The sequence below is a fragment of the Bradyrhizobium sp. WSM4874 genome, from assembly GCF_055811835.1.
In genome coordinates this window covers 80,536-136,409 of sequence record NZ_JBVVPR010000016.1, presented here as the reverse complement: position 1 = coordinate 136,409, position 55,874 = coordinate 80,536, and the positions used below count along the sequence as shown (strand labels likewise).

Annotated in this window: 53 protein-coding genes, 1 tRNA gene and 2 pseudogenes (2 of these 56 only partly in view); 40 read left to right on the top strand and 16 right to left on the bottom strand. The window is 62.1% G+C overall.

The window, feature by feature from the left end; translation table 11 throughout:
* Positions 1-351 (top strand): annotated as a pseudogene (locus tag AC0L3P_RS18700) (LysR substrate-binding domain-containing protein) (its annotated part extends 51 nt beyond the left edge of the window); the annotation flags it as partial.
* A gap of 279 nt (positions 352-630) precedes the next feature.
* The gene (locus AC0L3P_RS18695; RefSeq protein ID WP_473303788.1) at positions 631-2,598 is read left to right on the top strand and encodes a methyl-accepting chemotaxis protein; all 1,968 of its coding nucleotides are present in this window, start codon (positions 631-633) and stop codon (positions 2,596-2,598) included.
* Positions 2,599-2,601: 3 nt separating this feature from the next.
* Here the strand turns inward: AC0L3P_RS18695 and AC0L3P_RS18690 are convergent, their stop codons facing one another.
* Positions 2,602-2,916: a hypothetical protein gene (locus AC0L3P_RS18690; RefSeq protein WP_473303786.1), complete on the bottom strand. Its 315-nt coding sequence runs from the start codon at positions 2,914-2,916 to the stop codon at positions 2,602-2,604.
* A 268-nt stretch (positions 2,917-3,184) separates the two neighbouring features.
* On the opposite strand from AC0L3P_RS18690, the gene pstS reads away from it, so the two are divergent.
* The 8 genes from pstS to AC0L3P_RS18650 all read left to right on the top strand — a co-directional run bounded on the left by pstS (position 3,185) and on the right by AC0L3P_RS18650 (position 9,086).
* A complete protein-coding gene (pstS, locus tag AC0L3P_RS18685; RefSeq protein WP_473303784.1) occupies positions 3,185-4,195 on the top strand; it encodes a phosphate ABC transporter substrate-binding protein PstS in 1,011 nt (336 codons plus the stop codon).
* Between the two features lie 174 nt (positions 4,196-4,369).
* Positions 4,370-5,368 carry a phosphate ABC transporter permease subunit PstC gene (pstC, locus tag AC0L3P_RS18680; protein ID WP_473303782.1) on the top strand — a complete coding sequence of 333 codons (999 nt, stop codon included), beginning with the start codon at positions 4,370-4,372 and terminating at the stop codon, positions 5,366-5,368.
* A gap of 4 nt (positions 5,369-5,372) precedes the next feature.
* On the top strand, positions 5,373-6,218 hold the full coding sequence (gene pstA, locus AC0L3P_RS18675) for a phosphate ABC transporter permease PstA (RefSeq protein WP_473303779.1): 846 nt from the start codon (positions 5,373-5,375) through the stop codon (positions 6,216-6,218).
* Entirely contained in the window at positions 6,215-7,036 is an 822-nt protein-coding gene (gene pstB / locus AC0L3P_RS18670) for a phosphate ABC transporter ATP-binding protein PstB (RefSeq protein WP_473303777.1), read from the top strand. Before pstA ends, pstB begins: the two co-directional genes overlap by 4 nt.
* Positions 7,037-7,047: 11 nt before the next feature.
* Positions 7,048-7,764 (top strand): phosphate signaling complex protein PhoU, encoded by a 717-nt coding sequence (gene phoU / locus AC0L3P_RS18665; protein ID WP_473303775.1) that lies wholly within the window; start codon positions 7,048-7,050, stop codon positions 7,762-7,764.
* Positions 7,765-7,787: 23 nt separating this feature from the next.
* The gene (gene phoB, locus AC0L3P_RS18660; protein ID WP_473303773.1) at positions 7,788-8,495 is read left to right on the top strand and encodes a phosphate regulon transcriptional regulator PhoB; all 708 of its coding nucleotides are present in this window, start codon (positions 7,788-7,790) and stop codon (positions 8,493-8,495) included.
* 13 nt (positions 8,496-8,508) lie between these two features.
* Entirely contained in the window at positions 8,509-8,901 is a 393-nt protein-coding gene (locus AC0L3P_RS18655; protein WP_473303771.1) for a winged helix-turn-helix domain-containing protein, read from the top strand.
* On the top strand, positions 8,898-9,086 hold the full coding sequence (locus AC0L3P_RS18650) for a hypothetical protein (protein ID WP_473303769.1): 189 nt from the start codon (positions 8,898-8,900) through the stop codon (positions 9,084-9,086). The genes AC0L3P_RS18655 and AC0L3P_RS18650 overlap by 4 nt, the downstream gene beginning before the upstream one ends.
* Before the next feature lie 21 nt (positions 9,087-9,107).
* Here the strand turns inward: AC0L3P_RS18650 and arsJ are convergent, their stop codons facing one another.
* The 5 genes from arsJ to AC0L3P_RS18625 all read right to left on the bottom strand — a co-directional run bounded on the left by arsJ (position 9,108) and on the right by AC0L3P_RS18625 (position 13,892).
* A complete protein-coding gene (gene arsJ, locus AC0L3P_RS18645) occupies positions 9,108-10,343 on the bottom strand; it encodes an organoarsenical effux MFS transporter ArsJ (protein ID WP_473303767.1) in 1,236 nt (411 codons plus the stop codon).
* Positions 10,340-11,383, bottom strand: coding sequence for an ArsJ-associated glyceraldehyde-3-phosphate dehydrogenase (locus AC0L3P_RS18640; protein ID WP_473303765.1), 1,044 nt, complete (start codon positions 11,381-11,383; stop codon positions 10,340-10,342). The genes arsJ and AC0L3P_RS18640 overlap by 4 nt, the downstream gene beginning before the upstream one ends.
* A 12-nt stretch (positions 11,384-11,395) precedes the next feature.
* A complete protein-coding gene (locus AC0L3P_RS18635; RefSeq protein ID WP_473303763.1) occupies positions 11,396-12,271 on the bottom strand; it encodes an arsenate reductase/protein-tyrosine-phosphatase family protein in 876 nt (291 codons plus the stop codon).
* Positions 12,272-12,462: 191 nt separating this feature from the next.
* Entirely contained in the window at positions 12,463-13,524 is a 1,062-nt protein-coding gene (arsB, locus tag AC0L3P_RS18630; RefSeq protein ID WP_473303760.1) for an ACR3 family arsenite efflux transporter, read from the bottom strand.
* Positions 13,521-13,892, bottom strand: a complete 372-nt coding sequence (locus AC0L3P_RS18625) for an ArsR/SmtB family transcription factor (RefSeq protein WP_473303756.1) — start codon at positions 13,890-13,892, stop codon at positions 13,521-13,523. The genes arsB and AC0L3P_RS18625 overlap by 4 nt, the downstream gene beginning before the upstream one ends.
* Positions 13,893-14,115: 223 nt before the next feature.
* Between AC0L3P_RS18625 and AC0L3P_RS18620 the strand changes: the two genes are divergently transcribed.
* The 7 genes from AC0L3P_RS18620 to AC0L3P_RS18590 all read left to right on the top strand — a co-directional run bounded on the left by AC0L3P_RS18620 (position 14,116) and on the right by AC0L3P_RS18590 (position 22,065).
* Complete coding sequence (locus tag AC0L3P_RS18620; RefSeq protein ID WP_473303753.1) at positions 14,116-15,027, top strand: substrate-binding domain-containing protein; 912 nt, start codon at positions 14,116-14,118, stop codon at positions 15,025-15,027.
* Entirely contained in the window at positions 15,027-16,478 is a 1,452-nt protein-coding gene (locus tag AC0L3P_RS18615) for a sensor histidine kinase (RefSeq protein ID WP_473303751.1), read from the top strand. Before AC0L3P_RS18620 ends, AC0L3P_RS18615 begins: the two co-directional genes overlap by 1 nt.
* On the top strand, positions 16,468-17,784 hold the full coding sequence (locus AC0L3P_RS18610) for a sigma-54-dependent transcriptional regulator (RefSeq protein WP_473303749.1): 1,317 nt from the start codon (positions 16,468-16,470) through the stop codon (positions 17,782-17,784). Before AC0L3P_RS18615 ends, AC0L3P_RS18610 begins: the two co-directional genes overlap by 11 nt.
* A 179-nt stretch (positions 17,785-17,963) precedes the next feature.
* On the top strand, positions 17,964-18,485 hold the full coding sequence (locus AC0L3P_RS18605) for an arsenate reductase (azurin) small subunit (RefSeq protein ID WP_473303841.1): 522 nt from the start codon (positions 17,964-17,966) through the stop codon (positions 18,483-18,485).
* Positions 18,486-18,496: 11 nt separating this feature from the next.
* A complete protein-coding gene (locus tag AC0L3P_RS18600) occupies positions 18,497-21,025 on the top strand; it encodes an arsenate reductase (azurin) large subunit (RefSeq protein WP_473303747.1) in 2,529 nt (842 codons plus the stop codon).
* A 136-nt stretch (positions 21,026-21,161) separates the two neighbouring features.
* Positions 21,162-21,728, top strand: coding sequence for a DUF2478 domain-containing protein (locus AC0L3P_RS18595; RefSeq protein WP_473303744.1), 567 nt, complete (start codon positions 21,162-21,164; stop codon positions 21,726-21,728).
* A 127-nt stretch (positions 21,729-21,855) separates the two neighbouring features.
* Positions 21,856-22,065, top strand: a complete 210-nt coding sequence (locus tag AC0L3P_RS18590; RefSeq protein WP_473303741.1) for a GDCCVxC domain-containing (seleno)protein — start codon at positions 21,856-21,858, stop codon at positions 22,063-22,065.
* A gap of 13 nt (positions 22,066-22,078) precedes the next feature.
* Here the strand turns inward: AC0L3P_RS18590 and AC0L3P_RS18585 are convergent, their stop codons facing one another.
* The 3 genes from AC0L3P_RS18585 to AC0L3P_RS18575 form a co-directional block, all read right to left on the bottom strand.
* Entirely contained in the window at positions 22,079-22,609 is a 531-nt protein-coding gene (locus tag AC0L3P_RS18585; RefSeq protein WP_473303738.1) for a hypothetical protein, read from the bottom strand.
* Complete coding sequence (locus tag AC0L3P_RS18580; protein ID WP_473303736.1) at positions 22,606-23,802, bottom strand: MFS transporter; 1,197 nt, start codon at positions 23,800-23,802, stop codon at positions 22,606-22,608. Before AC0L3P_RS18580 ends, AC0L3P_RS18585 begins: the two co-directional genes overlap by 4 nt.
* An 82-nt stretch (positions 23,803-23,884) precedes the next feature.
* Positions 23,885-24,211, bottom strand: coding sequence for an ArsR/SmtB family transcription factor (locus tag AC0L3P_RS18575; protein WP_473303734.1), 327 nt, complete (start codon positions 24,209-24,211; stop codon positions 23,885-23,887).
* A 224-nt stretch (positions 24,212-24,435) separates the two neighbouring features.
* Here AC0L3P_RS18575 and AC0L3P_RS18570 point away from each other — a divergent pair, with 224 nt between their 5' ends.
* Positions 24,436-24,756: a YnfA family protein gene (locus AC0L3P_RS18570; protein WP_473303732.1), complete on the top strand. Its 321-nt coding sequence runs from the start codon at positions 24,436-24,438 to the stop codon at positions 24,754-24,756.
* On the opposite strand, the gene AC0L3P_RS18565 is transcribed toward AC0L3P_RS18570, so the two are convergent.
* Positions 24,737-25,207 carry a MerR family transcriptional regulator gene (locus AC0L3P_RS18565; RefSeq protein ID WP_473303730.1) on the bottom strand — a complete coding sequence of 157 codons (471 nt, stop codon included), beginning with the start codon at positions 25,205-25,207 and terminating at the stop codon, positions 24,737-24,739. The two genes, AC0L3P_RS18570 and AC0L3P_RS18565, sit on opposite strands and share 20 nt — an antisense overlap.
* A gap of 70 nt (positions 25,208-25,277) precedes the next feature.
* Between AC0L3P_RS18565 and AC0L3P_RS18560 the strand changes: the two genes are divergently transcribed.
* The 11 genes from AC0L3P_RS18560 (at position 25,278) to AC0L3P_RS18510 (ending at position 36,521) form a co-directional block, all read left to right on the top strand.
* A complete protein-coding gene (locus AC0L3P_RS18560; protein WP_473303728.1) occupies positions 25,278-25,883 on the top strand; it encodes a hypothetical protein in 606 nt (201 codons plus the stop codon).
* The gene (locus AC0L3P_RS18555) at positions 25,880-26,266 is read left to right on the top strand and encodes a thioredoxin family protein (protein WP_473303726.1); all 387 of its coding nucleotides are present in this window, start codon (positions 25,880-25,882) and stop codon (positions 26,264-26,266) included. The genes AC0L3P_RS18560 and AC0L3P_RS18555 overlap by 4 nt, the downstream gene beginning before the upstream one ends.
* Positions 26,267-26,272: 6 nt before the next feature.
* Entirely contained in the window at positions 26,273-26,995 is a 723-nt protein-coding gene (locus AC0L3P_RS18550) for a cytochrome c biogenesis CcdA family protein (RefSeq protein WP_473303724.1), read from the top strand.
* A 247-nt stretch (positions 26,996-27,242) separates the two neighbouring features.
* Positions 27,243-28,184, top strand: coding sequence for a phosphonate ABC transporter substrate-binding protein (gene phnD, locus AC0L3P_RS18545; protein WP_473303722.1), 942 nt, complete (start codon positions 27,243-27,245; stop codon positions 28,182-28,184).
* Between the two features lie 43 nt (positions 28,185-28,227).
* Positions 28,228-29,112 carry a phosphonate ABC transporter, permease protein PhnE gene (phnE, locus tag AC0L3P_RS18540; protein ID WP_473303718.1) on the top strand — a complete coding sequence of 295 codons (885 nt, stop codon included), beginning with the start codon at positions 28,228-28,230 and terminating at the stop codon, positions 29,110-29,112.
* Complete coding sequence (gene phnE, locus AC0L3P_RS18535) at positions 29,109-29,957, top strand: phosphonate ABC transporter, permease protein PhnE (protein WP_473303714.1); 849 nt, start codon at positions 29,109-29,111, stop codon at positions 29,955-29,957. Before phnE (AC0L3P_RS18540) ends, phnE (AC0L3P_RS18535) begins: the two co-directional genes overlap by 4 nt.
* A 229-nt stretch (positions 29,958-30,186) precedes the next feature.
* Positions 30,187-30,504 carry an ArsR/SmtB family transcription factor gene (locus AC0L3P_RS18530; RefSeq protein WP_473303710.1) on the top strand — a complete coding sequence of 106 codons (318 nt, stop codon included), beginning with the start codon at positions 30,187-30,189 and terminating at the stop codon, positions 30,502-30,504.
* Positions 30,505-30,554: 50 nt separating this feature from the next.
* Positions 30,555-31,925, top strand: a complete 1,371-nt coding sequence (locus AC0L3P_RS18525) for an NAD(P)-binding domain-containing protein (protein WP_473303705.1) — start codon at positions 30,555-30,557, stop codon at positions 31,923-31,925.
* Between the two features lies 1 nt (position 31,926).
* Complete coding sequence (locus tag AC0L3P_RS18520; protein WP_473303703.1) at positions 31,927-33,111, top strand: MFS transporter; 1,185 nt, start codon at positions 31,927-31,929, stop codon at positions 33,109-33,111.
* 178 nt (positions 33,112-33,289) lie between these two features.
* Positions 33,290-33,985, top strand: coding sequence for an arsenical resistance protein ArsH (gene arsH, locus AC0L3P_RS18515; protein ID WP_473303699.1), 696 nt, complete (start codon positions 33,290-33,292; stop codon positions 33,983-33,985).
* Between the two features lie 1,285 nt (positions 33,986-35,270).
* Positions 35,271-36,521, top strand: a complete 1,251-nt coding sequence (locus AC0L3P_RS18510) for a tyrosine-type recombinase/integrase (protein ID WP_473303697.1) — start codon at positions 35,271-35,273, stop codon at positions 36,519-36,521.
* 17 nt (positions 36,522-36,538) lie between these two features.
* Here the strand turns inward: AC0L3P_RS18510 and AC0L3P_RS18505 are convergent.
* Together AC0L3P_RS18505 and AC0L3P_RS18500 are read right to left on the bottom strand one after the other, a co-directional pair.
* Positions 36,539-36,614: transfer RNA gene (locus tag AC0L3P_RS18505), tRNA-Ile, on the bottom strand.
* Between the two features lie 380 nt (positions 36,615-36,994).
* Entirely contained in the window at positions 36,995-37,969 is a 975-nt protein-coding gene (locus AC0L3P_RS18500; RefSeq protein ID WP_035969311.1) for a Bug family tripartite tricarboxylate transporter substrate binding protein, read from the bottom strand.
* A 107-nt stretch (positions 37,970-38,076) separates the two neighbouring features.
* Here AC0L3P_RS18500 and AC0L3P_RS18495 point away from each other — a divergent pair, with 107 nt between their 5' ends.
* Positions 38,077-39,054 carry a TAXI family TRAP transporter solute-binding subunit gene (locus AC0L3P_RS18495; RefSeq protein ID WP_473303691.1) on the top strand — a complete coding sequence of 326 codons (978 nt, stop codon included), beginning with the start codon at positions 38,077-38,079 and terminating at the stop codon, positions 39,052-39,054.
* Between the two features lie 181 nt (positions 39,055-39,235).
* Here the strand turns inward: AC0L3P_RS18495 and AC0L3P_RS18490 are convergent.
* Together AC0L3P_RS18490 and AC0L3P_RS18485 are read right to left on the bottom strand one after the other, a co-directional pair.
* A pseudogene (locus AC0L3P_RS18490) lies at positions 39,236-40,465 on the bottom strand (ABC transporter substrate-binding protein).
* A 98-nt stretch (positions 40,466-40,563) separates the two neighbouring features.
* On the bottom strand, positions 40,564-41,457 hold the full coding sequence (locus tag AC0L3P_RS18485; RefSeq protein WP_473303689.1) for a substrate-binding domain-containing protein: 894 nt from the start codon (positions 41,455-41,457) through the stop codon (positions 40,564-40,566).
* Positions 41,458-41,857: 400 nt separating this feature from the next.
* Here AC0L3P_RS18485 and AC0L3P_RS18480 point away from each other — a divergent pair, with 400 nt between their 5' ends.
* From AC0L3P_RS18480 to AC0L3P_RS18470, 3 genes are read left to right on the top strand one after another with little or no spacing between them, the layout of a single operon-like run.
* Positions 41,858-42,691 carry an ABC transporter substrate-binding protein gene (locus AC0L3P_RS18480; protein WP_473303687.1) on the top strand — a complete coding sequence of 278 codons (834 nt, stop codon included), beginning with the start codon at positions 41,858-41,860 and terminating at the stop codon, positions 42,689-42,691.
* Between the two features lie 53 nt (positions 42,692-42,744).
* Entirely contained in the window at positions 42,745-43,851 is a 1,107-nt protein-coding gene (locus AC0L3P_RS18475) for a molybdopterin-binding protein (protein ID WP_473303838.1), read from the top strand.
* A 12-nt stretch (positions 43,852-43,863) separates the two neighbouring features.
* Positions 43,864-45,813, top strand: a complete 1,950-nt coding sequence (locus AC0L3P_RS18470; RefSeq protein ID WP_473303683.1) for a molybdopterin biosynthesis protein — start codon at positions 43,864-43,866, stop codon at positions 45,811-45,813.
* Positions 45,814-45,820: 7 nt separating this feature from the next.
* Here AC0L3P_RS18470 and mobA read toward each other — a convergent pair whose 3' ends face one another.
* Together mobA and fdhD are read right to left on the bottom strand one after the other, a co-directional pair.
* The gene (gene mobA / locus AC0L3P_RS18465) at positions 45,821-46,456 is read right to left on the bottom strand and encodes a molybdenum cofactor guanylyltransferase MobA (protein WP_473303680.1); all 636 of its coding nucleotides are present in this window, start codon (positions 46,454-46,456) and stop codon (positions 45,821-45,823) included.
* A complete protein-coding gene (gene fdhD / locus AC0L3P_RS18460) occupies positions 46,443-47,333 on the bottom strand; it encodes a formate dehydrogenase accessory sulfurtransferase FdhD (RefSeq protein WP_473303678.1) in 891 nt (296 codons plus the stop codon). The genes mobA and fdhD overlap by 14 nt, the downstream gene beginning before the upstream one ends.
* 208 nt (positions 47,334-47,541) lie before the next feature.
* Here fdhD and mobB point away from each other — a divergent pair, with 208 nt between their 5' ends.
* The 7 genes from mobB to fdhF form a co-directional block, all read left to right on the top strand.
* Positions 47,542-48,069: a molybdopterin-guanine dinucleotide biosynthesis protein B gene (gene mobB / locus AC0L3P_RS18455; protein WP_473303677.1), complete on the top strand. Its 528-nt coding sequence runs from the start codon at positions 47,542-47,544 to the stop codon at positions 48,067-48,069.
* Between the two features lie 9 nt (positions 48,070-48,078).
* Positions 48,079-49,335, top strand: a complete 1,257-nt coding sequence (locus tag AC0L3P_RS18450; RefSeq protein ID WP_473303676.1) for a molybdopterin molybdotransferase MoeA — start codon at positions 48,079-48,081, stop codon at positions 49,333-49,335.
* A 54-nt stretch (positions 49,336-49,389) separates the two neighbouring features.
* On the top strand, positions 49,390-49,653 hold the full coding sequence (locus tag AC0L3P_RS18445) for a sulfurtransferase TusA family protein (protein ID WP_007606513.1): 264 nt from the start codon (positions 49,390-49,392) through the stop codon (positions 49,651-49,653).
* Positions 49,654-49,972: 319 nt separating this feature from the next.
* On the top strand, positions 49,973-51,628 hold the full coding sequence (locus AC0L3P_RS18440; protein ID WP_275172108.1) for an OFA family MFS transporter: 1,656 nt from the start codon (positions 49,973-49,975) through the stop codon (positions 51,626-51,628).
* Between the two features lie 87 nt (positions 51,629-51,715).
* Positions 51,716-51,991 (top strand): hypothetical protein, encoded by a 276-nt coding sequence (locus AC0L3P_RS18435; protein WP_473303675.1) that lies wholly within the window; start codon positions 51,716-51,718, stop codon positions 51,989-51,991.
* 246 nt (positions 51,992-52,237) lie between these two features.
* Positions 52,238-53,947: an NADH-ubiquinone oxidoreductase-F iron-sulfur binding region domain-containing protein gene (locus AC0L3P_RS18430; protein WP_473303674.1), complete on the top strand. Its 1,710-nt coding sequence runs from the start codon at positions 52,238-52,240 to the stop codon at positions 53,945-53,947.
* Positions 53,944-55,874: the 5' portion of a formate dehydrogenase subunit alpha gene (gene fdhF, locus AC0L3P_RS18425; protein ID WP_473303672.1), read on the top strand. It continues 838 nt past the right edge of the window; the window shows 1,931 of its 2,769 coding nt (coding positions 1-1,931); the start codon lies at positions 53,944-53,946; the stop codon falls past the right edge of the window. The genes AC0L3P_RS18430 and fdhF overlap by 4 nt, the downstream gene beginning before the upstream one ends.

The following is a 55,874-nucleotide window of genomic DNA, read 5'->3' as shown; positions in this document are numbered from 1 at the left end:
AAGCGTGAGCTCGCAACCCTTCAGCTACTGGGTGGCGAACCGGGCACCGGGACCGGCCGCTTGCTTGACGCCTATTTTGAGCCGGGCCAGCCAAGGCCTCGGGTTTCTTCATTGCAGCTTGGCAGCACTGAAGGGGTCAAGCAGGCGGTGAAGGCGAACCTCGGCGTTTCCCTGGTGCTGCGATCGACTGTCGCAGAGGAGGTCGCGAGCGGTAGCCTGCGGGCGATTCCGGTCGTTCCAGAACTGCACAAGGACATTTTCGTCATCTGGCGCGGCATGGGCGACGCCGCAGTACCTCCTTTCGTTGCGCATTTGATCGGCTCCAATCCTCCGACATCCCCAGCTGTTTGAGTACTGTGCGACCGGGGCGAATAACGCTTTACGCGGAATACGGCATGGGACCATGATCTCAGCGTTGAGCTAAGCCGATATGCACCTTCTATCAGTAAACGAGCATGTTCGAAAAGTTGAACATGCGCCTTATGCAACGTTCGACTTTCTTAACATCATCAAGTCGCGCCCTCGGTTTGGTCTTGTCGGGCCGTCCAATCAGCGTGCTCGTTCCGCTTCCTTAAGGAATCTCTGCGATCCTCGCGAGAATTGCAGCAATTTCTTTCGGGAACCGTTTTCATGAGCTCCTCGATCCGATCGCTGAAAATGCAGGCCGGCCTCGCGGCCGCGGCCATGTTTGCTGCGGGCGTCATCACCGCGGGGGCTCTATCCTTCGCGGCAATGAGCCGATCTATCGAGGATAGCCATGGCCAGCGTCTCGCTGCGGGCGCGGGTGTAGGCCTTGAGGCGCTTGCTTCGGTCGGCAATCGCATGAATGTCTATGCGGACGTGCTCTCGCGCAATCCCGAGTTGATAACCGCTCTGCAACAGGTCAACCCCACGGGCCTCGAAGCGTTCGCTGTTCGCGAATTCAAGGCAATACACAGCAACGATCAGGCCCTCGCAACGCTAGAAGTGACTGACGCAAAGGGCGTCGTCATGCAGCGCGGGCACAATCCCGCAAAGCGTGGTGATGACAAGTCTGCCCAACCGCAAATACGCAATGCCCTGAATGGAAAGCTGGCTCGCGGACTTACCGTTTCGCCGACAACCGGCGAAGCTGCAGAAGACAGTGTGAGGCCGGTTCTCGCGGGGGACAAGGTCGTCGGTACGCTCAAAATTGGATCCTATTTCAACCAAGCGTCCGCCGACGAGCTCAAGAGCCGAACGGGCCTTGACGTTGTGTTCCTCTCGCGGGGGAAAGTGACGGCATCGACGTTCGGCAAGGACGTCGAAGTGGCTGTGCCTGCAGAAGCAACCAAAACCGCCTCCGCCGGAACGGCAGCGACGACGGACCTCTCCGTGCTCGACAAACCATTCCGAGCCCGCCTGGTCTATTTGCCGAGCGATGTCGGCGAGGGCATGACCGCCGGCTTCGTATCGGGGCTTTCCGACGTCGAGACCGCCAGATGGGAGTTCGCGCGCTCGCTCGCGATCAAATGCGCACTTGCCTTGTTGATTGTTCTTCCCCTCGCGTTCTTTGGCGCTCATTTCGCCACGCGTCAGCTGCTCCGTCTGGCCGATGCGATGCGCGAATTGGCGACTGGCAAGCTCGATGTGGTTCTTCCCGGGCTTGAGCGTCGTGACGAGATTGGCGACATCGCCAAAGCTGTTGAGAATTTCAAGCTCGTCGCGGTCGAGAAGGCGAAGGCCGAGCAGGACAGGCAGCGGCGGCTCGACGAACACGCCGCTCAGGAGCGGAAGCGCGAGATGCAGAAGATCGCAGACGATTTCGAGGCGACCCTCGGCAATATCATACACACGGTCTCCTCGAATGCCTCTATGCTGGAATCCGCCGCGACCAAATTGACGGCGACAGCCGAAGGAACACAGCGCCTGTCGACGACCGTCGCGGCCTCCTCGGAAGAAGCTTCGGCGAGTGTCAACTCCGTTGCTCAATCAACCACAGAGATGACCTCGACCGTGCAGAAGGTTGCGGAGCACGTGAATCGGTCGCGTCAGATATCGACCGAGGCGGTCTCGCGGGCGGAGAAAGCGGATACGCGGATCGCGGATCTCAACCGGGCAGCTTCGCGTATCGGAGATGTGGTGCAGCTCATTACCTCCGTTGCCGCGCAGACCAACTTGTTGGCACTGAACGCGACGATCGAAGCGGCCCGCGCCGGGGACGCGGGCAGGGGCTTCGCTATCGTGGCGCAGGAGGTGAAGGCGCTCGCTGCTCAGACGGCGAAAGCGACCGAGGAGATCGAGACCCAAATTCAGGGCATGCAGGTCGCTACCACGGACTCAGTGGCTGCCATCAAGGATGTCGGTACCACCATCGGGCAAATCTCGGCGATCGCAGAGGACATTTCCGAAGCCGTGCAGGCGCAACGCGAAATGACGGGTGGCATCGCCGACAACGTCGAACAGGCCGCGCGGGGCACCGCCGACGTTGCCTCGAACATCGCCAAGGTCAGCACGGGTGCTGTCGAGACTGGAGCGGCCTCCACCCAGGTGCTGCAAGCCGCCCGCTCGCTCTCGACCGAGAGCCAACGGCTCCGGTCGGCAGTCGAGGGCTTCCTCGTCTCGGTGCGAGCCGCGTAGGGGCTAGGTCTTCGACATTTCGTGTCTGACGAAGCCGATCAGCAACATCGCGATGCCGCCGGCGACCGCACCCGTCAGCCCTTGAACGACGACTGCCTCAACCGGCGTGACCGGCATTGCGTAGCCGCCGCCATAGACCGCCGTCATGGCCAGTTTCTGAAGGAATAAGCCGCTGAGGGCTCCTGCGGCCAGGCCGGCAAGGCTGTGCCCGACAAAGCCAAATCCGTGCTCGTGGGCGGCGACGGCAGCGGCATGGGCACCGGCCAGCCCAGCCACCGCCTGAATGATCAGGTTCCCCAAGGTCCATTGCAGATCCACAGCTTTCCTCCTGCAGACGGGTTATGTCGGAATCTCCGGACGCATCGTAAGACGCCTAAGTGAAAGGCTTACGACAGGAATCCGCCGCGTAGGTTTTTAGCTACCGCACCTGTGGCAAACGGCGCATCCGACGGTTCCAGTTGGGGAAAAAGCTGCCGTCATCCAACTGTCATCTAACCTCCATAAAAGGTGTAACGCCGGCTCCTAAAGGGGCCACGTGAGCGCGATCAGGCGCACACCGCGCTTCGCTCACCCAATGGAGATCATCATGAATTTTGTTAAGGCAATCGCCGCAGCCGCACTGCTGGCCGTGTCGACGCCGGCGTTCGCTGCCGACATCACGGGCGCGGGTTCCACTTTCGTCTTCCCGATCCTTTCCAAGTGGGCCGATGCCTATAAGAAGGAATCGGGCAATGGCGTTAACTATCAGTCGATCGGTTCGGGCGCCGGCATCAAGCAGATCCAGGCCAAGACCGTTACCTTCGGCGCCAGCGACGCGCCGCTCAAGCCGGAGCAGCTCGAGAAGGACGGCCTTGTCCAGTGGCCGATGGTCATGGGCGCGATCGTCCCGGTGGTGAACCTCGAGGGCATCAAGCCCGGCGAGCTGGTGCTGGATGGTCACACGCTCGGCGACATCTACCTTGGCAAAGTGGCCAAGTGGGATGATGCTGCGATCAAGAAGCTCAATCCCAACCTGAAATTGCCCTCGGATGCGATCACCGTCGTTCGCCGCTCGGACGGCTCGGGCACCACCTTCAACTTCACGGACTACCTCTCCAAGGTCAACGCCGATTGGAAGAGCAAGGTGGGATCCGGCACTGCGGTCGAATGGCCCGCCGGCGTAGGCGCGAAAGGCAACGAAGGTGTTGCCGGCAACGTCAGCCAGACCAAGAACTCGATCGGCTATGTCGAGTACGCTTACGCCAAACAGAACAAGATGACCTATACCGCTCTCGTCAACAAGGACGGTAAGACCGTGCAGCCGACCATTGAGGCGTTTCAGGCTGCAGCGGCGAACGCCGACTGGACGAAGGCACCGGGCTACTATCTCATCCTGACCGAGCAGCCCGGCGATAAGTCTTGGCCCATCACTGCCTCGACTTTTATCCTGATGCACAAGGACGCAACCGACAAGGCGTCCTCTCAGGAAGCCATCAAGTTCTTCAAGTACGCCTTCGACAAGGGTGACAAGATGGCCGAAGAGCTTGACTACATTCCGATGCCCGACAGCGTCGTGAAGTTGGTCGAGAAGACCTGGGCTGCCGAGATCAAGAGCTAAGCCTTCCGAAGATGGATTCCATGCCCCTCCGAGTTGAGGGGCATGGTCCTTCTCTATGCAAGCGTATTCGAGGCGTGTGCGCCATTGCCTTCATTAAGAGTGGCTTCTCGAGCGAACTGCTCGCTCGCCGCTTATCGGCAAGTTCGGACGTGATAGGGGATTAGCGTGGCAGATATGGCCGTTCAAAGCGACTCGAGCAGCATGGCCGAAGCTGCGGGTCCATACGATCGCGCGAAGGCGCTAAGCGCCTTCAAACTCGGTGATGTCACCTTCTACTGGATTACCCGCCTCGCAGCGATTTCCGTATTGCTCATTCTCGGCGGTATCATCGTCTCGCTGATCATTGGCGCGTGGCCTGCGATGAAGGAATATGGCTTTGCCTTCCTCTGGACCCAGCGTTGGGCGCCGTCTGCGGATCCGCCTGTGCTCGGGGCAGTCGGTCCAGTGTATGGCACGCTCGTCACCTCCTTCATCGCGATGCTGATCGCCATTCCCGTCGGTCTCGGCATTGCGATCTTCCTCACCGAGCTCTGCCCGCAATGGCTGCGCCGCCCGATCGGCATGGCGATCGAGCTGCTCGCCGGCATCCCCTCGATCATCTACGGCATGTGGGGCTTCTTCGTGCTAGGCCCGTTCCTGGCCAATACCGTCCAGCCTTTCATGATCAAGATCTTCGACGGCGTCCCCGTGCTGGGTACGATCTTCGCAGGTCCGCCGTCCTATCTCAGCCTATTCAACGCCGCGCTGATCCTCGCCATCATGGTGCTGCCCTTCATCACCTCGATCTCGGTCGACGTGTTCAAGACAGTGCCGCCGGTCCTCAAGGAGGCGGCCTACGGCGTCGGCTGCACCACCTGGGAAGTCGTCCGCAGCGTGGTCATCCCATATACCCGCGTCGGCGTCATCGGCGGCATCATGCTGGCGCTCGGCCGCGCGCTCGGCGAGACCATGGCGGTGACCTTCATCATAGGCAACTCGTTCCGCATCTCTGGCTCGATCTTCGCCCCGGGCACCACGATCTCGGCGGCGATCGCATCCGAATTCGCCGAAAGCGACGGCCTGCACCAGTCCGGCCTGATCCTGCTCGGCCTGCTGCTGTTCGTGCTGACCTTCTTCGTGCTCGCCGCGGCGCGGCTGATGCTGATGCGGCTGGAAAAGAAGGCGGGGAACTAGCGTCATGAACCCGATCTATTCGCGCCGCCGCCGGACTGACATTGTAATTCGCGTTCTCTGCTTTGGTGCCACTCTGTTTGGTGTAACGTGGCTCGCGCTTATCCTTTTCACGTTGTTTTACAACGGCGTCGCGGGTTTGAGCTTTCAGATCTTTGCCGCTGACACGCCTCCGCCTGGCTCAACGAGCGGCGGGCTGCGCAATGCGATCGTGGGTTCCGTTATTATGACCGTCATTGGCGTTGGCGTTGGCGCGCCGCTCGGCCTGTTCGCCGGCACCTATCTTGCCGAGTACGGTCGCAACGACAAGCTGACCTCGGTGATCCGCTTCATCAACGACATTCTCTTGTCCGCGCCCTCGATCATCATCGGCCTGTTCATCTACGGCGCCATCGTCGTACCTATGGGCGGCTTTTCGGCCTTGGCGGGGTGCCTCGCGCTTGCCGTCATCGTCATCCCGGTGGTGCTGCGTACGACCGAGGACATGCTGCTGCTGGTACCAAATCCGCTGCGTGAGGCGGCCTCTGCACTCGGCCTGCCGCGTTCGCTGGTGATCAAGCGCATCGCCTATCGTGCCGCGCGCTCCGGCCTCATCACCGGCGTGCTGCTCGCCACCGCCCGCGTCGCCGGAGAGACCGCACCGCTGCTGTTCACCGCGCTGTCGAACCAGTTCTTCAGCCTGAGCCTGAACAAGACGATGGCGAACCTGCCGGTAACCATCAACAACTTCGTGCAGAGCCCCTACGCCTACTGGAAAGAGTTGGCGTGGAGCGGCGCGTTGCTCATCACCCTGACCGTTCTTGCCCTTAATATTGGCGCGCGCATCCTTGGCGCCGAGAGGACCGCAAAATGAGTGATCTTTCCGTATCGATGAGCGCGGCCGGTGGGCTGCCCCACGCGCCGGTGCTGCCGGAGGCGCCGCCCAAGGTGACCGTACGCAACCTGAATTTCTATTACGGCGAGCACCACGCGCTGAAGAACATCAACCTGACGCTCGGCGCCAACCGCGTCACGGCGTTCATCGGTCCGTCGGGCTGCGGCAAGTCGACCCTGCTGCGCATCTTCAACCGGATGTACGACCTCTATCCCGGCCAGCGCGCCACCGGTCAGCTCATGCTCGATCAGACCAACATTCTCGACCCCAGGCTGGACCTCAATCTGCTGCGCGCCCGCGTCGGCATGGTGTTCCAGAAGCCGACGCCGTTCCCGATGACGATCTACGAGAACATCGCGTTCGGCATCCGTCTTTATGAGAAGATCTCGAAGTCCGAGATGGACGGCCGCGTCGAGAAGGCGCTGCGCGGCGGCGCTTTGTGGAACGAGGTCAAGGACAAGCTCAACGCGTCGGGCCTGTCGCTCTCCGGCGGCCAGCAGCAGCGCCTCTGCATCGCCCGCACCGTCGCGGTGCGGCCCGAGGTGATCCTGTGCGACGAGCCCTGCTCGGCGCTCGATCCGATCTCGACCGCCAAGGTCGAGGAGCTGATCCAGGAGCTGTCCGAGGATTACACGATCGCGATCGTCACCCACAACATGCAGCAGGCGGCCCGCGTCTCCGACAAAACCGCCTTCATGTATCTCGGCGAGCTGATCGAGTTCGACGACACCAGCAAGATCTTCACGTCGCCGACCGACCGGCGCACGCAGGATTACATCACCGGTCGGTTCGGCTGAGGAGACAGCACATGGCTTCCGAACATACCGCAAAGGCCTTCGACACCGACCTCCAGGAGCTCACCCGGCTGGTCGCGGAGATGGGTGGCATCGCCGAGCGCATGATCGTCGATTCCGTCGACGCGCTGATCCGCCGCGACGTCCCGCTCGGTCAGCGCGTCGTTGCCATCGACACCGAGCTCGACGCGCTGCAGAAGAAGATCGAGGAGCGCGCCGTGCTCACCATCGCGCGCCGCCAGCCGATGGCGGTGGATTTGCGCGAAATCGTCGGCGCCATGCGCGTCGCGACCGATCTCGAGCGCATCGGCGACCTCGCCAAGAACATGGGCAAGCGCGTCGCGGCGCTGGAGACGGACTTCCATCCGCTCAAGCTGTTCCGCGGCCTCGAGCACATGACCGACCTTGTGCAGCAGCAGGTCAAGTCGGTGCTGGACGCCTATGCCGCGCATGATCTGCCGGCGGCGATGGCGGTGTGGAAGGGCGACGAGGAGGTCGACGCCATCTGCACCTCGCTGTTCCGCGAGCTCCTGACCTACATGATGGAAGATCCGCGCAACATCTCGTTCTGCATCCATTTGATGTTCTGCGCCAAGAACATCGAGCGGATCGGCGACCACGCCACCAACGTCGCCGAGACCGTGTTCTACATGATCGAAGGTCAGGCCATCACCGACAAGCGGCCGAAGGGCGACATGACGACCTTCGCCACGACAGTCCCGAATACCTGAAGACTCTAGGGAGCAACGAGCCCATGGGCGCACGCATTATGGTGGTTGAAGACGAGGAAGCTCTCACCGAGCTGCTTCGCTACAACCTCGAGGGCGACGGCTATGACGTCGAGACGGTGATGCGCGGCGACGACGCCGACACCCGTCTCAAGGAGCACATCCCCGATCTGATCGTGCTCGACTGGATGCTGCCGGGCCTGTCAGGCATCGAATTGTGCCGGCGGCTTCGCACCCGGACCGAGACCAAGCAGCTCCCGATCATCTTGCTCACCGCGCGCGGCGAGGAGAGCGAGCGGGTGCGGGGTCTTGCGACCGGTGCCGACGATTACATCGTCAAGCCGTTCTCGGTGCCGGAGCTGCTGGCGCGCGTGAAGGGCCTGCTGCGGCGCGCGAGCCCGGAGCGGCTCGCCACCGTGCTCGCCTTTGGCGATATCGAGCTCGATCGCGACAAGCGCCGCGTCGCGCGCTCGGGCCGGCCGATCGATCTCGGACCGACTGAATACCGCCTGCTGGAGTTCTTCCTGGAGCATCCGGGCCGAGTGTTCTCCCGCGAGCAGCTGCTCGACAGCGTTTGGGGCCGCGACATCTATATCGACGAGCGTACGGTCGACGTGCACATCGGCCGCCTGCGCAAGCTGCTCAATCTCGGCCGCGATCAGGACCCGATCCGCACCGTCCGCGGAGCGGGATATGCATTGGATGACCGCTTCGCGAAGGCGGAGCAAAACTGATCACAGCGGCGCCATGGATGAATTCACGGACAGGACACAAGCAGGACACTCCCATCTGACCGTGGTCGGTGAGTTTCTCCTCGACAGGGACACCATCCGGGTATGGCGAGGTGACAAGCCCCTACGACTTTCGCTGCGGCAATTCCGTCTGTTGGAGGTTTTCATGCAGCATCCTGGCGAGCCGATTTCTCGCAGAATGCTCAAAGAGCTTGTCTGGGGTGCCGAATCGACGATCGAGGAGGCTACGGTCGATGTGGAGATCGCAAAGCTGCGGCGCGCGATCGGAGGCCGAAAAAGCGAAGGGCCGATCCGAACGGTTCGGAGTCTAGGATATTCTTTCCAGCCGCCTCAACGCCGCCGCCGTCCAACCGAGCTCGGCTCTTCCGACGTTCAGGAACGATCGTGAGCCCCGCTGCGAAGTTCAGCGTGATGATTGCAAGTGCTATTCTGGCGTTGGCCTGGACCGTCTATTCGGGTGTTCGACGACAATCCATTTCCTCGGCGCGATTTCGCGATCAGTGTGGCATGGCCGCAGGCCTGCTCGCTACCGCGATTTATGTCTCGAAGTTTTCGGGCCTGTTCTCGGATTGAAGCAGCCGCCGCTCTTCCAGTCTAGCTCACCGTCTGAAGGCCAACGCGCTCCTGAGCAGTGGGCAACACAAGCGTAATGATCCAGCAAAGGATCAGCATCGCGGCCGAACCGATCAGGCAGCCTTCGATACCATCCAGCTGATAGAGCAGACCCGAGAGCATGATCCCAAGCAGCCGGCCAACCGCATTGGCCGCATAGTAGAAGCCAACATCCTCGGCCGCCTTTTCGGATCCTGCATAAGCGAGGATGAGATAGGAGTGCAACGAGGAGTTAACCGCGAAAGGTACGCCGAACAGGGCGAGGCCAGTCACGAGCACCAGATCGGGATGCGGCAGGCCGGGAATGCGCATCAGCAAGGCGAGGGCGATCGGCACAGCGGCCAAAAGAACAGCCCAAATGCGAGCCGCCGGCACCTCGCGACTGAGGCCATCTACACTGCGGCTGACCAGCGAGGGGGCTACGGCTTGGATGCCGCCATAAACAACCGTCCAGGCGGCGAGAAAGCCGCCCACCTGCAAAAACTTCCAGCCAAACGCATAGAGAAACACCGGCAAACCAACTACGAACCAAACGTCTCGCGCGCCAAACATGAAGATGCGGGCTGCCGCCAACAAGTTCACGCCGCGCGACTTGCCGAACAGCTCGCGCATTGTCTTGGACGACTTGGCCTTGCCGAGCTGACGCGGCAGCAGCAGTAGACCCGCAATGAAGATCACGGCGATCAGTGTCGCCATCAGCCAAAGCGCCGGAGCAAACCCGATCAGATCGAGGAGCAGGCCACCGAGGAAGAAGCCGAAGCCCTTCATGGCATTCTTCGAGCCAGTGAACCAGGCGACCCATTTGAAGAGCTGACCGCTGCCTTCTGCCGAGGTGGCCTTGATCGCGGACTTAGATGCGGTCTTGGTCACGTCCTTAGCGACACCGGCAACACCCTGCGCGAGCACGACCCAGGCGACCGACAGGGCCGCGCCCCATCCGGGATTCAGCTGAGACAGCATCACCAGACCGGCAATCTGCAAGAGTTGTCCCGTTGCCAGCATGCGGGGAATGCCAAAGCGAGAGGCGAAATAGCCGCCGGCGAGATTGGCGGCGATACCGGCAGCTTCGTAGAGCAAGAACAAGAATGCCAGTGTGAACGGCGTATAACCCAAGCGGAAGAAGTGAAACAGCACCAGCATGCGCAAGGCGCCGTCCGTCAGGGTGAAGCCCCAGTAGGAGGCCGTCACGATCAGATAGTTGCGAGCCATCGAGGTCATAGTCCGCGCTCCCTGACAATATTGGCGAGATCCACCATCCGGCAGGAGTAGCCAACTTCATTGTCGTACCAGGCGTAAATCTTGAGCAGCGTGTCGTCCGTCACCATCGTGCTGCCGGCATCGACGATCGCGCTCCGCGGATCGTTGTTGAAGTCGACGGACACCAATGGCCGAGTCTCGAAACCGAGAATGCCGGCGAGCTCTCCTTCGGCAGCGGCCTTGAAAAGACCGTTGACTTCTTCGGCGGTGACTTTCCGCGCGACTTCGAAGACGCAGTCTGTCAGGCTGGCATTGAGCACGGGCGCACGCACGGCGTGACCGTTCAGCTTGCCCTTCAGTTCCGGGTAAATCAGAGCAATCGCGCTCGCGCTGCCGGTCGTTGTCGGCTGCAATGACAGCATCGCCGATCGGGCGCGACGCAGATCCTTGTGCGGCGCATCGACGACGACATTCGTGTTGGTCGGATCGTGAATCGTCGTGATCTGGCCGTGCCGTATCCCGATCGACTCGTGAATGACCTTCACCACCGGAGCAAGGCAGTTGGTCGTGCAGGAGGCCGCGGTCAGCAATTTGTGCCTAGATGGGTCGTATAGGGCGTCGTTGACACCAACCACGATGTTCAGCGCGCTGCCATCCTTGACGGGCGCCGCTACGATGACGCGCTTCACGCCGCGGTCGAAATAAGCCTGCAATTGCTCCTGCTTGAGGAATTTGCCGGTGCATTCGAGTACGACATCGCAGCCGAGATCTCCCCAGGCAACGTCGCCGGGCGAGGCTGCATCGCTAAAACCAATTGTCTTGTTCGCGATGGTGATAGCCTTGCCACTGTCAACGCCGATTGACGTGTTCCAGCGGCCGTGAACGCTGTCGAATTCCAGCAGGTGAGCGGAAGCCTCAATGCCTCCCTTGAGCTCATTGACATGCACGACGTCAAGGCGGTTGAGGCCGCGAGGGTCACTCTCCGGCCGGAAGATGCCGCCAAGGCCCGCGCGCAACGCCAGCCGCCCGATACGACCCATGCCGTTAATGCCAATTCTCATCACTTCTATCCTTTAGGGAGTCACGCGCGTCGTATCGCCGATCTCGTCGAGCCTGGCCTTGAGCGCAATGCGGTCCAGCGATGGGAAGGGAAGACTCGTGAAGATCTCAATGCGCCGCCGGATCATTGCATAGAGCTCGTTGAGCAGCGTCGTTCGCTCGGTCGCAGAACCCTTGAACTGGGCAGGATCGGGCAGGGGCCACGCCGCCGTGACGAACTGGCCGCCAAGGTCGGGGCAGAATTGTCCCTGAGGGACGTCGCAGAGCGCGATAATGAAATCCATTCGCGGTGCATCCGGCCCTTTGAACTCATTCCAGGACTTGCACCTCAGCTGCGAAATATCGTGTCCAAGGACCTTGAGCCGTTCGACCACCTCGGGCATCGGGTGGCGGGCGGGCTCGGAGCCGGCGGAATAGGCGCGAAAGCGACCTCTGCCGAGCTTCTCCAAAAGCGCTTCGGCCATGATCGAGCGTGCCGAATTCTGCGTGCAGAGAAAGAGCACATTGAAGGCTGGCATCATCGAATCGGTCGGCATGTCATCCTCATCGGGTTCGTCGGATGATGAAGCAGAATCGAAACCGCAGAGCTCGGGGCGGCCGTTGCAGCAGTCGCGCGCGAGAAACGTCATGAGGCCTTGGAAGCCTCTGACATTGGCGCGGTAGTTCATCGCCCGACCGTGCTTCTCGACGTCTACCAGACCGGCGCGCATCAGTATGCCAAGATGGGTCGACATCGTGTTGTGCGGGACACGGCAGCGCCGCGCAATTTCACCCGCCGGCAACGTATCGGGATGCGCCGTCAGAAGATGCCGGATGGCCGTGAGGCGGGTCGTCTGGGCGAGCGCTCCGAATCCATCGATGGCCTTCGTGCTCGCCACGGGTCGTTTCATGAAGCCAATTCCTCTTTCGCTTCTTATGTCCAAAGTCGTCGACATTTTTATGACGGCGGAGAACGCGGGAATACTCAGGCAATTTCGAGCAAAAGCCCGGAATTATCGATCTGTCCAGACATTCGGACATAATAGCGCGAGCGGTCATACGGTCAAGCCCGGATGCATTGCGGTCCGCTCGGTGACGTACCTTAATCAGCTGCCCGCTTCGGCACTCTGCTCGCACGGGCAAGGGGGCCTGCTTCGTACCAGCCGCGCGTTCTTTTGACGATCTTGACCACCGACAGCATGACGGGGACCTCGACCAGAACGCCGACGACGGTGGCGAGCGCGGCACCCGAATTCAGACCGAAGAGGCTGATCGCGGCCGCCACAGCAAGCTCGAAGAAGTTGCTCGCTCCGATCAGGGCGGCAGGAGCCGCCACGCACCAAGCGACGCCGAACCGACGACTCAGCCAATAGGCCAAGCCGGCATTGAAGTAGACTTGGATCAGGATCGGTACGGCCAGGATCGCAATCACGGTCGGCTGTGCCAGGATCTGTTCACCCTGGAAGGCAAACAGAAGCACGAGCGTTACGAGCAGAGCGACCAGGGAGACCGGTTGCAGGCGGCGCATCGCCGCGTTGAACACGTCGCTTCCGAGCGCCGTCAGGTAGCGTCGCCACACCTGCGAGACAATGACGGGCACAACGATATAGAGGGCAACCGATAGAAGCAGGGTTGCCCAGGGCACTGAAATGGAAGCGACGCCCAGCAACAAGCCGACCAGCGGCGCAAACAGAAAGATCATCAAGACGTCGTTGAGTGCGACCTGGCTCAGCGTGTAATGCGGCTCGCCATCGCACAGATTGGACCAGACGAAAACCATGGCCGTGCAAGGTGCGGCAGCGAGTAGGATAAGCCCCGCGATGTAGGACGGAATTTGTGTGGCCGGAAGCAGCGGCGCGAACAGATGCCCGATGAAAAAGGTTCCGAGCAGCGCCATCGAGAAAGGCTTGACGGCCCAGTTTATGAAGAGCGTCACGCCAATACCGCGCCAATGCTCCTTCACCTGACCGAGCGCTCCGAAGTCGATCTTGAGCAGCATGGGAATGATCATCAACCAGATCAATATCGCAACCGGGAGATTGACATTCGCGACTTCGGCGGCGGCAATTTGCGCAAAGAGGCCCGGCATTGCGTGCCCAAGGGCAACGCCAACGACGATGCAAAGCGCAACCCACACCGAGAGGTAACGTTCGAAAACGCTCATTTCGCAGCTCCTCGCGATGCCGCCTTTGCCTTCGCCGGCTTTGCCGATTCCAGGCTCTTCACGAGCGGCGCGCATACTTCGGGCCGGCCGCCACAGCAGTCCTGAACCAAGAACAGTACGAGATCCTGCAGCGCTTCGACGTTGGCCCGGTAGACGATGTTCCGGCTACTGCGCTCGCCAACGACGAGGCCGGCCCGGGACATGATGGAGAGATGGGCGGAAAGCGTATTCTGCGGCACGTCAACAAGACGCGCGAGCTCGCCGGCCCCGATCCCGTCCGGTTGAGCCCGCACCAACAGACGAAACGCTTCCAGGCGTGTAGCCTGTGCCAGCGCAGATAGCGCCTCAATGGCGTCGGTATTTTTCATTTATCCAGATATATCGAAATATCGCGATGGGTCAAGCGGACTGGATCCGTGGCATCTTCAAGGTCACCGAAACGCGTCGCTCGTCGCCCACGTGCGTCCAACCGTCTAGGCGACCAGCCCGTAGGCGCCGGCTGGTCGTATCGATGACTATTCATTTGCCGGCTCCATGCCCATCCGATACCTTCGTGCCAAACAAGCGACGTACTCGGAGGAGGCTGTCGCCATGGGCTTGCGTTGTGAACCGCTCGCTCAGTTCGGGGGTGGGAACCATGTGGTCAATCGGCGCGCAGTCCTGACGGGGCTGGCCGGTGCAACGCTTAGCTCGCCAATTGCTGCGAGAGCGTTTGGTGCGTCTCAGCGTCCCGTACAGATCGGACTGACACCGGTCCTCCTCACGTCGGATCTCGAGCTCCTAGCGACGTTACGCTCATACCTTGAGCGCGTCTGGGCCCGCGAGGTTGAGATCGTCACCCGCCGTACCTACCAGGAGATCACCCTTCTGCTAGTCAATGGGCAGATCGATGCGGCCTGGATTTGCGGCTATCCTTACGTTCAATTCCGCGATCAGCTCGAACTCGTAGCGGTGCCACTGTGGAACGGACGACCTCTTTATCAGTCCTACGTCATCGTCAGCGCAGACCGTTCGGTCGATTCGTTTGAACAGCTCAAGGGCGACGTCCACGCGTTTTCGGATCCGGACAGCAACTCTGGTTTTCTGGTTACGCGAGCCGTTTTGGCGGACTTGCACACCAAGCCTGAAGAATTCTTCCGGCATCACTTCTTCACCTACGGTCATCGCAACGTGGTGCGAGCTGTAGCCTCGGGGCTCGCGAATAGCGGATCGGTCGATGGCTATGTCTGGGAAGTCTTGAGCGCCGTCGAACCTGAGTTGACCAAGGGGACCCGCGTTCTGCGAAAATCAGAGTGGTTGGGGTTTCCTCCAATCGCCTGCGGAAAGAACCGGCCAAGCGATCTTCCGGTCGACACGCTCTCCGCCGCCTTCGTGGGCATGTCATCCGATCCTGAGGCGCGCCGCGCACTGGCGATGCTTCACCTCGACGGCTTTATGCGACCCCCTGCGGCCCTGTTTGACGCAATTGCCGCAAAAATGAACTACGTGCGGGGTCTCGGGTAATGTTCAGTTTTGGACGGCCGTCGAGCTGGCCGATCGTCGTCAAAGTGCCGATATTGGTGGCCTCCTTGATGATTGCGATCGGCGTTGTCTTGACAGATCAGGTGCTCAAGCGCCTGGCTGAGACCCAAGCCCGTCACTTCCAGGAACTCACCTCAGCCTATCTCGACGGCCTGTCATCCTCGGTCATTCCAACCGTCCTGCGCGGTGACGCCTGGGAAACGTTCGATAATTTGGATCGGGCGCGCTCACTTTATCATGGCTTGAAGATCGTCGGAACGGTGGTGACCGACGCCAACGGAATGGTGTTGGCGTCCTACGATCCTCGCGCGGTCCCGTCTTTCAGGCCAGCGCCGTCGTCGGTGCTTGCAGGTTTTGACCGTGCCGATCATTGGCTCGACGAGGAAGCCGAACGTGCGGGTGTGCGGCGCCTGTTGACCGATCAAGGCCGGTTGATCGGGGTGATCTATGCAAATTTCGACGTCGAAGAGCGGTTCAGGGAAAGGCGCACCGTCTTTTGGACTCTGGTCGGGACAAATCTTGCGATCACGGCCCTGGTTGCCGCGGTAGGCTTCCTGCTGGTCCGCAGGATGCTGAGGCCAGTCCAGCTGCTGACTAGGCATTTTAGGCGAGGCGTCTCCGGTGAACTGCTTCCAATTGCCGAACCGGATCTTGGTCCCGAGAACGCAGAATTCGGGCGCTTGTTTCGGCACTACAACGTGATGGTTCAGTCCTGGAACGACCGCGAGGCGATGGCAGCCCGCATAGCCGAAGAACAGCGTCTCTCAAGCCTGGGACGGCTGGCCTCGGCGATGGCGCATGAGATCAACAATCCCTTGGGTGGTCTCTTTAACGCGATCGAGACACTTAAGCGGTTTGGCTCGCAGACGATGGCGCGCGAACGTGCGTTGTCTTTGCTCGAACGAGGGCTGGCGGGTATTCGAGACGTGGTGCGATCGGCCCTGGTCACATATCGAGCCGATGCGACCCTTCGCCCTCTCAAGCCGACCGATATCGACGATTTGCGCCTTCTGATAGCGCCAGAGCTTGAACGCCGCGGTCTCGCACTGTCCTGGAAGAACAGCATTGGCGCGGAAATGCCGGTGAGCGCCAACTCGATCAGGCAGGCGGTCCTCAACCTGCTGCTCAATGCGTGTCAGGCGAGTTCTCCGGGTGATGCGATCACATTTGAAGCCGAGAAAACTGAGGCCGGGCTGGTATTCAGGGTCGCCGACCAGGGTAGCGGCTTGGATGCCGATCGAACATCGTACCTGGAGGCCCATGAGTTAGGAGCCTCGCCGCGTCCCGGTGATACCGGTCTCGGGCTATGGATCGTTCGTCGCTTGGTGTTCGAAGTCGGCGGCGCCATACGGGTCGAGCGCACCGGAGAAGAAGGCACGACAATAGCTATTACGATTCCCGATATTGCCGGGGAGGAGCGTCATGTTGCCTGAAGCCGTCTCAATTGCCGTCATCGAGGACGATCCCATCATGGGAGAATCCTTAAATCAGTATCTCGAGCTGGAAGGTTGTCGCGTGGAATGGTGGCGGACCGGGAGCGAGGCCTTGGCCGGGCTTCGACGAACCGCGCCTGACCTGGTGATTTGCGATATCCGACTTCCCGATATGTCAGGCGAGGACATTTTTCGGAAGATCGCCAGCGACGCTTCCGCACCTCCCTTCCTTTTCATGACAGCCTATGGACAGATCGACCACGCTGTCGCCCTGATCCGCGCGGGAGCCGGCGACTACGTCACGAAGCCGTTCGAGCTTGGTGACCTCATCTCGCGGGCGCGCGCGCTAATCAGCCGACGGCCGACACTTAATGACGGCGTGTTGGGCGTCTCGAGCGGAATGAAGTCCATCGAGGGTCTTTTGAGCCGTGTAGCCAGCCGCAATAGCCCCATTCTGTTCGTTGGCGAGACGGGCTCCGGCAAGGAAGTCTGCGCGCGGCATCTGCACAGCATCTCGGTATCCGCTTCGCAACCCTTTATCGCCGTGAACTGCGCCGCAATTCCTGACAGTCTTCTCGAGAGCGAGGTGTTCGGTCACGAAAAGGGGGCGTTCACTGGCGCCAATGCGCGTCACCTTGGCTACGCGGAGCGCGCTCAGACTGGAACGCTGTTTTTGGACGAGGTGGCCGAGCTGCCATTACAGCTGCAAGCGAAGCTGCTGCGATTGCTCGATGAACGTCGCTTTTATCGTTTGGGCGGCGAGGCCGTCGTTCCTTTCCGCGCCCGCGTCGTTTGCGCCACGCATCGTGACCTAACGGCAGAAGTGGCCGCCGGTCGCTTTCGCGAGGATCTCTATTACAGGATCAACGTCGTTAACATCGGCATTCCGCCTCTGCGGGATCGGCCGGAAGATATTCAGTTGCTGATGAACCGCTTCTTCGCCGAACTGGCGCCTTCCGCAGGTCCGGATCTGCGTGGCGTCAGCAGCGGTGCGGAAGCCGCTGCCCTAAATCATTCGTGGCCCGGCAACGTCCGCGAATTGCGCAATCGGTTGGATCGCGCCATCACCCTTGCCGTCGGGCCGTGGCTAATGGCGGCTGACCTGTTTCCGGAGTTGGCCAAACAAAGTGCGATCCCCGCCGCCGGTCGCTCTCTCGCTGCAGCGCGAGATGCAGCAGAGCGTCAAGAGATCGACCGGGCGCTCAAGGAGACCCGCGGCCAAATCAACGAAGCCGCGAAATTGCTCGGCGTTTCACGGACGACACTTTGGGAGCGCATGCGCCGTTTTGAAATCAATATCGTCTGAGAACCTCCCGCGTTCGGATAACTGAACGTCGCAAGTCTCGCATGTTCGAAGGCGCGGACGGTTTGATGCGCTGCAACCATATGATTCAATAGCTTAGCTCACCAACTCCTCTGGCCCGGATCTTGAAACTCAAGGTGCGTGAATCGAACAACGATTCCGTGCATCACCGGGAGGAGCTCATGAAAAAATGCGATCTGATGGTCGACGTCGGTAGACGTCGGTTTCTGAGTGGCGCGACCGTTGCCGCGGCCGGCGTCGTGGCTGCGGGCACCATGGCAACGCCCGCACAGGCCGCGCCGTCTTCTGCCCGGGTGGCTTATCCATCCAATCGCTTGGCGAACATCTCTCAGCTCAAGCCGAACGAGCCGTTTGACATAGCGTACCCGGACGGGGATGCACCCGGTGTGCTCATCAAGCTCGGAGCCCGGGTCGCCGGCGGGGTTGGTCCGGATGGCGATATCGTTGGTTTTTCGACCGTCTGCCCGCACAAGGGTTTTCCGCTCTCCTATTCCAAGAACGACAGGAGCTTGAGCTGCCCGGGCCACTATGGCCGCTACGATGTCGAGAAAGGCGGGCAGCAGATCTGGGGGCATGCGACCCAGAACCTCGCACAATACGCTCTGCGCATCGACGGCAAGGGAGACATCTACGCCGAGGGCGTCGATGAGCTTCTCTACGGCCGGCTTTCGAACGTTCTGTGAGGGAGTGATCAATGACTTATAAGCGCCAGACGGACCGCCTCCCGATCATCCCCGCTGATGCCAAGGAGCAAAACGTTACCTGCCACTACTGCATCGTTGGATGTGGCTACAAGGCTTACACGTGGCCGATCAACAAGCAGGGCGGCTACGACGCGAAATCGAACAAGTTCGGCGTGGATCTCTCCAAGCAACAGCCTGCTGAGACTGCGGCCTGGTACGCGCCGTCGATGTACAACATCGTCAAGCAGGACGGGCAGGATGTCCATCTCGTCATTAAGCCCGACGTCAACTGTGTCGTGAATTCCGGTCTCGGATCGATCCGAGGCGCACGCATGGCTGAAAACCACACCTCGCAGCAGCGCAACACGCAGTTGCAGCGGCTCACGGATCCGATGGTTTGGCGCTACGGCTCCATGCAGCCGACCAGTTGGGATGACGCGCTCGACCTGGTGGCACGCGTGACCTCCGCCGTGATAGCCGAGCAGGGTGAAGACGGTCTGTTCGTATCGATGTTCGACCACGGCGGATCGGCCGGCGGCTACGAGAATACCTGGGGTACCGGAAAGCTCTATTTCGGGGCCATGAAGATCAAGAATGTCCGCATTCACAACAGGCCCGCCTATAACTCTGAAGTCCACGCGACGCGCGACATGGGCGTCGGCGAGTTGAACAATTGCTACGAGGACGCCGAGCTGGCCGACACCATTGTCGCGATCGGCACCAATCCGTTGGAGACCCAGACCAACTACTTCCTGAACCACTGGATTCCGAATTTACGCGGCAGCACGACCGACAAGCGAAAGGCCGAATTCCCCGGCGAGCCCGTTGAACCGAGCCGGATCATTATCGTCGATCCTCGGCGAACCGCGACGATCGCGGCATGCGAAGCCGAAGCCGGCAAGGGCCGCGTGCTGCACCTCGCGCTGGAATCCGGCACCGATCTCGTGCTGTTCAATGCGCTGCTCACATACATCGTCGACAAGGGTTGGATCGATAAGGATTTCATCGCGGCGAGCACCTTGCCCGGTGGACAAGCTGCCAACCTGACTTCGCGGCCGGGCGGAACGCCGACCGATCAGCCACTCACCGATTTTGCTACAGCTCTCGCGGCGAACCGGACTTCGATCGATGAAGCCGTCAAGATCACCGGTCTTCGGGCCGAGGATATCGTCAAAGCCGCACAATGGATCGCGGAACCAAAAGCAGGTGGGAAACGCCGGCGCACGATGCTCGGTTACGAAAAGGGCATCATCTGGGGCAACGACAACTATCGCACCAACGGCGCAATCGTGAACCTGGCGCTTGCGACCGGCAATATCGGCCGGCCCGGCGGCGGCGTGGTGCGGCTTGGCGGGCACCAGGAAGGCTATTCGCGTCCATCCGATGCGCATGTCGGGCGGCCCGCGGCCTACGTTGACAAGCTGCTCATCGAAGGACGGGGCGGAATTCATCACATTTGGGCCTGCGACCACTACAAGACCACTCTGAACGCGTTCAAGTTCAAGCAAGTCTACAAGCGGCGTACGGACATGGTGAAGGATGCCATGAGCACCGTGCCGTGGGGCGACCGCAAGGCGATGGTCGACGCGATCATGGGAGCGATCCGGCAGGGCGGTTTGTTCTCGGTCGATGTCGACATCGTACCGACGCAGATCGGCCAGGCGTCGCACGTCTGGCTGCCGGCGGCGATCTCAGGCGAAATGAACCTGACGTCTATGAACGGCGAGCGCCGCATGCGGCTGACTGAACGCTATATGGACCCCCCCGGGAATGCGATTCCGGACTGTATGATTGCAGCTCGGCTCGCAAATACGATGGAACGTGTTCTGCGCGAGCAGGGCAACGCGACCTATGCGGACAAGTTCAAGAGCTTCGACTGGAAGACCGAAGAGGACGCGTTTAACGACGGCTATCACCAACATGAAAAGGGTGGTGAGCATGTCACCTACGCGCGTCTTCGCGCTATGGGCACCAACGGCTTCCAGGAGCCGGCCACGGGCTTTGTCGACAATCAGATCAAGGGCACCAAGCGGCTCTACACTGATGGCAAGTTCTCGACAAAGGACGGCAAGGCGTTCTTCATGGCGACGCCTTGGCGCGGCCTTCAGGCGGCCGGCAAGGCCGAGCAGAAGGCGAAATACAAGTTCCTGGTCAACAACGGCCGGACCAACGCGATCTGGCAAAGCGCCTTTATGGACGTACAGAACGACTTCGTCATGGACCGCATGCCCTATCCCTTCATCGAGATGAACCCGGCCGATATGAAAGAACTGGGCGTCGGCGAAGGCGATCTTGTCGAGGTCTACAACGATGCCGGATCGACCCAGGCGATGGTCCAGCCAACAGCGTCGGCAAAGCCCAAACAGACGTTCATGCTGTTTGCGTTTCCGACCGGTGTCCAGGGCAACGTCATCAATGCCGGCGTGAATGAACTGATCATTCCCAACTACAAGCAAACCTGGGCCGACATTCGCAAGATTGCCTCGGCGCCGGAGACCACCAAGAAGTTGTCGTTCAAGTCGCAACATTACAAAGCGTGAGAAACGCTGGGAGCCGGGCAGTTTCGCTGTCCGGCCCCTTACGTCTGAGCGCGTTCGCCTGCTCGATAGCTGCGAACCTTTCCGTCGCTGGGCCCGGTGTAAACTGTAGAAAATGTGGCGTTCCGTGGAGGTGGCGATGTCTGCTGTTGTGGTTCCGAAACTTGCGGCGGTTCGGTACGAGAAGAACTTTGACGTGAGCGACATTCTGCTGGAGGCGATTGCTCGCCTGCGGGAGCAGGGGAACACGATCGGTGGACTGATCCAGGAGGCCGAGTTCAAGGGAGCGGCGTCTTGCGCAACGCTCCAAATTGTCGATCTTCGCTCGGATCAAAGGGCCCGGATTACGCAAAATCGAGGCAAGGAGGCCCGCGGCTGCAAGCTTGATGAGCAGGGGTTGGTCGCTCTTTCTCATTGCATCGACGAGGCCATCGAAGACCGTGTGGGCCTCATTGTGATAAGTCGCTTTGGCCGGGCGGAGGCAGCCGGAGGCGGCTTGCTCGCTTCGTTCACCGGCGCAGTTTGTGCGGGCGTTCCGCTGCTGACGGCGGTGCGTGAACCTTATCTTGAGCGCTGGGCTGCGTTTCATGGCGGCCTGGCGGTTGACCTGGCGCCCTCGGTCGATGCGGTGCTGAGCTGGTTTTGTGCCCACTCGCATGCAGGCGCGCGGCGGAATGAATTCAAGGAGGCGGCATGCACTGCTTAGAGACCGTCCGGTCGAACTTTTAGGATAACGCTCGAGCCGCGAGGCTCGCTCAGGCGCGGAACTTGCAGGCGCTGAGCTGGGTTCGTCTCGAACCTCCGTTGCTCAAAATGATCCGGACACACCGCTAATGCAGTTGGAATCTACGCTGACCTGCCCTCAGTGCGGCCGTCAATCGGTTGAAACCATGCCGATGGACGCCTGCCAGTTCTTCTACGACTGCAAAGGTTGCGGCACTCGGCTGAAGCCGTTGGCTGGCGACTGCTGCGTGTTTTGTTCTTACGGTTCCGTGCCGTGTCCGCCGATCCAAGCAGATGGTAAAAGCGATTGCTGCAGCTAACCGTTTGCTCTTCTTACGGCACCCTGTTTTGTCGTGCCAAGGGATGCCACGCCAACGCGCGTACGATGAGCAGAATGCCGACGGCAAGAGGCAACAGCCAATAGGTGAAGTGAGGAAGGTTTTTCCAAACGGGCAACTGTTTTCCGTTGTCCACGTAAAAGGCGATTAGAAGCAAAACGTAAGATATCCCCATCCCGGTGATGTGCAGCCTCACCCAATCGTCCCAGCGATGCCGTAGCGCCGAACGCCCGAACCAAGCGCAACCAAACGATAACGCTCCGAGAATAAACAGGTGATAATTCTCGTCCCAGCGCATCAGCGACAGGCACGTCGCGGACGCGCTGAGCGCCAGCAGACACCAGAAATAAGCTGTGCCGAAGTTGGAATGGCGGCCGCGTCGCTTTGGACTCAGCATCGCGATTGCACCGATCGCAACACACGCGAGGCCTAGGGGGATATGTACCCCAAGGACCACCGTCAGAAATACCGGATCGGTCGAGGGAATTTCGATGCCCGCAACGGTAGTCGTTTCTCCACCTGTCATGGCGATCGCTCGCTCTTGCAATTGTTCATCGGCTTCGCCGGCGGGGATGGTCGCTTGACGGAGAAGGCCCCGGCGCCACACGCAAGGCAAAGCCCGCAGCAGCCGAGCAGGACGACAGCATAGCTTCCTGTCCAGTCGGCACTCGCTGCAAACGGCAGCGGCCCAAATGCGGCGCCGGCAATACCGAAGACGAACGAAGCCCCCCTGATCGCGCCAAGATGGTCGCGCCCGAAATAATGCGCGTAGCCGGCGGCGTTGATGGCTTGTTGCGAGCCATATGCACCGCCCAGGCTAAGCGCGTAGAGTGTGCTGACGGCGATTCCGCTGCCAAACGCGGGAAGAGCCGACGCCAGAGCAAGCATCAACATCGCAAGTGGAACCAGGTGCCGAGGTTCGTAGCGATCCACCAGAAATCCGGTGCCGAGCGTGGCAACAGCCTGAACGACGGCAAGAAGCGATAGCAGTAGCAGTGCGTCGCTGTGTGCGATCCCGGCCGTTTGCATGATCGAGAAGTGATTGAGCAACAGCGCGGTGCCTATGGCATTGGTCAGAAAGCCAGCCGCGCAAAGCAGCCAGAACACGCCTGTACGCAGCGCTTGACCACGCGTAAACGAAGGCTCCTCGCACGGATCCTTAGCGACAGGGGGCAACCCAGCGTCCGTGGTGAGGCCGAACTTTTCCGGCCGGTCGCGAAACAGCGCGGCAGCAACAGGCAGAATGGTAAGTCCAACAAGTGCGGCAAGGGCGAGATAGGCACCACGCCAGCCGTACAGCGAGATGAGCGCATCTATTAGCTTCGGGAAGCTCATGGAACCGGCCGCGAGGCCGAGACTGGCTGCTGCGGCGGCAATCCCGCGCCGCCGCACAAACCACAAATTGACGACTTGCTGACTGACGAGGCTCAGTCCGCCAATCGCAGCGCCACGCAACAAGGCGAAGCCGACGAGCAGCATCATTGCGGATTGAACTGCCGACATGAAAGCGCAGGCGAGGGCGAGGCCACCGGCGATAATGGTCGCTGTCACGCGCGGCCCACGTCGGTCAATCCAGCGGCCGATCACAGGTGCCGGCAGAATCCCTGCAAGCGTACCAGCGGCATAGGCCATGGAGGCCGAAGTGCGCGAGATGCCAAGATCGGCAGTGATCGGATCGAAGAAAACCGAGACGCCTGCCGTCTGGCCTGGCAGGGTCATGAACGAGCCGAAAGTGCCGGCGCCCAATATGATCCAGCCATAGTGGAGAGCCGAACTTCGGGGGCTCACCGTCCGCACGTGATCACCCCGCTCGGCGCGTCGCCGGCACCCGCAAATCGCTCTCAAATCCCTCGCAGCAATGCTCGCGCAAGAACTCGATGACCTCGTCCATACGATTGTATTGAGCGCGGCAAGTCACCGTGCGCCCGATCTTTTCCTGCGTGACGAGACCTGCGTTTACCAGTCCGCGCAGATGGAAGGCGAGCGTAGAGGCCGGTATGTCGAGATGGACTTGGATATCAGTGATGTTGAGCCCGGGCGGCCCCGCCCGAACCAGAAGCCGATAAATATCCAGCCTGGTCAAATTGCCCAGTTCGGCCAGGCACCGTGCAGCAAGCTTGCGGTTCATGATCCCTCATATCTACCGCAACGCCTGACCAGAAACAACCATAATACTAGTTTTGTCGTGTTATTTGGGATCTGGAATAGGCCGATCGGCTGAAGTGGCAGCACGCCTCATTGACGTGCGTTTCAATGGGGGATAGCGGATTGAATTTTGCTCACGTTGAGCTTTTGCGCGTGTTGACCCCTTAGCAGTTGCCTCAGTTCGTCTGGAAGCGCACAAGGAAGTAGATGAAAACGCTTGCTGCATACGTCGGCGCCGCAACCGCTGAAATCTCTGGATGCTTTGCCTTCTGGGCCTGGCTGCGCCTCGAAAAGTCGGCGTGGTGGTTGATCCCCGGCGTGGCATCGCTGGTTTTATTCGCCTGGTTTCTAACGCTGGTCGAAAGCGACGCTGCAGGACGAGCTTATGCCGCCTATGGTGGAGTTTACATTGTAGCTTCGATCGCATGGTTGTGGGCGGTCGAAGGTCTTCTCCCCGATCGATGGGACGCAATTGGCGCCGCCATCTGTTTGCTGGGAGCAACCGTCGTCATCGCCGGGCCGCGTTAGCTGCTCTTGAAGCGGCAGGAGCGCAACACTGCGACGTAGGGGTTGCGAGATCTTCCATAATCACGCAAGCGTTTGCGGGCCCTCCGGCACACTGCGTGTCACACGCATCCACAAATGACTTGAGACTCTGCTCGAGTGCGCGCAGCTCCCTGAGCTTGCGACGAACTTCGTCGAGATGTTGCGCCGCGAGGTTACGCGCGCCCGTACAATCGAGATCGGCGGACACCGACAGCGACAGCAGTTCGCGAGCCTGCTCGATAGAGAAGCCGAAGGCGCGGCATCGGCGGATAAACGTCAGCCTCCGCAAGTCGGCGTCGCCATAGACGCGATGACTGCCTCGGCGGCTCGCCTCGGGCAACAGACCGATCTCTTCGTAATAACGGATCGTCGGTACGTTGCAGCCGGTCGCAGTCGCCAACGCGCCAATTGTCATCTTGTTGTGATCAGGCATGTTTTCCTCCTTGAACCTCAAGTTACTTGAGGTGGTAGGCTTCTGACAAGCCTAACGGAGGAGCTGCGGCGTGAAGAAGCTTTTGCCAACATTGGCGGTGGGAGGTGCCTGCGCTGCAGGTTGCGCGGCGCCGCTCGCCCTCACTCTCCTCTCAAGATCCGGATCGACGCTCCTTGTCGCTGGCGCCCAATGGTTGGCGTCCATCGCTGCGATCGGCCTTGCAATAGTCCTGTGGCGCTGCCTACGCCCGCTTCCTTTGGCCGCCGTTGGTGGCACTGGCGGCTGTGGTTGCTCGGTCTCTTCCGATCACCAGCAACCGGCTCAAAAAGCAGCTGCGGCTATCGCATGCACGTTGTCGGCCAGTGAATATCAACAACGTGCGATGCAGATCCGGGAATTGGCCGCTCGATTCCTCCGATTCGCTCAACGTGACGACTTGCGTCTCAAGCTGACCTACGACCGATCGGCAGCGAGCGAAGTCCGATCGGTTGTTCGCAACGAACAAACGTGCTGCCCCTTCTTGCACTTCGACGTCAAGGAGGACGACGCCAGCATCAAAGTCGTCATCACCGCTCCAGGAGAGGCGCGAGATGCCGCCGACCATCTGTTCGGTCATTTCGCGCCAGAACTCGCTGATACCTACCATTCCTCACCTGAAAAGGAGACTGCCCTGTGAAGACCCGTCGTTTCGTTGTCGCCGCCGCCTTGCTTCTGTCCTGCGCGATCGATGCGCTTGCGGCGGATCGCTTCGCCTACGAGCAGAAGGCATTCGAGGCAGCTCGAAATGCAGGTAAGCCTATTCTTGTGCACGTGACGGCGCCGTGGTGCGGCGAATGTAAGGCCCAGAAGCCGATTGTCGCCGCGCTCGCACAGCAACCGGAATACGCCAACCTCATGATCTTCGACGTCGATTTCGACAGCCAGAAGGAGGCCCTCCGCTCTCTCAATGTGCAGAAGCAAAGCACGCTGGTCGTCTACAAGAACAAGGCGGAGACCGGACGCGCCGTCGGCATCACGCGGCGCGAGGCTATTGAGGATGTTTTCAAGAAGGCTCTGTGATAGTCAATGGAAGTTGCATCAGTTGGCTTAGCATTCGTTGCCGGCCTGATCTCGATTTTTTCCCCCTGCGTTCTGCCGTTGCTGCCCATCGTGCTCGGGACTGCGGTGTCAGAACACAGGTTCGGTCCCGCGGCACTCGTCGCGGGACTCGCCATTTCCTTCCTTGCTCTGGGTTTGTTCGTCGCCACGGTCGGGTTCTCGCTCGGCTTCGGCGCGGAGGTGTTCCGAACGACGGCGGCCTCCTTGCTCTTGGCCGCCGGCATCGTATTAGTCGTTCCGACCTTGCAAAGCCGGCTGACGCTTGCCTCCGCGCCTGTCGGTAATTGGATCGTGGGCCGTTTCGATGGCAGCAACAGGCAAGGCTTGGCGGGACAGTTCGGCTTAGGGCTCATGCTCGGCGCGATCTGGAGTCCCTGTGTCGGTCCAACGCTCGGAGCGGCCTCGGTGTTGGCCGCACAAGGACGAGACTTGCCTCAGGTCACGCTGACCATGTTGGCGTTCGCATTGGGGACGTCCTTACCACTGCTGGCGCTGGGCCTCGCCTCCCGCGAAGCGCTCCTGCGATCGCGCGGAAAAATGCTGTCCATGGGGAAGTCAGGCAAGCTCGTGCTGGGCGTTACGCTGGTCACAACGGCTGCGCTCATCCTGAGCGGCCTAGATAAAACCGTGGAAGCATTGCTATTACAGGTTTTGCCGACTTGGCTGACGGAGCTTGGCGGCTCCTGGTGAGGAAGCACCGTGTCGCCCAACTGATCTCCGGTCATGGCCAGGCTGTGTGCCGGTTTGAGGCCGCAAAACCTCGGAAAGAGGACATCGCGCAAGCCGCGCCAGTGAATCTCAATTTATAAGTACACGGCGTAGTTGCGTCGTGGATTGGCGCCGGGCTTGCGGATAACCCGACCACAATCACGTCTCCGTCATCTGCTCGTCATGCAGCGCGTCGAATACTCCGGACAGATCGACGTAGGAGGGCACGATGACTTCACGACGCAAGCTGATTGCTGCCGCCGCAGCGGCGATGACTCTGTTCTCCGTCCCCAGTTGGGCGCAGTCCTGGAAGGATAAATATCCGGAATTGGTGCTCGCCTTGGTCCCGGCCGAGAACGCCACCGGCACCCTCGACCGCTACACTCCCTTCGTGAACTACCTGTCGAAAGAGCTTGGCGTGAAGGTCACGCTCCGGGTCGCCAACGACTACACCGCCGTGATTGAGGGCCAGAAGAATAAACAGATCCATATCGGATATTATGGCCCCGGATCCTACGCCCGCGCCAATACCGTCTCCAGTGGCAACGTGGTCCCGTTCGCTACGACGAAGAACAGCGACGGAACGATTGGCTATTACTCTGTCATGTACGTGCGGGCTGACAGTCCCTACAAGTCCATCCAGGACCTGAAAGGCACCACGCTGGGCTACGTCGATGTCGAATCGACCTCCGGTTACAAGGCCCCGAATTTCTTTCTGACGCAGCAGGGGTTTCCGATCGACAAGTACTTCAAGCTCGCCCAAACGACTGGCAGCCACGAAAACGCGGTGCTGGCTCTGGCGTCGGGAACAGTTGATGCAGCCGTCAACTGGTGGAATTCCGAGGACGATTCCAACCTGACGCGCATGCTGAACAAGGGCATGGTGAAGAAGCCGGACGGTTCGGCGATGACGAAGAGCGACTTCCGCATCGCCTGGAAATCGCCTCTCTTGCCGGGCTCGCCGTTTGCCTACCTCGCCGATATGCCGGACGAGCTGAAAAAGGCCATCGTCAAAGCCTTCATCGAGGCACCCGCAAAAGACAAGGCGATGTATGACAAGCTCTCGGACGGCAAGGACATCGGCTTCGTCGAAGTCACGGCCAAGGACTACGAAGAATCGGTAAAGATGAATTTGTGGCTCGACCAGCAGCGAAAGAAAAAGGACAGCTGAAGGTCTGAGCTCCCCAGATCATGCGCCGCTTCGGGGCCAACAGATGAACGGGAGTTTGCACCGTCTTCCTGATGCGAGGACCGCGCACCTGCTCGCCAGCTATCGCTCGGCCGTCGCCGTAAGGCGACGCCGGGCCTGGATTTTTGCAGCCGCTGTTGTTCTTTCGGCTGCACTGGCCGCCTGGGGCGGCGAAGTCAATGTGGAGAAGTTCTGGCAGGGACTTCCGCGATTTGGGTCGTATTTCTACGACATCATGCCTCGGCTTCGGCTTTCAAATTTCGCAGACGATTTCAAGGAGTGGTATTGGAATTGGGACAGCTGGCTCCGGCTGCTCGCTGAGACCCTCCTCGTTGCCTATGTCGGAACCTGCCTTGGCGCACTCGGCAGTTTTGCCTTCTCCTTTCTTTCGAGCCGCAATCTCGTGCCAAGCGCCGCCATCCGCATGTTTGCGCGACGGACCTTCGAGTTCTGCCGGACCGTTCCTGACATCGTGTTCGCCTTGCTGTTCGTCTACGCTCTGGGGCTCGGGCCTGTGCCGGGTGTCCTGGCTATCGCCATTCACACCTTCGGAGCGCTTGGAAAGCAGTTTGCCGAAGTGGTCGAAAATATCGATCCCAAGCCTGTGGAGGGCCTTCAAGCAACGGGAGCCAGCTGGCTGCAGCAGATTCGGTTCGCCGTCCTTCCTCAGGTCATCTCCAGTTTTGCCAGCTACGCGCTGCTGCGATTTGAAATCAACGTCCGCGGGGCTTCGGTGATGGGCTTTGTTGGCGCCGGCGGCATCGGCAAGGAGCTGCTGAGTTCGATCCGACAGTTCTACTATTCCGACGTAAGTGCCATTCTTCTGATGATCATCGCGACCGTGTTCGTGATCGATGTGATCACCGAGCGGGTCCGGCATCAACTGCTTGGTGCGGAAACCTTTCAATGACGCAACACATAATCGTTGATGAAGCCGAGAGACGGCGCCTGCGGCAGGCCTATCCAGACGTGTTCGCCGCGCCCCTGAAAAAGCGCGTCTTGCCGCTTCTTGTTCTTGTGGTCCTCGTCGGTCTCTTGATTTTCGGAATGGTCTGGCTCGGCTTTTCCGCCGAGAAGCTGTGGAATGGCGTTGGCAGGTTGCGCGTGATCCTCGGCCTGATGTTCCCGCCAAATCCGGGAAACTTGCTGCACCTTTATCTGCGCGGCCTGGCCGAGACGCTGTCGATCGCTTTTCTCGGCACCCTGTTAGCTGCGCTTCTGGCGTTTCCTGTCGCCTTCGTTGCGGCGAAGAACATTGTCGCCCAGAGGGTAATCCACTTCCTTTCGCGTCGCGCGCTGGATTCCATTCGAGGCATCGACACTCTGATCTGGGCTCTGATTTTCATCAATGTCGTCGGGCTTGGTCCGTTCGCGGGGATTCTGGCCATCGCGATGTCGGACCTCGGCTCGTTCGGAAAGTTATTCTCCGAGGCCATTGAAACAGCTGATAAGAAACCGAGGGAGGGCGTCCGGTCGACCGGCGGTTCGACCGCGCATGAGATCCTGTTCGGGGTTCTTCCCCAAGTACTCCCCCTGATGTTGAGCCAAGTCCTGTACTACTTCGAATCCAACACGCGCTCGGCAACCGTCATCGGGATTGTGGGCGCAGGGGGAATTGGTTTGTATCTCTCAAATGAGATCACCCAGCAGAATTGGGACCAAGTTTCGTTCCTGATCCTTATGGTGCTGATTACGGTCGCGGTGATCGATCAGATTTCATCGAGGCTACGGTTCGCTATCATTGGTCCTATGTAACTCGAGCCTAGAGAGGCCCGCCAGCGTGGCGAGCTCGCGATTGCCATTTGTCTTTCAATGGCCGGACTTGGCCGTGACGCTTGTCTCGCCGGTCTGTTCCTACGGCCGCCGCCAAATGCCTGGATAGGCTGTTGCCGCGCGCTAAACTGGCGGGAAGAATAGGGCCTTGTAATTCGAAGATTCTAGAATTACAGTAGGAGTACTATAACAGAGCCGTCATGAGACTGACATGAAACTGGACGATGCCGCGGCGCATCTCGAGGCCTTGGGCAACCCGACCCGGCTCAAGATCTATCGGGCGCTGGTCCGCGCGGGCGAAGCCGGCATGCCCGTCGGCAAGTTGCAGGACCGGCTGAAGATCGCGCCGTCGACCCTGTCGCATCACATCAAGACCCTACTTGTGGTCGGGCTGATATCCCAAGTCCGCGAGGCGACCACGCTGATCTGCCACGCCAACTACTCGACCATGCGCGATCTCGTCGACTTCCTCGTCGCCGAATGCTGCGCCGACGAAGTCGCGTGCAAGGAGACGAAGAGCGCGGCGTGATTTTCGCCTGACTTCAATTTCCGTAGTGCTAGGATCATAGGAGAATAGAGATGAGCGAAGCCAAGACGGTGGCGATCATCGGAGCCGGCCCGGTCGGACTTGCCGCAGCGGCCCATGTCCTCGAACGTGGCATGACCCCGGTGGTCCTGGAGGCCGGCCCCGAGCCTGCCCGTTCCGTGCGGCAATGGCAGCACGTTCAGTTGTTCTCGCCCTGGGAGTACAACGTGGACAAGGCAGCGGAGAGGCTGCTGGCGCCGACAGGGTGGAATTCGCCCGACCCTCACGTGTATCCGACCGGTGCCGAGCTGCTCGAGCGCTATCTCGATCCGCTCGCGTCCAGGACTCCATTGAAGGACGTGATCCGGACGTCAAGCCGGGTGACCGCCGTAAGCCGGCTAGGCTTCGACAAGGCCAAGAGCCGCGGCCGCGATGCGGCTCCCTTCGAGATCCGGTATCAGAACGGCAAGGGGCCGGAGACGCTGCGCGCCGACGCGGTGATCGACGTATCCGGCACATGGCACTCGCCCAATCCCGCCGGCGCCAACGGGCTTTCGGCGATCGGCGAGCGTGAGGCGCAGTCGAAGATCGCGTACGCGATGCCCGACGTTCTCGGCAGGGATCGCGCCCGCTACGCCGGCAAGACGGTCGCCGTTCTAGGGGCCGGGCACTCCGCCATCAGCACGCTGACGGACCTGACGAGGCTGGCCGGCCAGGCACCGGGAACGGAAGTGATCTGGCTTTTGCGCGGCAACGATCCGGCCAAGGCCTTCGGTGGCGGCGCGAACGACAAGCTCGTCGCCCGCGGCGAGCTCGGCGCGCACTTCGCATCGCTCGTCGCGTCCGGCCTTGTCAGGGTGGAAGCGGGCTTCCCCGTGTCGCACGTGACTCTGGCGGGCGAGCGGCTCCGGGTCGCCAGCGGATCGGCCTGCTGTGGACGGCATGTGTTGGTCGACGAGCTCGTCGTGGCGACCGGCTTCCGACCGGACCTGTCGTTCCTCAGCGAGGTTCGGCTCCGTCTCGACCCGGCCATCGAGGCGCCGGTGGCATTAGCGCCCCTGATCGACCCGAACGAACATAGTTGCGGCACGGTGCGTCCGCATGGCGCCCGCGAACTCGCCCAGGACGATCGCGGCTTGTACCTCGCAGGCATCAAGAGCTACGGACGCGCGCCGACCTTCCTCATGATCACCGGGTACGAACAGGTCCGCTCCATCGCAGCCGATATCGCAGGCGATCGCGAAGCGGCGGAGCGCGTCGAGCTTGAGCTTCCGGAAACCGGCGTCTGCACGCGGGGCGGCGTCGAAGCAGGCGCGGCCGCAGGCGGATGCTGCGGAGGTCCGGCGCCTGCCGCCGTCGACGCCTGCTGCGCGCAGGATGCCGAAGCAAAGGCCGTCGGCAAGACCGGCTGCAGGTGTTCCTGAGGTGAGATCCGATCAGCTTCGCGTCGTCCTTTCCTTGGGGACGACGCAGACCCTCGCCTGGGCGTCGAGCTACTACCTTCCGGCCATCCTCGCCGATCCGATCGCCCGAGATCTGGGCATCTCGAGCAACTGGTTCTTCGCCGCGTTCTCAGGATCGCTGGTGATATCCGGATTGCTCGGACCTCGGGTGGGACGTCAGATCGACCGCGTCGGCGGCAGGCAAGTGCTCGCGGCATCCAACGTCATCCTCGCAGCGGGGCTCGCTCTGCTCGGAGCGTCGACGTCGGTATCGATGTTGATCGGGGCCTGGCTGCTTCTGGGCGTCGGGATGGGACTTGGGCTGTACGACGCGGCATTCGGCGCGCTGGGCCGCATCTACGGCGACAACGCGCGGAAGGCGATCACCGGCATCACCCTGATCGCCGGTTTCGCCAGCACCGTCGGATGGCCCCTTAGTTCATTCGGCCTCGATGCGATCGGCTGGCGAGGTACCTGTTTCGCTTGGGCCGCAGCCCACGTGCTGATAGGTCTGCCGCTGAACATGCTCTTCCTGCCGAAGACCGTGCCGCTGCGCCAGAGCTCCGGTCCCGTCGTCAAACCGCACATTCCGATCGACCGCACGATGGTCCTGCTGTCGTTCGCCTTCGCGGCCGCCTGGACGGTGACCTCGGCGATGGCTGCGCACCTGCCGCGCATCATGGAAGCGTTCGGCGCTACGCCGGCGCAGGCGGTCTTCGCTGGGATGATGATTGGTCCGGCTCAGGTTGCCGCGCGAGTTTTGGAAGCCAGCACGCTCAGTCGCTTCCACCCGCTGTTCTCGACCAGGCTCGCCTGCATCACGCATCCGATCGGAGCCTGCGTCATCGGCGTGTTCGGCGGCGGCGCTGCGGCGGCGTTTGCGCTGCTGCACGGCGCCGGCAACGGCATTCTCACCATCGCACGCGGAACGCTGCCGCTCGCGATCTTCGGGCCGGAGAACTACGCCTATCGTCTGGGGTTGATCGGCGTGCCGTCGCGGATCTGCCAGGCGCTGGCGCCCGTCGCGTTCGGATTGCTGATCGAGCCGATCGGAGGCGGAGTCTTGATCGTCTCCTCGCTCCTCAGTCTCGCGGCGCTCGGAGCGTTGATGCTGCTTCCGGCACAATCACACGTAAAGGCGGAGAGCGCTGTGGCAGAAGCTCGCTAATAGTCCATAGAAGCCGAACCATTCTAGAAACCTCCGGATCCTCACCCTGATCTTGGTAGAGGATTGCTGCGGCAAGAACGATCACTTCAAGGCGAGCCTTTGCGGAGTCCCGCCAGGCGCAACAAAAGGAAGTCTCTTGGAAGATAATAGGCATCAGCTTACGTCGGACATTCCTAACGTGGATTCCGATCTGTTCCGCACACCGGATCTCGCGGCACTGTCGCAGGTCAAGGCCATCGCGCATCGCCCCCGCATTCTGCTGCTCTACGGCTCGCTCCGCGAGCGCTCGTTCAGTCGGTTCGCGACGGAAGAAGCGGCACGTCTGCTCAGGGCATTCGGAGCGGAAACCAAGATCTATGATCCTTCGGGCCTGCCGCTGCCGGATGACCAGCCGTCCGACCATGCGAAGGTTCGGGAGCTACGCGATCTGTCGGCCTGGTCGGAAGGCCAGGTTTGGTGCAGCCCGGAACGTCACGGCGCCATGACTGGCATCATGAAGGCCCAGATCGATTGGATACCGCTGGCGATCGGCGCCGTCCGTCCTACGCAAGGAAAGACGTTGGCGGTGATGCAGGTCAGCGGGGGCTCGCAGTCCTTCAACGCGGTGAACCAGCTTCGCGTGCTCGGCCGCTGGATGCGCATGCTCACCATCCCCAATCAGTCGTCGATCGCGAAGGCTTACGAGCAATTCGACGAGCACGGACGGATGAAACCGTCGGCGTACTACGACCGCATCGTCGACGTGATGGAAGAATTGGTGAAGTTCACTCTCTTGACGCGTGGCGCGTCGCCCTACCTGACGGATCGCTACAGCGAACGGAAAGAGGCCGCCGAAAAGCTCGCCCAGCGCATGCGGCTGGACAAGGCGATCTGAAGCAGTTCGGATTGTTCGGGCTGCCATGGCGCGGTCGAAGAAGGGGAGGGGAGCATTCGGAATCTGGTCGGCAGTGTCGGCGACGTCCAGAAGATCGTTGAGATCGCTGTCGGCGGAAAGAGCGTCGGCAAGCTGTTCGAGGCGATCACCCTTCGCGGCAACATCGAGTCGATCTGGGCGATTCCGATACCTCTGCCGGCGGAGAACCCCGGCGCCTCCCCTGTCACGAAAGGGGGCATGGTCCGGGGCGCTCGCTGCGCAGCGCGCGCTACGTCCCGCTCTCATCGGTGGCGCCAGTCGATTCCGTGCCGGGCCCGAACCAAATCAGCCGCGAGAACGGCCCGAGGCCGTACACGAAGGCGCGGGGACGAGATTGCGGCTCGTGCTGGAAGCCAGCGAGATCGAATTGGCCGGCCAGGACGTTTTTTGATCGTGAGAATATTGTCTTTCCCGGACGACTTGTGATCGGAATCTTGTCGCCATTCACGCTCCCCGCTAAAATGACCGGTGCGCAGCTTTCAGCTACGTCGCCGACCTTGCGACTCCGCCGCCGACGCCGCGGCGGTCATCGATTCCGGACGGCACTTCGGCAAGGACTCGACGAACAACGATGTCGAGATCGACTTCGCGCTCAACTGGGTAGTCGGCTACTGCAAACCCCGACCGCGCCACGCTCGAGCAGGTGACGGACGTCTTCCGCACCTACCTCAAGGATAATCCGTCCAACCGCGACGGCCTGCCAGCGATCATGTTCCCAGACGCTCTCAAGAAGGCCTGGGCCGGTTCCGGACGGTGAAGGCTGACTGCGTGAAGAAGCGTCGCGCCGGGATGGAGGGCAACTCGCTGCTTACGTTATCGCTTGACCCGGCGACAAGAGTGCCCCGTTTCGCGAGATCGGACGGTCCGTTTACCGTACGAGCAAAGCAGGTCCAAGAAGCGGGTGCGTTGCGCAGTCCCTCTTCAAGTCGCACCGTCTGCTCAATTTTGCGAGGAGATCGCCAATCCTGCGATGGAAGGAATGAAAGCTTTACTCCCAACAATGCGCCGACATCCTAGTTCGGTCTTTAACAGCCGCGCCACGGGCGTTGATGCCGAGTCGAACGCAACCTGAAATTACGCCAGATACCCCCCTTCGCCTTGCTGATGCCGTGAAGATCGCATTTCCTTTAGGAGGAATGACGGTCGCGGGTTTGCGTCGCGAGCGCGACCGTAATCGGTTGGTTATCGAGAAGATTGCCGGCAAGGAATTTACAACGCTGGCTCATATCGAACGGATGCGAGAGCTATGCCGCGAAGAAGCAAGGGCGCCCGACTTCAGCTCAAGGCTGCCCGCCGAAACAAGAGCGGAAAGATCACTCACCAGGCAACCTGGATCATCAGAGACAACGGCCGGGATGTCAGCACAGGCTGCGCTGCAGATGAGATTGCGGCCGCGGAGGAAAAGTTAAGAGACTACATAAGCTCTAAACACACTCCAAAGCGACGAATTCGCCACATAGACGATATCCCTATCGCGGATGTCCTCTCGATTTATGTGGACGCGCAGTTGGACAAGCTTCGCGGTCGTTTCAACGTCGATAGCGAGAACGAAGATATCATCCCCGATATTCGGAAGTTCAAGAAGCGGATCGAACGGTTGAACGAGGGGTGGGGAGCAAAGATGCTGGGCGAGGTAAATGGGGAGGCATGTCGCTCGTACGCCAAGAAGCGGGGCAAGAGGGGAGGTGCGCGCCGAGACCTTGAAGACCTCCGCGCTGCCATTGGTCACCATGCAGCGGAAGGATATCATCGGGAAATCGTGAAGGTCTCCTTGCCGGTGAAGGGCCAACCGCGAGACAAGTGGCTGACGCGCAGTGATGCGGCTAAGTTGGTTTGGACCTGCTGGCGCTATCGCGAAATGCAGAAAGGCTCGCGCCGTCCCATGGACGACGTAAAGGTTCCCACAAGCAAGCGTCCCCTTCGCCATCTTGCTCGGTTCATTTTGTTGGGCATCTACAGCGGAACCCGTGCCGGAGCCATTGCAGCCGCGTCTCCCATTCCGGCGATCGGCCGCTCCTATGTCGACCTGGAACGCGGCCGCTATTACCGCCTGAAACAGGGCAGCGCCAAAACCAACAAGCGGCAGCCGACAGTGCCGATCCCCTTCCGCTTGCTTGCTCACCTACGGCGCTGGCACCGGATTGATCCGGAGGCGAAGCATTTCGTCGAGTACAATGGAAAGCCGGTTACCTCGGTCAAAACGGCGTTCAAGAGTGCTGTGAGGCTTGCAGGGCTTGGTCAGGGAATTTCGCCTCACACTCTGCGACACACCGCAGCCACTTGGCTGATGCAGAGAGGGGCAGATCCTTGGCAGGCGGCAGGATATCTCGGAATGTCGCTTGAGGTTCTGCTCAACACTTATGGCCATCACCATCCCGACTATTTGTCCGACGCCGTCGAGAAAATCGCCAAGCGCGATCCAGCCGGCGAACGAAAAGCGCACGTATCTGGTGCGGTTTCTGGTGCGGTGATTCCGATCAGACGAAACGAAACCTGATAAGTTGCTGATTTTTTTGGTGGGCCCGGCAGGACTCGAACCTGCAACCAGACCGTTATGAGCGGCCGGCTCTAACCATTGAGCTACAGGCCCCGCCGCGAGACGGCCCGCGGGACTGCGCGGCCGGCAACGGTGCGCGGTTCGTTTACAGGGACGAAGGCGGGGGTGCAATGCTGGCTCTGGCGGATGGAAACGCCGGTGCGGCAAGGCCTAGGATTTTTGAATAACCGAAATCGGCGATGATGCCCTTATAGTCCTGTTTTGCCCGACGGCGCAAGCCCACCTCGCCGAGCCTTCGCCCCCGACCCCTGGCCATCGCGCAAGGGGCTCGTTTTTCGATTCCGTAACCCCTTGTAATCCCAAGATCTTTCTACTGTGCATGGGGTTGTTTTCGCACATTTTGTTGGGAGGGGGTCTTCCGATCCCCTCCGATGTCGCGTTGGCGCGCTGTCGGCTCGCGGCAGTTCCCGCCGCTAATCCACCGACACGCCGGCGAACTCCACCACCTTGCGCCACTTCTCGGTCTCGTCGGTGACGAGCTTGCCGAACTCGGCTGGCGTCATCGGCTTGGGGATGCCGCCGGTCTCGGTGAGGCGCGCGACCAGCTTCGGGTCCTTCAGCGCCTCGTTGACGGCCTTGTTGAGGATCTCGATCACGTCGGCCGGCGTGCCCTTCGGCGCGGAGATGCCGTAGAAGCCGACCGATTCGAAGCCGGGCAACGTCTCGGCGATCGCGGGCACGTCGGGCACGCTCGGCCAGCGTTGCGGCGAGGTGACGCCGAGCGCGCGGACATTGCCGCCCTTGGCCTGCTCCATCGCGGAGGGGAGGTTGTCGAAGATCAGCTGCACCTTGTTGGAGATGATGTCGGGGAAGGCGATCGCCGAGCCCCGATAGGGCACGTGCACCATGTCGCACTTGGACATCACCTTGAACAGCTCCGCCGACATGTGCACCGAGGTGCCGTTGCCGGACGAGGCAAAGGAGATCTTGCCGGGATTGGCCTTGCAGTAGTCGATGAACTCCTGAACCGTCTTCGCCGGGAACGCGTTGGAGACGACCAGCATGTTGGTGAGCTGCATGATGCTGGCGACCGGCACGGTGTCGCGCAGGAAGTCGAACGGCAGCTTCTTGTAGAGCGAGGTCGAGATCGCGTTGTTGGGCGCGACGAACAGCAGCGTGTAGCCGTCCGGCGGTGAGGTGATCGCGGCAGCGGCCGCGATGTTGCCGCCGGAGCCGGTGCGGTTCTCGACGATGAATTGCTGGCCGAAGCGGTCGGTCAGCCACTGCGCCATGATCCGCGCCACGATGTCGACCGGGCCGCCGGCGGAGAAGCCGATGATCCAGTGCACGGGACGGTCGGGATAAGCGGCGGAGGCGGGAGGTGCGGCGCCCAACAGCGTTGAAAGGAAAACCAGCCCGAAAACACTGTTACGCAAAATTCGCAACATGACGCCTCCCATTGTTCTATTGTCGTTGAGCTGCATGCTTTCACAAAAACGGGGCGCTGCCTACATCGCCGCGAGTCGATGTTGACGCGCCCCCGCCGGGACCGACCATGAGATTCGCGACCACCCTTGTTCTCGGCGCGGCGCTGCTTTCAAGCCCCGCCGCCGCTCAAACCGGAGGCAACGCCATTCCGACCACGACACCCGGCCTGACGATCAGCTTGGGCACCGCGACGCCCGGCGGCGGCTTTCCGCTCTATGGCAACGCCTTTGCGCAGGCGATGAACGCGGCCGATCCGCAAGTGATCATCGCCCCGCGCAACACCAAGGGCAGCAACGAGAACATTCCGCTCTTGGAGAAGGGCGAGCTCGATCTCGCCTTGGTGGCGGGCGAGCCGGCCTATGAAGCCTTCGCCGGCATCGGCCGCGCGCCGGTACGGCTGAAGATCCTCACGGCGATCTATTCCAACCCCGGCATGTTCGTGGTGCGCGCGGACAGCCCCTACAGGACCATTCGCGATCTGGTCGGTCAGCCCGTCGCATTCGGCGCCAAGGGCTCCGGCCTGCCGATCCTGGCGCGCTATGTGCTGGATGGTCTCGCGTTGAAGCAGGACGAGGACTTCAAGGCCGTCTATCTCGACCGCGCAGGCGACGGCCCCGCGATGGTCGAGGATGGCCGCGTCGCAGCACTCTGGGGCGCCGGCATCGGCTGGCCCGGCTTCGCCGCGGTCGCCTCGAGCGCGTCAGGCGCGCGCTTCATCGCGCCTGACACCGAGGAGATCGCGCGCATCCGCGCCAAGCACGCGTTCCTGAAGCCGCTCACCGTGCCCGCCGGCAGCTACCCGAACCAATCCGAGCCGATCGCCTCGCTGGGCTCCTGGAGCTTTGTGCTGACGCGCGAAGATCTGCCCGACGATGTCGCCTATCGGCTGGCGAAGACGCTCCACAGTGTCGAGCCGACATTCTGCAAGCAGCTCGCCCAGGCCTGCGAGACCACGGCCGCGAACACCGTCGCCGCCGCGCCGAAGCCCGAGCTGATCCATCCGGGCGTGATGAAGTATTTTCGCGAGATCGGTGTGGTGAAATAGCGCTTCCTTCCTTCTCCCCTTGTGGGAGAAGGTGGCGCGAAGCGCCGGATGAGGGGTTGTCTCCGCGAGCTCAACAGCGAGTTGGACTCGCGGAGACAACCCCTCACCCGGCTTCGCTTCGCGAATCCACCCTCTCTCGCAAGGGGAGAGGGTGCACCGTCAGCGCGACTTCGCTACACCCTCACTTCTTCACCATCGCACACGCCGGGTCCGGCGGACCGAACGCCTTGTCGCCCGAGATCGTCGTGAGGATCTTGTAATAGTCCCACGGATATTTGCTTTCCTCCGGCGTCTTCACCTGCACCAGCCAGAGGTCGTGCACCATCAGATTGTCATCGCGTAAGCGGCCGTTGCGGGCGAAGAAATCCTCGATCGGCTTTTCCCGCATCTTGGCGGCGACCTTGAGCGGATCGTCGGTGCCGGTGTCCTTGATGGCGTTGAGATAGTGCATCACGCTCGAATAGACTCCCGCCTGCCACATCGACGGCATCTTGTTCATCTTGGCGAAGTAGCGCTTCGACCATTCGCGGGTCTTGTCGTCCAGGTCCCAATAGAACGAGGTCGTCAGCAACAGCCCTTGCGCGGCCTGCAGGCCCAGGCCATGAATGTCGGTGATCAGCGCCAGCAGCGCCGCCATCTGCTGGCCGCCCTTGAACACGCCGAACTCCGATCCGGTCTTGATCTCGTTCATGTTGTTGGGCGGACCCGCGGCGATGCCGATGATCTTGGCCTTGGAGGCCTGCGCCTGCAGCACGAACGAAGAGAGGTCGGGCGTTGCCAGCGGCGGCTTCACCGAGCCCAGCACCTTGCCGCCATTGGCGGTCACCACCGCCGAGGCGTCGCGCTCCAGCGAATGGCCGAAGGCATAGTCGTCGGTGATGAAGAACCAGCTGTCGCCGCCGCGCTTGACCACGGCGTCCGCGGTGCCGACCGCGAGCGCGCGGGTGTCGAACACTCACTGGATCGCATAGGGCGAGCAGAACTTGCCGTGGAAATCCGCGGTGCCGGTGGAGTGGGTGATGAACAGCCGCTTCTTCTCGTTGGCCATGTTCTGCACCGCGAGCCCGACCGCGGAGACCGGCACGTCGACGATCAGATCGACCTGGTCGACGTCGTACCAGCGCCGTGCGATCGCGCCGCCGATGTCGGCCTTGAGCTGATGGTCGCCGACGACGATGCTGATCGGCTTGCCGAGCACGGTGCCGCCGAAATCGTCGATCGCCATCTGCGCCGCCGTCACCGAGCCCTGGCCGGTCGGCGCCGAGGCCGGACCGTTCATGTCGGTGAGCACGCCGATCTTGACGACGTCGTCGGACACCTGCGCCAATGCGGCGCCCGGCAGCAGTGTTGCTGCCACGAACGTCGCTGCAAAGCCGGCAGCGACCGGCAGTCCAAATCTCGTTGGCTTCACGTTTGTCCTCCCCTGATCCGGCGCGTTGGCCGGTGTGCCCCGGGTATGCCCCGGCTGAATTGGTTTCTTTTGCAACTATTCGGGGGCGGGCGTCAACGTCAGCCGGCGAAGCGGATCTGTCCGGCCGGGGAGGGATCGTAGCCGGTCAGCTCCTCGGCGCGCTGGAGCAACCGCTTTTCGCTGAGGAACCGGATCAGGCCCTGCATGGCGGGGCGGAAATAGCTGCGCTGCCGCATCGCGAGGTCGAAGTTCTCCCAGACCAGAGGCACGAAATCGAGGCCGGCCGAGCGCGCCGACGCACGCGTCGCGATGCCGCAATCGGCTTGTCCCGCGCGGACGATCTCGGCGAGATCCGGCCCGGTCAGGGCCGGCGTCTCGATCCGGCGCAAATCGCGCGTCGAAGCGCCGGCGCGCTTCAGCAGCACATCCAGTAGCATTTGCGCGCCCGTGCCCTGTTGCCGCATCGCCATCCTGGCCCCGAGCGCGAGTACGTCGGACAGGCCGCGCAGCCGCTTGGGATTGCCCGGCGGCAGCACGAGACCTTGCTCGCGGCGCACGAACGCGACCAGCAATGCATCATGCAGGTCCGGAGCGTCACGCAGGACCGTCGCATTGGCGTCGGCGGCGAGATTGCCGCCGGCATCGAGGCTGTGGAAGTGCATTGCCACGGCCATCACCTCGTTGCGCTGCAAGCGCTCGAGCCCGCGCGCGCTGCCCTCGCTCATCGATCCCAGCCCCGAGCCGGATTCGCGCAGACCCCAATCCAGAAGCTCGTCCTGGCTGCCGCCGACGACCGGCGGCGGCTCGGCGATCAGCATGCCGGCCGGACGCGCCAGTCCGGACAGCACCCAGAGGTCGAGCTCGTGCCGCGGGAAGAGCCACTTTCCGGTCACCTTGGTGCAGGGGATCGCACCGGTGGTGACGAGTTCGTATAGCTTGCGTTCGCCGAGCCGAAGATAGTCGGCGGCTTCGCTGGTCGTCAGGAATTCCATCCTGCATTCCTATGCAAATTCTTGCTTCTTTTTGACGTTCGACGCAGGTGGAATTCTGCATTTCAAGTTTTGTCCGCCACGACCATGCCCGATCATCTCGCTGCTTTGCAACACATCCTCACGCGCGATCCCTGCTTTGGTGAACGATCCTGAATCGCTCGCGTGGTGCGGATTGTGCGGCTGTCGCGTGCGCAACTGCAATCGGCATGCCGCTCCGCCGTTGCCGAGATTTCCCGAATTGTCGGCGCGCGGTGCGCAGGGTAAGTCTGTCGCCGGTAGTGGTTTGATCCGCGCTCTATCTTTTGTTGTTCGTATCCGGCGCTGCAACGAGCAACCGCGTCACGAGTGCGGCGCAATCGATCATCATCATGATCGCGTCTTAGCCAGTGGGAACCCGATCATGGCCGTCCGCCGCCTCTCTGTTGCATTCGCGCTTGTCTGCGGCCTCGCCGCAGGCGTTGCGGCGTCATCCGCGGAGGACCGCGCGATCGTGCTCGTCACGACCTCAGCGACGCAGGAGTCCGGCCTGCTCGACTATCTGCTGCCGATATTCCGTGACAAGACCGGCATCGAGGTGACGGTGATCGCGCGGCGCGCCGACGAGGTGCTCGAGGGGGCACGAAGGGGCGAAGTCGACGTCGTGCTGATGCATGCACGGCCGCAGGAGGAGAAATTCGTTGCCGACGGCTTTGCCGCGAAGCGCTTCGACGTGATGTACAACGACTATGTGCTGATCGGGCCGAAGAGCGATCCCGCCGGCGTCAAGGGCAAGGACATCGCGACCGCGCTGAAGGCGATCGAGGCCAAGGGCGCGCCGTTCGTGACGCGCGGAGACCGCTCGGGCACGCATGCCGCTGAGCTCGCGCTCTGGATCGTTGCCGGCATCGACATCGCCCGCACCAAGGGCGCCTGGTATCGCGAAGCCAAGCAGGACATGGCCTCCGCCCTCGACGCAGCGCGCGCGGCGAACGCCTATGTGCTGTCCGACCGCGGCAGCTGGATCGCTTTTCGGGAACGCGGCGATCTCGACATCGTCGTCGAAGGCGACAAGCGGCTGCTCAATCAGTACGGCGTGATGCTGGTGAACCCCGCGAAGTTTCCGAACGTCAAGAAGGAGTTGGGGCAAGACTTCGTCGACTGGCTGATCTCGCCCGACGGACAGGCGGTGATCGCCCGATACAAGGTCGACGGACAACAACTGTTCTTCCCCAATGCGGACAAGTCGGGCGGCTGACGTTCGTATCGCCAGCGGTTGCCAAACCGGGCGATGCGTGGTCCACCATGCGCATGACCCAGCGCCTGCCGCCATCGCTGACGCCGCTCGACGCCGCGCTCGCTGCGTTGCTGACAGGGCTTGATCCGCTCGCGCCGGTGGAGTTGCCGCTGAGTGAAGCGGCCGGCTGTATCGCGGCCGGCAATCCGCTGCTCGCGGCCCGACCGCCTCGCGACGTCGCTGCCGCGGACGGCTGGGCGCTATGCGCCAATGATCTGGTCGGCGCGTCCTCCTATTCACCGCTGCCTCTCGCAACAGCGCCCGCCTGGGTCGATGCCGGCGAGGCGATGCCGGCGGGATGCGACTGTGTGCTCGATGCCGACGCAGTCGAACTGTCTGGTCCGCTCGCCCAGGTGCTGGCGGAGGGCGTGCCGGGGCAGGGCGTCAGGCGTGCTGGAAGCGACATCGACGGACGCACGCCTGCCGCGGCAAAGGGGTATCCGATCGATCCTGGCGCTCTGCTGCTCGCGCGCGCCGCCGGACTGAACCGACTGCGCGTGCGCCGTCCGCGGCTGCGCATTGTCAATGTACCAGGCGCAACGGGAACCATGCATCTGATCGCGGACATCGCACGCGCCGCAGGACTGGATGTGCAAACGAGCGAGGCCGGCGCGCGCGATGCGGGATCGATCGCGGCGGCGTTCGGTGCGCCCACCTGCGATCTCCTGCTGACGATCGGCGGCAGCGGTGTCGGTCGCACGGATGCAGCGGTCACGGCGCTGGCCCAGCATGGTGACGTGATCGCCCATGGTCTTGCGCTCCAGCCCGGACGCACCGCCGCGGTCGGGCGGCTCGGAACCATTCCTGTCGTCGCCTTGCCCGGATCGCCGGATCATGCGCTCGCGGTCTGGCTCGCGCTCGTGCGGCCGCTCGTAGACCGGCTATCGGCGCGGCTGCCGCGCCGACAGATGAACTTGCCGCTCGCGCGAAAAATTGCATCCAGCGTCGGCATCGCCGAAATGGTCCTGCTGGCCGAGGAACATCGTGCGTGGGTGCCGCTTGCGGTAGGAGAATGGCCGCTCCAGGCAATTGCCCGTGCGGATGCATGGCTGCTCGTTCCCGCCAGTCACGAGGGATTTGCAGCGGGCGCGCCGGTCGATGCCTATCTAATGCGGGAATGATATGGGTTTAGCATGACCGTGATCCCGCAATCGCAAGTCCGCAGCGCGCTCGAACAGGAACAGTTCCTCAAAATCCTTTCCCGCGAGGAGGCCCTGGCTCGCTTCGAGGCCGCGCTGTTCCCGCGCGCTCTTTTGAGCGAAACGCGCAAACTCGGTGCTGCGCTCGGTGCGTCGCTCGCTGAAGACTTCACTGCGCCGATCGACGTGCCGCCGTTCGACCGTTCCAATGTCGACGGCTTTGCGGTGCGCTCGGCGGACCTTGCGACAGCCGGCGAAGGCGCGCCGGTTCGCCTCGGGTTGAATGGCGAGACCATTCACTGCGGCACCGTCCCGGCGCTGCAAGTGGCGGCGGGAACGGCAATGGCGATTGCCACCGGCGGTCCGCTGCCGCGCGGTGCCGATGCCGTGGTCATGGTCGAGCATACCCAGCCGGCCGGGTCGGGTGCGATCGAGGTCCGTCGCGCGGCCTCGCCCGGGCAATTCATATCCTACGCAGGATCCGATATCGCGCGCGGCGAGGCGCTGCTGCGCGCCGGCACGATCATCGGCTCGCGCGAGGTCGGCATGCTGGCGGCTTGCGGCGTTCCCGAGGTGCGCGTCGTGCGCAAACCTCGTGTTGCCGTGATTTCCACCGGTGACGAACTGGTTCAGCCGGGCGAGGTGCTCGCGCCTGCTGCGATCTACGACACCAACGGCGCGATCGTCACTGCTGCGATCGACGAGAACGGCGGTGAAGCGGTTTTCCTCGGCGCCATTCCCGACGATGAAGCCCAGCTCGAAGCCGCCATGCGCCGTGCGCTGGCGGATGCCGATATGCTGGTGCTCTCCGGCGGCACGTCAAAGGGCGCGGGCGACCTGTCCCATCGCATCATCAGCCGGCTCGGCCAACCCGGCATCATCGCGCATGGCATTGCGCTCAAGCCCGGCAAGCCGCTGTGCCTTGCGGTGTGCGACGGCAAGCCGGTGGTGATCCTGCCGGGATTTCCGACCTCGGCGATGTTCACCTTCCACGACATGATCGTGCCGGTGCTGCGCAAAATGGCCGGACTGCCCCCGCGCTCCGATGCCAAGGTGAGCGCAACCGTGCCGGTGCGCATTGCTTCCGAGCTCGGCCGCACCGAATTCGTCATGGTCTCGCTGGTCGAAGGCAAGGACGGCTTGATCGCCTATCCCTCCGGCAAGGGGTCCGGTGCGATCACGTCATTCGCGCAGGCCGACGGTTTTCTGCGCATCGACGCGCTCGCCGACCAGATGCCGGCCGGGACCGAGGCCGACGTGACGCTGTTCACGCCGCATGTGCGGGTGCCCGATCTCGTCATCGTCGGCAGCCATTGCACCGGCCTCGATCTCGTCACGGCGCAACTCGCGCATGCCGGCCTGACCGTGCGTTCGATTGCCGTCGGCAGTCTCGGCGGACTTGCGGCGGCACGGCGCGGCGAATGCGATCTGGCGCCGATCCATCTATTCGACGACAAGACCGAGACCTACAATACGCCTTACCTCGTCGAAGGACTCGAGCTCGTGCCAGGCTGGCGAAGGATGCAGGGCATCGTGTTCCGCAAGGGAGACAAGCGTTTCGAAGGCCACAGCGCGAAGAAAGCCGTCGTCGCGGCGCTCGCTGATCCCTCCTGCATCATGGTCAACCGCTGCCAGGGCGCCGGCACGCGCATCCTGATCGATCGCTTGCTCGGTGGTGCGCGCCCGGAAGGCTATTGGAACCAGCCACGCTCGCACAATGCGGTGGCCGCGGCGGTCGCACAGCACCGCGCCGACTGGGGCATGACCATTGCGCCAGTCGCCCATGCGGTCGGCCTCGGTTTCATTCCCCTCGCGGAGGAACACTATGACTTCGCGCTGGTCACAGCGCGCAAGCAGCGGCCGACAGTGCAGGCCTTTCTCGATGCGCTCGGCTCGGACGAAGCGCGCGCCGCGCTGGAGCGCGCCGGATTCCGACCGGCGTAGAGCTTGATCAAGACGCCGCATCCAGTGCGGCCAGCCGTTCGGCTTCCGCGATATCCTCGACCGTGTTGGCATTGAAGAACGGATCGAGCGGCTCGGTCGGCCACGTCACCGTCGCGAGCGGGTAGCGCGCAGTCCAGCGGTCGATCTTGCGGAGATCCTCGACCACCAGCGCGTGACGCAGTTCGTCGCGCAAACCAACGCGCCACAAGCCGATCACCGGATGCGACTGGCCGTCCGATGCCGCGACGGCGAGCTCGGCATTCGCGGCGAGGCGTTCTTCGTGCAAGCGCGCGACCAGATCGCGCGGCAGGAACGGGCAGTCGCCGGCGGCACTGAGCACCCACTCCACCTCAGGCCGGTTCGCCGCGGTCCAGTCGAGCGCGGCAAGGATGCCGGCGAGCGGACCGGGAAAGCCGGGCACGTCGTCGGCGACGACCTGCAAACCGAACGCGGCGAAGCGGGCGGGATCGCCGTTGGCGTTGAGGATCAGCCCGCTGCATTGCGGCTTCAGGCGTGCGATCACCCGCTCCAGGATGGTGCGCCCGCCGATGGTCCGCATCGGCTTGTCGCCGCCGCCCATGCGCCGCGCGAGGCCGCCGGCGAGCAGCACGCCTTGCGTGGTCGGAAAGCTAATCGTCACCACCTTCACCCTTGCGCTTGTGTTTGGCCGATTCCTCCTCGACGTAAGCGAGGTTCTGGTCGTAGACCATGCGCTCTTCCCCGGACAACGCGATGAACCGTTTGCCGCGCGCGCGTCCGACCAGCGTCAAGCCGACCTGCCGGGCGAGATCGACGCCCCAGGCGGTGAAGCCGGAGCGCGACACCAAAATTGGAATTCCCATGCGGACCGTCTTGATCACCATCTCGGAGGTGAGCCGTCCCGTGGTGTAGAGGATCTTGTCGGATGCATCGACGCCGTGGCGGTACATCCAGCCTGCGATCTTGTCGACGGCGTTGTGGCGGCCGACATCCTCGGTGTAGCAGAGCGGTTCGCCCTCCCTGCACAGCACGCAGCCGTGGATCGCACCGGCCTCCAGATAGAGCGAGGGCATGGTGTTGATGGTCTGAGTCATCTGGTAGAGCCAGGAGGTGCGCAGCTCCGCCTTCGGCAGCGCGACGCTCTCGACCGCCTCTAACAGATCGCCGAAGGCGGTGCCCTGCGCGCAGCCCGAAGTCTGCGTGCGCTTCTTCAGCTTGGCTTCGAAATTGGTGTGGTGCTCGGTGCGCACCACCACCACCTGGAGGTCGTCGTCGTATTCGACCTCGGTGACCGCGTCACTATACTTCAGCATGTTCTGGTTGAGCAAATAGCCCAGCGCCAGATATTCCGGATAGTCGCCGATCGTCATCATGGTGACGATCTCCTGCGAATTCAGGTAGAGCGTCAGCGGGCGCTCCACCGGCACCTTGATCTCGATCCTGGCGCCGGACTGGTCGGTCCCGGTCACGCTCTCGGTGAGGCGCGGGTCGTCGGTGTCGGGGACGATCAGGGGCGCCGGGGCTTTGTCGATCTTCATCATGGCCGCGACGTTAGCATGACTTTCGGGTCAAGCCGATATAAGCATGCTAGCTAGAGAACGAAATGCCGCCTATTCGTCATTGCGAGCGAAGCGAAGCAATCCAGGCTGCCGCCGTGGATGCATTCCTGGATTGCTTCGCTGCGCTCGCAATGACGGAGGAGAGAGTGGTTCCATCAAGGACCGGGTCGCTCGCGGAGACGGAGCTGGAATGAAAGTCATCGGCCTTGCAGGCTGGAGCGGTGCGGGCAAGACCACGCTGTTGACGCGGCTGATCCCGCATTTCAATGCGCTTGGCTTGCGCGTCTCGGTCATCAAGCATGCGCACCACCAGTTCGACGTCGACGTTCCCGGCAAGGATTCCTGGCGCCATCGCGAGGCCGGCGCGGCCGAGGTGCTGGTTGCTTCGTCAAATCGCTGGGCCCTGATGCACGAATTGCGCGGGGCGATGGAGCCGCGTCTGCCGGAACTGTTGAGCAAATTGTCGGCCGTCGATCTCGTCGTCGTCGAGGGTTTCAAGCGCGAGCCGCATCGCAAGATCGAAGTGCATCGCGCCGCCAACGACAAGCCGTTGCTGTTTCCCGATGATCCCGGAATTTTCGGGATCGCGGCTGACGTTGCCATTGAAACCCGACTGCCGACCGTCCATCTCGACGATATCGCCGCAGCCGCGGAATTGCTGCTTAGCGCGGCGATGCCGGTCGAGGAAGCGGTCGCGAAAAGCGCCGCGATGCGCTGACGAGGCACCATGGCGCAACTGTCGGACGATTGTTTTGCCTTCGGCGGACCGATGATGTCGGTCGACGAGGCCGTTGGTCTGATCACGACGCGCGTCAACGCCATAGTCGATCTCGAAACCGTGGCGCTTGTCGATGCTGATGGTCGTGTGCTGGCCCGCGATATCGCGGCGCCGCTGCCGTTGCCGCCGTTCACCAACTCCGCCGTCGATGGCTACGCCGTGCGCAACGCAGATATTCCGGACGGCGTTGAACGGGCACTCCCGCTCGACGGCCGCATCCAGGCCGGAGGTCTGGCACTGGCGCCGATCAAGGCCGGCCACACCGCGCGCATCTTCACCGGCGCGCCGATGCCGCCCGAGGCCGAAACCGTCTTCATGCAGGAAGATGTCCGCGTCGATGACGCCGGCCGAATTGTGCTGCCGCCGGGGCTGAAGCCGGGCGCGAACGTCCGCCCTGCGGGAGAGGACATTCCCCAGGGCCACATCGCGCTACGCGCAGGCCAGCGCTTGCTGCCGCAACATGTCGCGCTTGCGGCGGCGTTCGGCCTTGTCAGGCTCGACGTCGTCAGGCGCATCCGCGTCGCAGTATTCTCGACCGGTGACGAACTGGCCTCGCCCGGCGAGCCGCGCGCGGCCTCGCAGCTGTTCGATTCCAATCGCTTCATGCTGATGGCGATGCTGCGCCGGCTCGGCTGCGACGTCAGCGATCTCGGCATCTTGCGCGACGAGCGGACGTTGCTCGCGAATGGCTTAAAGCAAGTCGCAGGCACGCACGATCTGATCCTCACCACCGGCGGCGTCTCGACCGGCGAAGAAGATCACGTCAAGGCGGCGGTCGAGAGCATCGGCTCGCTGGTGTTGTGGCGGATGGCGATCAAGCCGGGACGGCCCGTGGCAATGGGCATCATTGAGGGCACGCCGCTGATCGGATTGCCGGGCAATCCCGTCGCGAGTTTCGTCACCTTCGTGCATGTGGTGCGGCCGACGGTGCTGGCGCTTGCGGGCAGCCTGCCGGCGCCGCTGTTGCCGATCCCGGTGCGCGCGGCATTCACCTACAAGAAGAAGGTGGGGCGTCGCGAATATGTTCGCGCCTCCTTGCGGCGCACGCAGGACGGCGCACTCGAGGCCATCAAGTTTCCACGCGAGGGGGCAGGGCTGTTGTCCTCGCTGGTCGACACCGACGGCCTCATCGAGCTCGATGAGGAGGTCACGCGTGTCGAGCCCGGGCAGAGCGTGGGTTTCTTGTCCTATGCCGATCTGCTCTGAGTCCGGAGTTGTGTTCGCGTTGACGCCATCGACCCCTCCCGCCATGTTGCGCCCATGACCAGAACGACGCTCGATCTCACCGGACTGAAATGCCCGCTGCCCGCCCTGAAGACGCGCAAAGCGCTGAAGCCGCTGCAGCCGGGCGATCAGCTCGAAGTGTACTGCACCGATCCGCTGTCGGTGATTGACATTCCGAACCTGATCCGAGAGACCGGCGACACGGTGGAGATCACCGAGCGCAACGACGCGCGCATCGTGTTCTTGATAGAGAAGGCCGATCGCTCGATAGAAAATATCAATGGTGCGCTGCCCACTTAGCCGGCAGTCACTCGGTTGATACCTACCTTTTGTCTATCGACATCGATCATCACTTCTGCCCCAATTGACGTTCTCCGCCGAGATGCGGAGGTCGAGTCTTGCCTGCGATACGCGGAGCAAATGGGCCGTCGAAAGAAGCCCGGCCGTGGCGTCGGGCATAGTCCCCATGGTTAGGGGTTAAACGTCTCGGATGCGCGTGATGATCCTGGCGCGCGTCGATCATTATGCGGGGCAGCAGGGACAAAGGCTGCGCTGCAGGGCTGAGGAACAGGACCGTCGTGGCAGGCCGTTCAGAAGGGCGGCTTTAGGGGAGGAATGCATGTCTACCATCGAGAGCGCTGGAACACTTTCGGGTGCCGGCGCAGGTTTTCTGGATCGCGAGCGGACCATCGCAACCGCCGGGTTCAATCGCTGGCTGGTGCCGCCGGCTGCGCTGTGCATCCATCTCTGCATCGGCATGGCCTACGGCTTCTCGGTGTTCTGGCTGCCGCTGTCGCGTGCGATCGGAGTGACCGCGCCGAAGGCGTGCGCAGAGATGTCGCTGTTTCAGGAGCTGTTCACGACCAGCTGCGACTGGAAGGTCGCCAGCATGGGGTGGATGTACACGCTCTTTTTCGTGCTGCTCGGTATCGCGGCTGCGGTCTGGGGCGGCTGGCTGGAGCGCGTAGGCCCGCGCAAGGCCGGCTTCGTCTCGGCGCTGTGCTGGTGCGGCGGCCTCTTCCTCGGTGCGATCGGCATTTACACCCATCAGCTCTGGCTGTTGTGGCTGGGTTCCGGCGTGATCGGCGGCATCGGTCTCGGCCTTGGCTATATCTCGCCGGTGTCGACACTGGTGAAGTGGTTCCCGGATCGCCGCGGCATGGCGACCGGCATGGCCATCATGGGCTTCGGCGGCGGCGCCATGATCGGCGCGCCGCTGGCGAACCTCTTGATGAACTACTTCAAGACCCCGACCTCGGTCGGCGTCTGGGAGACCTTCGTCACGATGGGCGTCATCTACTTCGTGTTCATGATGATCGGCGCGTTCCGCTATCGCTTGCCGCCGCCCGGCTGGCAGCCCGAGGGCTGGACCGCGCCGTCCAAGGCCAACGCGATGATCTCGAAGGCCAACGTCCATCTCAACGACGCGCACAAGACGCCGCAATTCTGGCTGATCTGGTGGGTGCTCTGCCTGAACGTTTCGGCCGGCATTGGCGTGATCGGCATGGCCTCGCCGATGCTCCAGGAGATCTTCGCAGGCAAGCTGATTGGCCTGCCGGAGGTGGGCTTCAACGCGCTCGATGCGGGGCAGAAGGCGCAGATCGCCGCGATCGCCGCGGGCTTCGCCGGATTACTGTCGCTGTTCAACATCGGCGGCCGCTTCTTCTGGGCATCGCTGTCGGACAAGATCGGTCGCAAGAACACCTACTATACGTTCTTCATCCTCGGCATCGTGCTTTACGCGCTGGCGCCGACTTTTGCGGCGATGGGTTCGAAGCTGCTGTTCGTGCTTGGCTTCGGCATCATCCTGTCGATGTATGGCGGCGGCTTCGCCACCGTGCCGGCCTACCTCGCCGACATGTTCGGAACCCAGTTCGTCGGCGCCATCCATGGCCGGCTGCTGACGGCCTGGTCCACCGCGGGCATCATCGGCCCTGTCGTGGTCAACTACATCCGCGAGTTCCAGCTCGCGGCAGGCGTGCCGCGCGATCAGCTCTACAACACGACCATGTACATCCTCTGTGCGATGCTGATCGCGGGCCTGATCTGCAACTATCTGATCAAGCCGGTCGATTCGAAATGGCACATGAAGGAGGCCGATGTCGCCAAGTTGCAGGCTGCAAGCGCCAACGCCGCCGCCGCTGGGCCGCACGGCTCCTACGGCATCGGATTTGGCGGACTTGACGCCAAGGCGGCGCTGTTCTGGGCCTTCGTCGGCGTTCCCCTGCTTTGGGGTGTCTGGAAGACATTGGAGAGCGCGGTCAAGATCTTCTGATCGCCGTTGAGACAGAAGCGGGACGCTGATCATCAGCGTCCCGAGGCGTTGCCTTTTAGACATCAATTGGACTTAGGGGGGATTGAAATGCTTCGCACTCGAATTTGCCTTGCGGCCGTGCTGCTCGTCGCTGGGCTTCATACCGCATCCGCGCAGACGACAACGACACCGGCGGCGCCTGCTGCAACGACCGAAGCCAAGCCTGGCAAGATGAAGCTCACCATGCAGAAGCTGAAAGACATGAAGGCGAAATGGGCAGCCAACAAGCCGAAGCTCAAGGCCTGCCGCGCCGACGTGAAAGCCAAGGGCCTGGCCGGCGATGACCGCTGGTTCTACATCGAAGAGTGCATGAGCAGGACCTGAGATCGGGTTCCGTCCGACGCTTGCGTAAAGGGGCATGGCGGGCGACCGCCTGCCTCCTAAATCATTCTAGAGACGCTCTAAATTGTCTTGCATCTGGCATACCAGAGACTAGAGTTGCGTCGAATTTGGCTTGGTCGGCGGGACGCACGAACCGGTGGTTCCGTAGATCGAGTCGGGAAATGAAGACTGATCGCTGTGGCGATCCGGCTAAACTCATCACGTATTTGAAGAGAACGCGACGTCTCCATGAGCAGCAACGACGACGTTCACAAGGTTCGCGAGTTCGAACATCCCGGCCAGGGACGGAAGCGCGCCAAATCCACGCCCAAGGGACGGCAGGTCGATCCCACCGCCGCGCACGAGATGGAGCAGCTGCTCGGCGACAGGCCGCGGCGTCGCGATCTGTTGATCGAATATCTGCATCTGATCCAGGACAAGTATCGCCAGATCTCGGCCGCGCACCTCGCCGCGCTCGCCGATGAGATGAAGCTCGCGTTCGCCGAAGTGTTCGAGACCGCAACCTTCTACGCGCATTTCGACGTGGTGAAGGAAGGCGAGCCCGATGTCGCGCCGCTGACGATCCGCGTCTGCGATTCGCTGACCTGCGCGATGCTCGGCGGAGAGAAGCTGCTCGCCGATTTGCAGGATGCGTCCGGTCCCGGCATCCGCGTGGTGCGTGCACCCTGCGTCGGCCGCTGCGACACGGCGCCTGCCGCGGAAGTCGGACACAACTTCGTCGATCACGCGACGGTCGCCAATGTCATGGCGGCCGCGAAGGCTGGCGACACCCACGCGCATCTGCCCAAATATATCGGCTATGAGGCCTATGTCGCCGGCGGCGGCTACAAGCTGCTCAATCGCCTGCGCTCGGGCCAGCTACCGACGGACGACCTGCTGAAGGCACTCGACGACGCCTCGTTGCGCGGTCTCGGCGGCGCCGGATTCCCGACGGGACGTAAATGGCGCGCGGTGCTTGGTGAACCCGGCCCGCGGCTGATGGCGATTAACGGCGACGAGGGCGAGCCCGGCACGTTCAAGGATCGCGTCTATCTCGAAAGCGATCCGCACCGCTTTCTCGAGGGCATGCTGATCGGCGCCCATGTGGTACAGGCCTCGGATATCTACATCTACCTGCGCGACGAATATCCGGCATCGCGCGAAATCCTCGAACGCGAGATCGCAAAGCTCCCGCCGGGCGGTCCGACGCTGCACATGCGGCGCGGCGCCGGCGCCTATATCTGCGGTGAGGAATCCTCGCTGCTGGAAAGCATCGAGGGCAAACGCGGTCTGCCCAGGCACAAGCCGCCATATCCATTCCAGGTCGGCCTGTTCGGCCTGCCGACGTTGATCAACAACATCGAGACCTTGTGGTGGGTGCGCGACATCGTCGAGAAGGGCCCCGACTGGTGGAAGGGCCACGGCCGCCACGAGCGGCACGGCCTGCGCAGTTTCTCGGTCTCGGGCCGCGTCAAGAATCCCGGCATGAAGCTCGCGCCTGCTGGCATCACCGCGCGCGAGCTGATCGAGGAATATTGCGGCGGCATGGCCGACGGTCATCAGTTCTACGCGTACCTGCCGGGTGGTGCGTCCGGCGGCATCCTGCCGGCGGCGATGGACGACATCCCGCTCGATTTCGGCACGCTTGAAAAATACGGCTGCTTCATCGGCTCGGCCGCGATCGTGATCCTGTCGCAAAAGGACAGCGTGCGCGCGGCCGCGTTGAACCTGATGAAGTTCTTCGAAGACGAGAGCTGCGGCCAATGCACGCCGTGTCGCGTCGGAACCCAGAAGGCCGCACTGCTGATGCAGCAACCGGTCTGGAACCGCGCTCTCCTGGATGAATTGAGCCAGGCGATGCGCGATGCCTCGATCTGCGGGCTTGGACAGGCGGCATCTAACCCCCTCTCCACCGTGATCAAATATTTCCCTGACGAGTTCAAGGAAGCGGCCGAATGACGAAGATTACGTTCGAGCTCGACGGCAAGCAGGTCGAGGCCAATGCAGGCGAGACGATCTGGCAAGTCGCAAAACGCCAGGGCCGCGAGATTCCGCATCTGTGCTACTCGCCCGCGCCTGATTATCGCCCCGACGGTAATTGCCGTGCCTGCATGGTCGAGATCGAAGGCGAGCGCGTGCTCGCGGCATCCTGCAAGCGCACGCCATCGGTCGGAATGAAGGTGAAGACCGAGAGCGCGCGCGCTGTTTCCGCGCAAAAAATGGTCATGGAGCTGCTTGTTGCCGATCAACCGGCGCGCGAGACCTCGCATGATCCGGAATCCAAATTCTGGCACTGGGCCGAAACCACGGGCGTCACCGAGAGCCGCTTCCCTGCCGCCGAGCGTTGGGCGACCGATGCCAGCCATCCGGCCATGCGCGTCAATCTCGACGCCTGCATCCAGTGCGGCCTCTGCGTGCGCGCTTGCCGCGAGGTCCAGGTCAACGACGTCATCGGCATGGCCTATCGTAGCCACGGCTCGAAAATCGTGTTCGATTTCGACGATCCCATGGGCGAGTCCACCTGCGTCGCTTGCGGTGAATGCGTGCAGGCCTGTCCGACCGGGGCCCTGATGCCGGCCGTAATGCTCGACGAGAAGCAGACCCGCGTCACCTACGCCGACAAGAAGGTAGATTCGCTCTGCCCGTTCTGCGGCGTCGGCTGCCAGGTGACCTATGAGGTCAAGGACGAGAAGGTGATCTATGCCGAGGGTCGCGACGGCCCGGCCAACCGCAACCGTCTCTGCGTCAAGGGCCGTTTCGGCTTCGACTACATCCACCATCCGCATCGGCTGACCAAGCCGCTGGTGCGGCTGCCGAACGCGAAGAAGGATTCCAACGACCAGGTCGATCCTGCCAATCCGTTCACGCATTTCCGCGAAGCGAGCTGGGAAGAAGCGCTCGACATCGCGGCCAAGGGCCTCGTCAAGATCCGCGACGAGAAGGGCGTGAAGGCGCTCGCCGGCTTCGGCTCGGCCAAGGGCTCGAACGAAGAGGCCTATCTGTTCCAGAAACTGGTGCGCACCGGCTTCGGGTCGAACAATGTCGACCATTGCACCCGTCTGTGCCACGCCTCGTCGGTCGCGGCGCTGTTCGAAGGTCTGAGCTCGGGCGCGGTGTCAGCGCCGTTCTCGGCTGCGATGGACGCCGAGGTCATCATCGTGATCGGCGCCAACCCGACCGTGAACCATCCGGTTGCCGCGACCTTCATCAAGAATGCGGTCAAGCAGAACGGCGCCAAGCTGTTCGTGATGGACCCGCGCCGGCAGACGCTGTCGCGCCATGCGACCAAGCATCTGCAGTTCAAGCCGGGCTCCGACGTCGCCATGCTGAACGCGATGATCCACACGATCATCACCGAAAGGCTGACCGACGATCAGTACATCGCCGGCTACACCGAGGGGTTCGAGGACCTCAAGGAGAAGATCAAGGAGTTCACGCCGGAGAAGATGGAGGCGATCTGCGGCATCCCGGCGCAGACCCTGCGTGAGGTCGCGCGAACCTATGCGCGGGCAAAATCGTCGATCATCTTCTGGGGCATGGGCATCAGCCAGCATGTCCACGGCACCGACAATGCGCGTTGCTTGATTGCGCTGGCGCTGATCACCGGCCAGGTCGGCCGTCCCGGCACCGGCCTGCATCCGTTGCGCGGCCAGAACAACGTGCAGGGTGCTTCCGATGCCGGTCTGATCCCGATGTTCCTGCCGGACTATCAGCCGGTCGGCCGCGACGACATGCGGGGTGCCTTCGAGAAGCTGTGGGGTCAGGATCTCGATCCCGTGCGTGGCCTGACCGTGGTCGAGATCATGAACGCGATCCATGCGGGCGAGATCACGGGCATGTATATCGAGGGCGAGAACCCCGCGATGTCCGACCCCGATCTCCAGCA

Excerpts from the sequence above, each read along its gene's own strand:
- AC0L3P_RS18445 (WP_007606513.1), top strand. The coding sequence starts at position 49,390 with ATGACCAGAACGACGCTCGATCTCACCGGACTGAAATGCCCGCTGCCC.
- AC0L3P_RS18495 (WP_473303691.1), top strand. The coding sequence starts at position 38,077 with ATGAGATTCGCGACCACCCTTGTTCTCGGCGCGGCGCTGCTTTCAAGC.
- pstA (WP_473303779.1), top strand. The coding sequence starts at position 5,373 with ATGAACCCGATCTATTCGCGCCGCCGCCGGACTGACATTGTAATTCGC.
- AC0L3P_RS18450 (WP_473303676.1), top strand. The coding sequence starts at position 48,079 with ATGGCGCAACTGTCGGACGATTGTTTTGCCTTCGGCGGACCGATGATG.
- AC0L3P_RS18635 (WP_473303763.1), bottom strand. The coding sequence starts at position 12,271 with ATGAAACGACCCGTGGCGAGCACGAAGGCCATCGATGGATTCGGAGCG.
- AC0L3P_RS18565 (WP_473303730.1), bottom strand. The coding sequence starts at position 25,207 with ATGCCTGATCACAACAAGATGACAATTGGCGCGTTGGCGACTGCGACC.
- AC0L3P_RS18480 (WP_473303687.1), top strand. The coding sequence starts at position 41,858 with ATGGCCGTCCGCCGCCTCTCTGTTGCATTCGCGCTTGTCTGCGGCCTC.
- AC0L3P_RS18500 (WP_035969311.1), bottom strand. The coding sequence starts at position 37,969 with ATGTTGCGAATTTTGCGTAACAGTGTTTTCGGGCTGGTTTTCCTTTCA.
- AC0L3P_RS18530 (WP_473303710.1), top strand. The coding sequence starts at position 30,187 with ATGAAACTGGACGATGCCGCGGCGCATCTCGAGGCCTTGGGCAACCCG.
- AC0L3P_RS18575 (WP_473303734.1), bottom strand. The coding sequence starts at position 24,211 with ATGAACCGCAAGCTTGCTGCACGGTGCCTGGCCGAACTGGGCAATTTG.
- AC0L3P_RS18615 (WP_473303751.1), top strand. The coding sequence starts at position 15,027 with ATGTTCAGTTTTGGACGGCCGTCGAGCTGGCCGATCGTCGTCAAAGTG.
- fdhD (WP_473303678.1), bottom strand. The coding sequence starts at position 47,333 with ATGATGAAGATCGACAAAGCCCCGGCGCCCCTGATCGTCCCCGACACC.
- AC0L3P_RS18695 (WP_473303788.1), top strand. The coding sequence starts at position 631 with ATGAGCTCCTCGATCCGATCGCTGAAAATGCAGGCCGGCCTCGCGGCC.
- pstB (WP_473303777.1), top strand. The coding sequence starts at position 6,215 with ATGAGTGATCTTTCCGTATCGATGAGCGCGGCCGGTGGGCTGCCCCAC.
- pstC (WP_473303782.1), top strand. The coding sequence starts at position 4,370 with ATGGCCGTTCAAAGCGACTCGAGCAGCATGGCCGAAGCTGCGGGTCCA.
- pstS (WP_473303784.1), top strand. The coding sequence starts at position 3,185 with ATGAATTTTGTTAAGGCAATCGCCGCAGCCGCACTGCTGGCCGTGTCG.
- AC0L3P_RS18570 (WP_473303732.1), top strand. The coding sequence starts at position 24,436 with ATGAAAACGCTTGCTGCATACGTCGGCGCCGCAACCGCTGAAATCTCT.
- arsJ (WP_473303767.1), bottom strand. The coding sequence starts at position 10,343 with ATGACCTCGATGGCTCGCAACTATCTGATCGTGACGGCCTCCTACTGG.
- AC0L3P_RS18595 (WP_473303744.1), top strand. The coding sequence starts at position 21,162 with ATGTCTGCTGTTGTGGTTCCGAAACTTGCGGCGGTTCGGTACGAGAAG.
- AC0L3P_RS18435 (WP_473303675.1), top strand. The coding sequence starts at position 51,716 with ATGCTTCGCACTCGAATTTGCCTTGCGGCCGTGCTGCTCGTCGCTGGG.
- phnD (WP_473303722.1), top strand. The coding sequence starts at position 27,243 with ATGACTTCACGACGCAAGCTGATTGCTGCCGCCGCAGCGGCGATGACT.
- AC0L3P_RS18475 (WP_473303838.1), top strand. The coding sequence starts at position 42,745 with ATGACCCAGCGCCTGCCGCCATCGCTGACGCCGCTCGACGCCGCGCTC.
- AC0L3P_RS18550 (WP_473303724.1), top strand. The coding sequence starts at position 26,273 with ATGGAAGTTGCATCAGTTGGCTTAGCATTCGTTGCCGGCCTGATCTCG.
- AC0L3P_RS18510 (WP_473303697.1), top strand. The coding sequence starts at position 35,271 with ATGCCGCGAAGAAGCAAGGGCGCCCGACTTCAGCTCAAGGCTGCCCGC.
- phnE (WP_473303718.1), top strand. The coding sequence starts at position 28,228 with ATGAACGGGAGTTTGCACCGTCTTCCTGATGCGAGGACCGCGCACCTG.
- AC0L3P_RS18440 (WP_275172108.1), top strand. The coding sequence starts at position 49,973 with ATGTCTACCATCGAGAGCGCTGGAACACTTTCGGGTGCCGGCGCAGGT.
- mobB (WP_473303677.1), top strand. The coding sequence starts at position 47,542 with ATGAAAGTCATCGGCCTTGCAGGCTGGAGCGGTGCGGGCAAGACCACG.
- phoU (WP_473303775.1), top strand. The coding sequence starts at position 7,048 with ATGGCTTCCGAACATACCGCAAAGGCCTTCGACACCGACCTCCAGGAG.
- AC0L3P_RS18640 (WP_473303765.1), bottom strand. The coding sequence starts at position 11,383 with ATGAGAATTGGCATTAACGGCATGGGTCGTATCGGGCGGCTGGCGTTG.
- AC0L3P_RS18625 (WP_473303756.1), bottom strand. The coding sequence starts at position 13,892 with ATGAAAAATACCGACGCCATTGAGGCGCTATCTGCGCTGGCACAGGCT.
- AC0L3P_RS18430 (WP_473303674.1), top strand. The coding sequence starts at position 52,238 with ATGAGCAGCAACGACGACGTTCACAAGGTTCGCGAGTTCGAACATCCC.
- AC0L3P_RS18580 (WP_473303736.1), bottom strand. The coding sequence starts at position 23,802 with ATGACCCTGCCAGGCCAGACGGCAGGCGTCTCGGTTTTCTTCGATCCG.
- phnE (WP_473303714.1), top strand. The coding sequence starts at position 29,109 with ATGACGCAACACATAATCGTTGATGAAGCCGAGAGACGGCGCCTGCGG.
- phoB (WP_473303773.1), top strand. The coding sequence starts at position 7,788 with ATGGGCGCACGCATTATGGTGGTTGAAGACGAGGAAGCTCTCACCGAG.
- AC0L3P_RS18590 (WP_473303741.1), top strand. The coding sequence starts at position 21,856 with ATGCAGTTGGAATCTACGCTGACCTGCCCTCAGTGCGGCCGTCAATCG.
- arsB (WP_473303760.1), bottom strand. The coding sequence starts at position 13,524 with ATGAGCGTTTTCGAACGTTACCTCTCGGTGTGGGTTGCGCTTTGCATC.
- AC0L3P_RS18585 (WP_473303738.1), bottom strand. The coding sequence starts at position 22,609 with ATGACAGGTGGAGAAACGACTACCGTTGCGGGCATCGAAATTCCCTCG.
- AC0L3P_RS18610 (WP_473303749.1), top strand. The coding sequence starts at position 16,468 with ATGTTGCCTGAAGCCGTCTCAATTGCCGTCATCGAGGACGATCCCATC.
- AC0L3P_RS18600 (WP_473303747.1), top strand. The coding sequence starts at position 18,497 with ATGACTTATAAGCGCCAGACGGACCGCCTCCCGATCATCCCCGCTGAT.
- AC0L3P_RS18485 (WP_473303689.1), bottom strand. The coding sequence starts at position 41,457 with ATGGAATTCCTGACGACCAGCGAAGCCGCCGACTATCTTCGGCTCGGC.
- AC0L3P_RS18620 (WP_473303753.1), top strand. The coding sequence starts at position 14,116 with ATGGGCTTGCGTTGTGAACCGCTCGCTCAGTTCGGGGGTGGGAACCAT.
- AC0L3P_RS18605 (WP_473303841.1), top strand. The coding sequence starts at position 17,964 with ATGAAAAAATGCGATCTGATGGTCGACGTCGGTAGACGTCGGTTTCTG.
- AC0L3P_RS18655 (WP_473303771.1), top strand. The coding sequence starts at position 8,509 with ATGGATGAATTCACGGACAGGACACAAGCAGGACACTCCCATCTGACC.
- AC0L3P_RS18470 (WP_473303683.1), top strand. The coding sequence starts at position 43,864 with ATGACCGTGATCCCGCAATCGCAAGTCCGCAGCGCGCTCGAACAGGAA.
- AC0L3P_RS18525 (WP_473303705.1), top strand. The coding sequence starts at position 30,555 with ATGAGCGAAGCCAAGACGGTGGCGATCATCGGAGCCGGCCCGGTCGGA.